At 60.0% G+C, this 57671-nt stretch carries 42 protein-coding genes, 3 tRNA genes and 1 other RNA gene; 15 read left to right on the forward strand and 31 right to left on the reverse strand.

The annotated features are described in order from the left end of the window. Window positions 1–129: 129 nt before the first annotated feature. Window positions 130–1167 carry an aspartate-semialdehyde dehydrogenase gene (locus HMPREF0308_RS07605; RefSeq protein ID WP_005530335.1) on the reverse strand — a complete coding sequence of 346 codons (1038 nt, stop codon included), beginning with the start codon at window positions 1165–1167 and terminating at the stop codon, window positions 130–132. Between the two features lie 29 nt (window positions 1168–1196). Next, window positions 1197–2462 (reverse strand): aspartate kinase, encoded by a 1266-nt coding sequence (locus HMPREF0308_RS07610; protein ID WP_005530337.1) that lies wholly within the window; start codon window positions 2460–2462, stop codon window positions 1197–1199. A gap of 301 nt (window positions 2463–2763) precedes the next feature. Between HMPREF0308_RS07610 and HMPREF0308_RS07615 the strand changes: the two genes are divergently transcribed. Beyond that, window positions 2764–3621, forward strand: coding sequence for a DMT family transporter (locus HMPREF0308_RS07615; RefSeq protein WP_005530340.1), 858 nt, complete (start codon window positions 2764–2766; stop codon window positions 3619–3621). Between the two features lie 42 nt (window positions 3622–3663). On the opposite strand, the gene HMPREF0308_RS07620 is transcribed toward HMPREF0308_RS07615, so the two are convergent. Further along, window positions 3664–4830: a mannosyltransferase family protein gene (locus tag HMPREF0308_RS07620; RefSeq protein ID WP_005530342.1), complete on the reverse strand. Its 1167-nt coding sequence runs from the start codon at window positions 4828–4830 to the stop codon at window positions 3664–3666. 340 nt (window positions 4831–5170) lie between these two features. Here HMPREF0308_RS07620 and leuA point away from each other — a divergent pair, with 340 nt between their 5' ends. The 6 genes from leuA to HMPREF0308_RS07650 all read left to right on the forward strand — a co-directional run bounded on the left by leuA (window position 5171) and on the right by HMPREF0308_RS07650 (window position 13568). Further along, entirely contained in the window at window positions 5171–6988 is a 1818-nt protein-coding gene (gene leuA, locus HMPREF0308_RS07625) for a 2-isopropylmalate synthase (protein WP_005530344.1), read from the forward strand. Between the two features lie 79 nt (window positions 6989–7067). Continuing rightward, window positions 7068–7949, forward strand: a complete 882-nt coding sequence (locus HMPREF0308_RS07630; protein WP_005530346.1) for a hypothetical protein — start codon at window positions 7068–7070, stop codon at window positions 7947–7949. A gap of 276 nt (window positions 7950–8225) precedes the next feature. Beyond that, window positions 8226–9827 carry a hypothetical protein gene (locus HMPREF0308_RS14360; RefSeq protein WP_005530348.1) on the forward strand — a complete coding sequence of 534 codons (1602 nt, stop codon included), beginning with the start codon at window positions 8226–8228 and terminating at the stop codon, window positions 9825–9827. Window positions 9828–9883: 56 nt separating this feature from the next. Then, entirely contained in the window at window positions 9884–11464 is a 1581-nt protein-coding gene (locus tag HMPREF0308_RS07640; RefSeq protein WP_005530350.1) for an exonuclease domain-containing protein, read from the forward strand. Between the two features lie 45 nt (window positions 11465–11509). Then, complete coding sequence (locus tag HMPREF0308_RS07645) at window positions 11510–12796, forward strand: Mur ligase family protein (RefSeq protein ID WP_005530352.1); 1287 nt, start codon at window positions 11510–11512, stop codon at window positions 12794–12796. Further along, window positions 12789–13568 (forward strand): type 1 glutamine amidotransferase, encoded by a 780-nt coding sequence (locus HMPREF0308_RS07650; RefSeq protein WP_005530354.1) that lies wholly within the window; start codon window positions 12789–12791, stop codon window positions 13566–13568. Before HMPREF0308_RS07645 ends, HMPREF0308_RS07650 begins: the two co-directional genes overlap by 8 nt. A gap of 124 nt (window positions 13569–13692) precedes the next feature. Here HMPREF0308_RS07650 and recR read toward each other — a convergent pair whose 3' ends face one another. The 6 genes from recR to ffs all read right to left on the reverse strand — a co-directional run bounded on the left by recR (window position 13693) and on the right by ffs (window position 19552). After that, window positions 13693–14349, reverse strand: coding sequence for a recombination mediator RecR (gene recR, locus HMPREF0308_RS07655; RefSeq protein WP_005530356.1), 657 nt, complete (start codon window positions 14347–14349; stop codon window positions 13693–13695). A 98-nt stretch (window positions 14350–14447) separates the two neighbouring features. Beyond that, window positions 14448–14798, reverse strand: a complete 351-nt coding sequence (locus HMPREF0308_RS07660; protein ID WP_005530357.1) for a YbaB/EbfC family nucleoid-associated protein — start codon at window positions 14796–14798, stop codon at window positions 14448–14450. Between the two features lie 64 nt (window positions 14799–14862). Next, entirely contained in the window at window positions 14863–17481 is a 2619-nt protein-coding gene (locus HMPREF0308_RS07665; RefSeq protein ID WP_034657258.1) for a DNA polymerase III subunit gamma and tau, read from the reverse strand. A gap of 56 nt (window positions 17482–17537) precedes the next feature. Then, window positions 17538–17900: a suppressor of fused domain protein gene (locus HMPREF0308_RS07670; protein WP_005530360.1), complete on the reverse strand. Its 363-nt coding sequence runs from the start codon at window positions 17898–17900 to the stop codon at window positions 17538–17540. A 183-nt stretch (window positions 17901–18083) separates the two neighbouring features. Continuing rightward, window positions 18084–19355 (reverse strand): aspartate aminotransferase type Ic, encoded by a 1272-nt coding sequence (locus tag HMPREF0308_RS07675; protein WP_005530362.1) that lies wholly within the window; start codon window positions 19353–19355, stop codon window positions 18084–18086. Between the two features lie 100 nt (window positions 19356–19455). After that, an RNA gene (gene ffs / locus HMPREF0308_RS13070) (signal recognition particle sRNA small type) lies at window positions 19456–19552 on the reverse strand. A gap of 184 nt (window positions 19553–19736) precedes the next feature. Here ffs and HMPREF0308_RS07680 point away from each other — a divergent pair. Both HMPREF0308_RS07680 and HMPREF0308_RS07685 read left to right on the forward strand, forming a co-directional pair. Next, window positions 19737–19825: transfer RNA gene (locus tag HMPREF0308_RS07680), tRNA-Ser, on the forward strand. A gap of 342 nt (window positions 19826–20167) precedes the next feature. After that, window positions 20168–20256 (forward strand) — tRNA-Ser (locus HMPREF0308_RS07685). 82 nt (window positions 20257–20338) lie between these two features. On the opposite strand, the gene HMPREF0308_RS07690 is transcribed toward HMPREF0308_RS07685, so the two are convergent. From HMPREF0308_RS07690 to HMPREF0308_RS07700, 3 genes are read right to left on the reverse strand one after another with little or no spacing between them, the layout of a single operon-like run. Further along, a complete protein-coding gene (locus tag HMPREF0308_RS07690; RefSeq protein WP_034657260.1) occupies window positions 20339–20863 on the reverse strand; it encodes a methylated-DNA--[protein]-cysteine S-methyltransferase in 525 nt (174 codons plus the stop codon). Window positions 20864–20884: 21 nt separating this feature from the next. Next, window positions 20885–22933 carry a YhgE/Pip domain-containing protein gene (locus HMPREF0308_RS07695; RefSeq protein WP_005530365.1) on the reverse strand — a complete coding sequence of 683 codons (2049 nt, stop codon included), beginning with the start codon at window positions 22931–22933 and terminating at the stop codon, window positions 20885–20887. Beyond that, window positions 22933–25512 carry a YhgE/Pip domain-containing protein gene (locus tag HMPREF0308_RS07700; RefSeq protein WP_005530366.1) on the reverse strand — a complete coding sequence of 860 codons (2580 nt, stop codon included), beginning with the start codon at window positions 25510–25512 and terminating at the stop codon, window positions 22933–22935. Before HMPREF0308_RS07700 ends, HMPREF0308_RS07695 begins: the two co-directional genes overlap by 1 nt. 473 nt (window positions 25513–25985) lie before the next feature. Between HMPREF0308_RS07700 and HMPREF0308_RS07705 the strand changes: the two genes are divergently transcribed. Together HMPREF0308_RS07705 and HMPREF0308_RS14190 are read left to right on the forward strand one after the other, a co-directional pair. Beyond that, entirely contained in the window at window positions 25986–27803 is a 1818-nt protein-coding gene (locus HMPREF0308_RS07705; protein ID WP_005530367.1) for an acyltransferase family protein, read from the forward strand. A gap of 9 nt (window positions 27804–27812) precedes the next feature. Beyond that, the gene (locus tag HMPREF0308_RS14190; protein WP_005530368.1) at window positions 27813–27977 is read left to right on the forward strand and encodes a hypothetical protein; all 165 of its coding nucleotides are present in this window, start codon (window positions 27813–27815) and stop codon (window positions 27975–27977) included. Between the two features lie 21 nt (window positions 27978–27998). Here the strand turns inward: HMPREF0308_RS14190 and HMPREF0308_RS07710 are convergent, their stop codons facing one another. The 3 genes from HMPREF0308_RS07710 to gluQRS form a co-directional block, all read right to left on the reverse strand. After that, complete coding sequence (locus tag HMPREF0308_RS07710) at window positions 27999–28331, reverse strand: hypothetical protein (RefSeq protein ID WP_005530369.1); 333 nt, start codon at window positions 28329–28331, stop codon at window positions 27999–28001. A gap of 44 nt (window positions 28332–28375) precedes the next feature. Beyond that, window positions 28376–29932, reverse strand: coding sequence for a cation:proton antiporter (locus tag HMPREF0308_RS07715; protein ID WP_005530370.1), 1557 nt, complete (start codon window positions 29930–29932; stop codon window positions 28376–28378). Between the two features lie 62 nt (window positions 29933–29994). After that, window positions 29995–30927, reverse strand: coding sequence for a tRNA glutamyl-Q(34) synthetase GluQRS (gene gluQRS / locus HMPREF0308_RS07720; RefSeq protein WP_034657261.1), 933 nt, complete (start codon window positions 30925–30927; stop codon window positions 29995–29997). Window positions 30928–30979: 52 nt separating this feature from the next. On the opposite strand from gluQRS, the gene HMPREF0308_RS07725 reads away from it, so the two are divergent. Continuing rightward, window positions 30980–32416: a hypothetical protein gene (locus HMPREF0308_RS07725; protein WP_005530372.1), complete on the forward strand. Its 1437-nt coding sequence runs from the start codon at window positions 30980–30982 to the stop codon at window positions 32414–32416. Between the two features lie 54 nt (window positions 32417–32470). On the opposite strand, the gene HMPREF0308_RS07730 is transcribed toward HMPREF0308_RS07725, so the two are convergent. From HMPREF0308_RS07730 to HMPREF0308_RS14195, 9 genes are all read right to left on the reverse strand, one after another. Continuing rightward, complete coding sequence (locus HMPREF0308_RS07730) at window positions 32471–32998, reverse strand: hypothetical protein (RefSeq protein ID WP_005530374.1); 528 nt, start codon at window positions 32996–32998, stop codon at window positions 32471–32473. Continuing rightward, window positions 32995–34008, reverse strand: a complete 1014-nt coding sequence (locus tag HMPREF0308_RS07735; protein ID WP_005530376.1) for a TRAFAC clade GTPase domain-containing protein — start codon at window positions 34006–34008, stop codon at window positions 32995–32997. The genes HMPREF0308_RS07730 and HMPREF0308_RS07735 overlap by 4 nt, the downstream gene beginning before the upstream one ends. Next, a complete protein-coding gene (locus HMPREF0308_RS07740) occupies window positions 34008–34967 on the reverse strand; it encodes a hypothetical protein (protein ID WP_005530378.1) in 960 nt (319 codons plus the stop codon). Before HMPREF0308_RS07740 ends, HMPREF0308_RS07735 begins: the two co-directional genes overlap by 1 nt. Further along, a complete protein-coding gene (locus HMPREF0308_RS07745) occupies window positions 34960–36558 on the reverse strand; it encodes a GAP1-N2 domain-containing protein (RefSeq protein ID WP_005530380.1) in 1599 nt (532 codons plus the stop codon). Before HMPREF0308_RS07745 ends, HMPREF0308_RS07740 begins: the two co-directional genes overlap by 8 nt. Next, complete coding sequence (locus HMPREF0308_RS07750) at window positions 36558–38798, reverse strand: SaeA-related protein (protein WP_005530382.1); 2241 nt, start codon at window positions 38796–38798, stop codon at window positions 36558–36560. The genes HMPREF0308_RS07745 and HMPREF0308_RS07750 overlap by 1 nt, the downstream gene beginning before the upstream one ends. 12 nt (window positions 38799–38810) lie before the next feature. Then, complete coding sequence (locus HMPREF0308_RS07755; protein WP_005530384.1) at window positions 38811–41678, reverse strand: hypothetical protein; 2868 nt, start codon at window positions 41676–41678, stop codon at window positions 38811–38813. Continuing rightward, complete coding sequence (locus HMPREF0308_RS07760) at window positions 41678–45352, reverse strand: tubulin-like doman-containing protein (RefSeq protein ID WP_005530387.1); 3675 nt, start codon at window positions 45350–45352, stop codon at window positions 41678–41680. Before HMPREF0308_RS07760 ends, HMPREF0308_RS07755 begins: the two co-directional genes overlap by 1 nt. Window positions 45353–45424: 72 nt before the next feature. Beyond that, window positions 45425–48334, reverse strand: a complete 2910-nt coding sequence (locus tag HMPREF0308_RS07765) for a vWA domain-containing protein (protein WP_005530388.1) — start codon at window positions 48332–48334, stop codon at window positions 45425–45427. After that, on the reverse strand, window positions 48334–48927 hold the full coding sequence (locus HMPREF0308_RS14195) for a hypothetical protein (RefSeq protein WP_236251908.1): 594 nt from the start codon (window positions 48925–48927) through the stop codon (window positions 48334–48336). Before HMPREF0308_RS14195 ends, HMPREF0308_RS07765 begins: the two co-directional genes overlap by 1 nt. A gap of 295 nt (window positions 48928–49222) precedes the next feature. Here HMPREF0308_RS14195 and HMPREF0308_RS07775 point away from each other — a divergent pair, with 295 nt between their 5' ends. Then, entirely contained in the window at window positions 49223–49921 is a 699-nt protein-coding gene (locus HMPREF0308_RS07775; RefSeq protein WP_005530391.1) for a queuosine precursor transporter, read from the forward strand. A 193-nt stretch (window positions 49922–50114) separates the two neighbouring features. Here the strand turns inward: HMPREF0308_RS07775 and tgt are convergent, their stop codons facing one another. From tgt to HMPREF0308_RS07805, 6 genes are all read right to left on the reverse strand, one after another. Continuing rightward, window positions 50115–51407: a tRNA guanosine(34) transglycosylase Tgt gene (gene tgt, locus HMPREF0308_RS07780; RefSeq protein ID WP_005530393.1), complete on the reverse strand. Its 1293-nt coding sequence runs from the start codon at window positions 51405–51407 to the stop codon at window positions 50115–50117. Between the two features lie 5 nt (window positions 51408–51412). Further along, entirely contained in the window at window positions 51413–53815 is a 2403-nt protein-coding gene (locus tag HMPREF0308_RS07785; protein ID WP_005530395.1) for an MMPL family transporter, read from the reverse strand. Window positions 53816–53925: 110 nt separating this feature from the next. Beyond that, window positions 53926–54016, reverse strand: a tRNA-Ser gene (locus HMPREF0308_RS07790). A gap of 48 nt (window positions 54017–54064) precedes the next feature. After that, entirely contained in the window at window positions 54065–54265 is a 201-nt protein-coding gene (locus tag HMPREF0308_RS07795) for a CsbD family protein (RefSeq protein WP_005530396.1), read from the reverse strand. A gap of 43 nt (window positions 54266–54308) precedes the next feature. Beyond that, complete coding sequence (locus HMPREF0308_RS07800) at window positions 54309–54740, reverse strand: nucleoside deaminase (RefSeq protein ID WP_034657328.1); 432 nt, start codon at window positions 54738–54740, stop codon at window positions 54309–54311. Between the two features lie 31 nt (window positions 54741–54771). After that, a complete protein-coding gene (locus HMPREF0308_RS07805) occupies window positions 54772–55251 on the reverse strand; it encodes a tRNA adenosine deaminase-associated protein (protein WP_005530399.1) in 480 nt (159 codons plus the stop codon). Between the two features lie 39 nt (window positions 55252–55290). On the opposite strand from HMPREF0308_RS07805, the gene HMPREF0308_RS07810 reads away from it, so the two are divergent. Next, window positions 55291–56319 (forward strand): prephenate dehydrogenase, encoded by a 1029-nt coding sequence (locus tag HMPREF0308_RS07810; RefSeq protein WP_005530400.1) that lies wholly within the window; start codon window positions 55291–55293, stop codon window positions 56317–56319. Between the two features lie 9 nt (window positions 56320–56328). On the opposite strand, the gene HMPREF0308_RS07815 is transcribed toward HMPREF0308_RS07810, so the two are convergent. After that, window positions 56329–56517 (reverse strand): hypothetical protein, encoded by a 189-nt coding sequence (locus HMPREF0308_RS07815; protein WP_005530402.1) that lies wholly within the window; start codon window positions 56515–56517, stop codon window positions 56329–56331. 168 nt (window positions 56518–56685) lie between these two features. Here HMPREF0308_RS07815 and HMPREF0308_RS07820 point away from each other — a divergent pair, with 168 nt between their 5' ends. Further along, entirely contained in the window at window positions 56686–57600 is a 915-nt protein-coding gene (locus tag HMPREF0308_RS07820; protein WP_005530404.1) for a hypothetical protein, read from the forward strand. Window positions 57601–57671: the final 71 nt, after the last annotated feature.

Genomic DNA, 57671 nt, shown 5'->3' on the forward strand with positions numbered 1-57671 from the left:
TCGAGCACACCAAGCCGGAAGTCCCAAAGTAAGAATCCGAAGTAAATAACTAAAAAGGAGCTTGTACATCCGTTTATTGGATGTACAAGCTCCTTTCTGTGTTTTATGGCTTTGTTTTAGGTCCGCGCGCTAGACCAACAACTCAGCAATCTGAATCGTGTTCAAAGCCGCGCCCTTGCGAAGATTATCGCCGGAGACAACCAGCACGAGGCCCTTGTTGTCATCCACGGACTGATCCTGTCGGATGCGGCCCACCAGGGACTCATCGATGCCTGCAGCAGCAAGCGGGGTTGGAACGTCGACGACCTTGACACCGGGGGCGTCGGCAAGCAGGCGGCGTGCCTCGTCCGGGGTGATTGCCTTGTCGAACTCCGCATGGATGGTCAGGGTGTGGCCGGTAAATACCGGGATGCGCACGCAGGTGCCAGCAACCTTGAGCTCAGGAATACCCAGGATCTTGCGCGACTCGTTGCGCAGCTTCTGTTCCTCATCGGTTTCCTCAGAGCCATCATCAACCAAGTTGCCAGCAAAAGGCAGCGCGTTGAAGGCAATCGGAGCAACATATGGGCCAAGCTCATCCTCAGAGACCTCCAGAACAGAGCCATCATGGACGAGCTCTACGTTGCGATCTCCAATCTCGGCAGCCTGCTTGGCCAAGGCCTCAACGCCAGCCAAGCCAGAGCCAGAAACTGCCTGATAAGAAGACACGTGCAAACGGTTCAGGCCAGCAGCATCGTGCAAGACCTTAAGAACCGGCATTGCGGCCATGGTGGTGCAGTTCGGGTTAGCAATGATGCCCTTCGGCGGATTCTTTGCCTCCTCCGGGTTTACCTCAGACACGATGAGCGGGACCTCAGGATCCTTGCGGAATGCAGAAGAGTTATCCACTACAGTTGCACCAGCAGCGGCGAAGACCGGGGACCAATCGCGCGAGGTAGCGCCACCGGCGGAAAACAGAGCAATGTCTACGTCAGCAATGGAGGCCTCAGTGACCTGGGAGAGATCTTCAACCACGATCTTTTCACCACGGAACTCCAGCTCCTGGCCAGCAGAGCGCGGTGACGCAAAGAAGCGCACCTTATCCGCAGGGAAGTTTCGCTCTTCAAGGATGGAGCGCATTACGCGTCCTACCTGGCCGGTAGCTCCTACGACTGCAATGGTGGTCATGAAAATTTCCTTCTTTCCCTGAAATGTTTTTAGCGGCCCGTACCAGCGTAGACGGTAGCTTCTTCTTCGCCCCCCAGCTGGAACTTCTCGTGCAATGCCACAGCCGCCTTATTGAGGTCAGTCTCGCGGACGAGCACGGAGATGCGGATCTCGGATGTGGAGATAAGCTCCATGTTGACGTCGGCGTCACGCAGCGCTTCGGTGAAGTCTGCGGTAACACCCGGGTGAGACTTCATGCCTGCACCGACTAAGGAAACCTTGCCCACTTGGTCGTCGTAAAGCACGTTTGCCCAGTGACCCTCGTTCTTGAGCTTGGTCAAGATCTCCATCGCGCGCGGGCCATCGGCACGCGGGCAGGTGAAGGTGATGTCGGTGGTGCCGGACTCCAGGGAAGAGACATTCTGCAGGACCATGTCGATGTTGATCTCGGCCTCGGCGATGGCGCGGAACACCTTCGCTGCCTCACCCGGGCGGTCCGGGATGCCCAAGACGGTAACCTTGGCTTCAGAGTTATCGGTCGCGATGCCAGTGAGTACTGCTTCTTCCACAGGGATATCCTCCATTGAACCGGCGATCAAGGTGCCGGGGTCGTTTGAATAAGACGAGCGAACTCGCAGGGGTACGTTGAATGCGCGGGCGTATTCCACGCTGCGCAGGACAAGAATCTTGGAGCCGACGGCCGCCATCTCCAACATCTCTTCGAAGGAGAGCTTCTCCAGCTTCTGCGCATCCGGCACAATGCGTGGGTCCGCGGTATAAACACCATCGACGTCAGAGTAGATCTCACAGACATCGGCTTGCAGCGCCGCCGCGAGGGCCACGGCGGTGGTGTCGGAGCCGCCGCGACCCAAGGTGGTAACGTCGCGGCTTTCCTTATTAACGCCCTGGAAACCAGCGACGATACAAATCTTGCCTTGATCCAGAGCCTCAGTAATGCGGCCCGGCGTGACGTCCACGATGCGCGCGTTGCCGTGGCGCTCAGTGGTGAGCACGCCAGCTTGGGAGCCTGTAAAGGACTGAGCTTCCGCGCCAAAGGACTCCACGGCCATGGCCACCAAAGCGTTGGAAATGCGCTCACCCGCGGTCAGGAGCATGTCCATCTCGCGCTGCGGCGGCACCGGGTTTACTTGGGCTGCCAGATCCAGCAGCTCATCGGTGGTGTCCCCCATGGCGGAGCAGACAACAACCACGTCGTTGCCCGCCTTCTTGGTAGCCACAATGCGCTCGGCGACAGCACGGATGCGCTCCGCGGTTTCGAGGGATGAGCCTCCGTATTTTTGAACGATCAGGGCCACGTTGGGATATCCACCTTTCACTGTGCGTTTCCCGCGACAGGCTATAGCCACAGGGCCGATAAGCCCTGCTATACCTGTCGTGCATTAGTCAGTTGTCCATGCTACCCCGGCGAGGTACTTCCTTTCACAATATGTGAAGGGGATCAAAGTGTTTTTATTCACCAATCATGCATTGCGCCGTATTTTTAGCGCCGCTCCGCCACCATAACGCAGCAACCCCGCAGCTGCCCGCATATACAGAAATCACTACACACGCCTGAATCATTCGTTATATTCACGGCGCCTTGAGTACGGTGGTGGGGTGTTCAGCAATCTCTTGGCGGTCTTCTTCGCCCTCGCCTCGGCCCTCACCGTGGCGTGGGGAACCGTCATCCGCCACCGGATCGCTCTCGAAGCGTCAAGTTCCGTCATGCGCACAGCCATGGGCAACCCCTTATGGTGGGTCGGCACCCTAGCAGCAGTGGTGGCCTATTGCCTGCAAATCATCGCTTTAGGATTCGGAACCCTGCTGGTGGTCCAGCCCATTTTGGTGCTTTCCCTCATGTTCACGCTCCCCCTTTCCGCCTGGTACTCCAAGCGTGCGCTGTCATTTCACGAGACCTTCTGGTGCGCGGCGCTGACAATCGCTGTGGGCGTCTTGGTGGTCTACGGCCGTCCCACTGCCGGCAATCCCCGTCCCTCCCTCAATGAATGGTGGCCGCCGCTTGTGTGTGGTGCCGCTGGTTTGGCCCTTTTAGGTCTGTTCGCCTGGCGCTACCGTGCCCGGCGTGCGCTCGCCCTGGGAACAGCCTGCGGCGCGCTCTATGGCTACGTCGCACTCTTGTCCAAGTCCGTGGTGGACATTTTCACCAACGATGGGCTGTGGCAGCTCGCGCAATCGTGGCAGCTATACGGCCTCGTCTTTCTGGCTGGAACAGGCACGGTATTACAACAGTATTCTTTCCATGCCGGCCCGCTCGCGCAGTCGCTTCCTGCCATGACCATCATGGAGCCCATCATCGCCTTCAGCTTGGGTTATGTAGTGCTCGGCGAGGAATTCCAAGTAGATTCCATCACGGGCTGGTCCGTGATGGCCGCCGCCTTGGCCGTCATGATTCTAGCAACGATCGTCCTCTCTCGGCGGCCAGTGGGACGTGCCCAAGTGCAGGCCGATAATTAGCTCGGCCCGGCCAGCGCGTTATAAATCGCCCCTTCAAAACTGCTAAATCGCCCAGTCAAAAACAGCCAGCATGTGCGCCGAGAACCAGGCGCCACCAAGCACCACTGCGCCCATTACAAAAGCCATCTGACGGGAGCTTGCCCACTTACTCATTTCGATTGTCCACGGAATAAAGAGCACGGCAGCCGGAAGCAGAAGGCGTGGGCGCGAGTGCATGATTCCGTCCGAGAGCAGCACGTTAGCTATGAGCGCTGCCGAAAAGAGCCACACCGGCAGCGGAAGCTTGCGCCAGGCAAGCACCAACAGAATGGGAGCGCCAACGATGACCGAGGTAGATAGCAGAAATCCTGCGTGATCCGCGGTCATCAGCGTGGATTTAACCCATTTAAAGGTGGCCACGCCGAAGTCGAACTGTGAATTCCAGTGTTCTTTCTGAATTCCAAAATATCCACCGGCGGAAGCTAGGTAGTGGTTGGCCATCGTGAGATAACCCAGCAGCGGCAACGCCGAGGCCACCAGCGCCACCCACGCCTTCCATTCCCGTGCACCCCACAACAGCACAATCACGCCGAAGACCAAGATCACGTCCACCGAGGTCAGACGAACGGCAGAAAGCGCAAAGACAAAAAGACCCGCGAGCAGCCATTTCCGGTCAATGAGCGCAACGAGCGCCCACATTGTCAACGCGCCAAACAGCGCCTCCGTGTACGGCATCGCGAAGACGATGGACATCGGCGCTGAGGTCACCGCGATTGCTGCGGCCACGCGTGCCTTGAAGTCCGCACCCATGCGCTGCGCGATTGCCATAACACCTGCGGCCATAACCACGGTAAACACAAAATTCAGGAGGATAGCGGCGATGGGTTCCGAAAATCCCAGGAAACTGACGAGCTTAATGAGTAAAGGAAAACCCGGAAAGAAGGCCATCGTCGTTTCATAAACGTTGCCCTCGGTCGCAATATCGGCGTTGAAGTAGCCGGCGCGTGCAATTTCTGTGTAATATACGGCGTCCCATTTATTGAGCAGGCCCCACAAATTATCATCGTTGGCCTTGGCAAACATAGCGAGCACAGCAATGCGCAGGATGTTTCCTAGGACGCCCACGCCCAGGGCCGCGATCCAATCGCGCTGACGCTCGTGCTTGACGACGTCGCCAAGCGCATTGCTTTCCGCTTCCTCACCGAGACCTGTTTTGCTCGCGTTCTCCACAATGGATAATGCTATAGGTTAAGCGCCCGCCGCCGGCAATATGCCGCATTAGGCTGGACGAATCTTCCAGATTTCGCATTCTCCTCCCCCAAGCCACACCCTCATTTGTCTCACCCCATGGGAACACTTGCCACGGAATGGGAAGCACGTTAGTGTGATCCACATGACTACGCGGCTGATCCTCCTCCTTATTTGCCGCGGCGGGAATTAGGCCTTGATAATCTTGCGGCCAGCGTCCCGTCGCGGTGTTCAGTGATGCGCATTCAGCCGCCATTGCCACAGCTGGCCGTGAGACACAGCTTCCACAAACCTTTCAAAACCTTCAAGGACCTTATAAAACATGTCTCCCAACGATTCCTTCATTTCTGCACCTCGCGAGATCACCACTCCTAACGGCCCATTCGGCGAGAACCAGCCCGCATGGAACAAGCAGCGCGGCTCCTCGATGCCGGTTAACCGCTACCTGAGCTTCGCCGAAGAGGTCGAGGATATCCAGCTGCCGGACCGCACCTGGCCTGACAAGAAGATCATCTCCGCCCCACAGTGGTGCGCTGTGGACCTGCGCGACGGCAACCAGGCGCTGATCGATCCAATGAGCCCGCAGCGCAAACACCGCATGTTCGACCTGCTGGTCAAGATGGGATACAAGGAAATCGAGGTAGGTTTTCCTTCCGCATCTCAGACGGACTTCAACTTCGTGCGTGAAATCATCGAACAGAACAAGATCCCTGAAGACGTCACCATCCAGGTTCTGGTTCAGGCCCGCGAGCACCTGATTCGCCGCACCTTTGAGGCTTGCGAAGGCGCCAAGAACGTCATCGTTCACTTTTACAACTCCACCTCCAAGCTGCAGCGCCGCGTGGTCTTCCGCAAGGACCGCCCGGCCATCAAGAAGCTGGCTACCGATGCCGCCGCGCTCATCAAGGAGATCGCCAAGGACTACCCAGACACCAACTGGCGCTGGGAGTACTCTCCTGAGTCCTTCACCGGCACTGAGCTGGACTTCGCCGTCGAGGTATGCGACGCCGTCGTAGACATCATGGAGGCCACCCCGGAGCACCCGATGATCATCAACCTGCCTTCCACAGTGGAAATGATCACCCCGAACGTCTACGCCGACTCCATCGAGTGGATGCACCGCAACTTTGCCAAGCGCGACTCCATCATCCTGTCCCTGCACCCGCACAACGACCGTGGCGAGGGCATCGCCGCAGCCGAGCTGGGCTACCTGGCGGGCGCCGACCGCATCGAAGGCTGCCTGTTCGGTAACGGCGAGCGTACCGGCAACGTGGACCTCATCACCTTGGGCCTGAATATGCTGACGCAGGGCGTCGATCCGCAGATCGATTTCACCGACCTGCCCGCCATCCGCGAGACCGTGGAATACTGCAACCAGCTGCGCGTTCCTGAGCGCCACCCCTATGGCGGCGAGCTGGTCTTCACCGCTTTCTCCGGTTCCCACCAGGACGCCATCAACAAGGGTCTGGATGCACTGGCCAACGAGGTTCGCCCTGGCGCCAACAACACCGAGGTCTCCTGGGACGAGCTGCGCGAGACCGTCTGGGAGGTTCCTTACCTGCCCATCGACCCGAAGGACGTCGGCCGCGACTACCAGGCTGTTATTCGCGTGAACTCGCAGTCGGGCAAGGGCGGCGTTGCCTACATCATGAAGACGGATCACGGCATCAACATGCCGCGCGCCATGCAGGCGGAGTTCTCCGCTGTGGTACAGGAGGTTACCGATACCGAAGGCGGCGAGGTCAACTCCAAGAACATGTGGGACATCTTCGCCACCGAGTTCCTGGACCGCGAAGCACCGCTGGCGCACAAGACCTTCCTGATCGATAACTCGCCTAACGACGACTCGGAGGCAAAGGTCACGGCAACCGTCGAGTACAACGGCTCCGAACATGTCATCTCCGGCCACGGCAACGGCCCGATTGCGGCCTACGCCAACGCTCTGGAACACCTCGGCATCGACTTCGAGGTCATCGAGTATTCCCAGCAGTCCCGTACCGCTGGTGACGACGCTGAAGCAGCTTGTTACATTGCTGCCGATGTCAACGGCACCCAAGTGTGGGGCGCGGGCATCGCAGGCTCAACCACTCGAGCCTCGATCTTCGCCATCAACTCTGCGGTCAACCGCGCACTGAACTAGCCGCATCTGCACACCCCTCCCCGACTGCGCGCCTAGGCCAAAGCCCCGCGGATACGGTTTAGGTGGTAGAAGTCGAAACATGACTTCTCCCCTGTATCCCATCCCGCACCTTGGCCTAGGCGCAGTTCAGTCGCTTCCCGTTTGGGATGCCGCTACCGCGCCCTCCGATCCTGAGAAGCAACTCGTTTCCCTCACGCGTCTGACTAACGGCGGGTGGGATGTCATGTCCGGCGAAGAGAAGCTGGGCTCGATCGCTGCCCGCGATGCTGCAGAGTATCCAGAAATTGAGCTGCTTTTCGACGCCGGCCTAACCCCCGCCGTCACTTTTCTCCACGGCACCCAGCCCGCCATCCTTCTACCACGGCCAGGCCTATGTTTGCCCGCCAATAACCCGCCGAGTTCCCCGTGGGCAATACTGGATTATGCCCCCGCTATAAGCGTTCACGACATTCCAGACGACGTGGATATTCCGCACTACGGCCGCATCCACCTTCTTGTCACCCTGCGAACCGCCGAATCCGATCCCCACAGCATCAGCGCATACTTAGGGCCGCAATTCATCGCAACGCTAGACGACGCCCCCGCATACCTTTCTGCGATCATCACAGAAAATGCCGCAGATGGGCTGACCACACTAGCGCATGCTTACCACTACCCCCGCCAAAACGGGCGCGTGCTTAACATTTACGCCTCTAACGCCGTCTCCCAAGAATCGCGGGAGGGAACGGGCCAGGAACGTCTTTTAGCAGAACGTACCGCCACCACTAGCGTTGCCGCCGAGACTTTCGAGACGGCCAGTTTTAAAGCCATCACCGATACAGACCTTTCCCGCATCGATCGACTCCCCAGCACAAAAGGTGATGCATCACCCAAGCCGGGCAGTCCTAAACTCTGGCTCATTCTTATTATTTTGACTGTCGTTGCATTAATTTTGTCAACTGTATATATGGCTGCCCACTAAACATTATTCGTTAGGCGTAATATGCTTCCCCCACTCGCAAAGCGTCAATAGTCCCAGCTAAAGGCCAGCTTATACGTTTGAAAATTATTCATTTTCGAAGTAAGATTTTCTACAGATTATTAACCTATGCGGGCATTTTAATGGATAGTGTTAGTGAAGCTGTCAGCGGCAACCCCACCCCAATGCTTGCCGGTGATTGCAGTATTTGAATACTTAGTTTTATTGAACCCCGACTTTTTGGCTCAGCCGGTACCCCCTATAAGAAGGCGAATATTGATGAAGTCGACCAACTACATGGTCCCCGACCATGGTTTTGGCAATGTCAATAACATTCCCATCCAAGAAGTAAACCCTGACTTCTTGGTGGACCTTATGGAAAAAGCGGGCACCGATCAACCAGAAATCAAGGTCAATTTGAGCGGTTCAGCCAAAGAAGGCTTCAGGGTCCGCTATCAGGACACCACGATCGGCCACCTCGAAAAGAGCGACGTCAGCGCTTATACCGAGCTGGACTGGATCATTGATGCTGGCCTGCATCCACACGTCACCGCTCGCATCGCGATGGTCGAAATGGACGGCGAACAGTGGCCTTCCTTTGACGTTCAGCTCCCAGCCCCGGGCCTATGCGTGCCTGCAAATAACCCCCCAGCTGAGCGGTGGGCCTTGCTGCCGGGTTCAACCCCTGCAACCATCACTAATTTTCAACCAAAAATGGACGTGCTCCCCGAGGGAGCCGAGCACTTCCTCGTTACGCTCCACGCCCGCCGTTTCCTTGGCCGCCGCGCTGTAGCTGTTCTCGTCGACGGAGTACAAATTGCCTCTCTGGACCGCGAAGATGCCCGTCGCCTTGCAAACACGGTGCTGGAGTATCAGCAAAACGGCCTCCTTGCAGTCGCTCACGCCTACTACTGCATGGAGGAATCCAAGCCGAGCTTGGTTGTTTATGCCGATGCTGAGGATAAAGCTAATCGCGCAGTCGTAGCTGGCACCCTCACCGCAGCGTCAATGGGCCTTTCTGCTGTTACAGCTGCACGTGCAGAGGCAGCAGAGCACGCAAACATCCACTTCTTCGGGTCCACCAACAATCAAGTTGCAGCCCTAATGACTTCCAAAACTGCTTCTACGGCTCTCATGGGCAGCAACATTGGTTTGAAGCTGGTGGCGGCTGCAAGTACCGCGGTCATTGTTGGTGGCGGGGCAAACTTTGCAGCTTCCATGTTCTCTGTAGACAAGCAGGAACACGAGGAAACAGCTGCATTACAGGGAGAATCCTTCGACGATTCCTCCTTCCAAGACGAAGTCACACCGTCCCGCAATACTTTGGGCAATAAGTCCCATTCCAGCTCATCCGTTGCTACAGCTCCTGGCACCGAAAGCCGAGGCGGATTCCGCACTATTGAAGAGGACTCTGACTCCGCTTCCAACAAAAATGGGCACCGAAACGTAGCTACGCGCATCCAGGCGAAGGCGATTGAACCGACGCCTGAGCCTGCAAACGAAGACGTACCGCAGGTCACTGAAACTTCTGTAGTTCTATCTACACCTCGTACTACTGCGCCCCGCAAGTCAGAGACCACCGGCCCGGCACCTTCGGTTGAGGTTACAACCGCACCCCCAAGCACTGTGTATACCAAGGAGCGCGCAGTCGACCATCCATCCACCACCGACGCCCCTACTACGAGCCGCGAACCAAGCACTCCGCAGCCGCCTACGCCCGAGATCGTCCCGTCGACCACGCCGCAAACCACGCCACCGACGAGCAAGCCGCAAACCACGCCACCGTCGACCAAGCAGCCAGAACCTACGCAGCCCTCAAGCCCGGCCACACCGACTAGGCAGGTTACAACGACGGTAATAACTATCATCATCCGCCCCTAAGTCATACGCTCGCCCGTTGAGCGGTTTCGCGCGGTCTGGGTACTACACTGATAAGAATGAGCATGACCCCCGGCCCTGATTCAGCCCCCGCGCCTTCTCCGGCTGCGCTGGCCACTGGCCACCCGCGCACTCCCGGCCGGGCTTCCGCTCCGAAACCCGGCCCCAAGCCGCAAGCACAACCGCCTAAGCCTGGGCCGCAGACGCAAAACTCCGCGGCCAGCACCCCTGCTTCCACTGAGCAAGAGCCAGCGCACAACCACCGCGAGCCCAGCGCGCAAGAAATCGCGCAAGCCGAGGCCGTGGCCGCGCATCCTTTCGTCGCGCTCACCGTCCAGACCACAGGCATTCACCCCTCCACGGCTCGGCTCGTTGCAATCGACGCCCTAACCTTCAACGCGCAAGGCGAAGTCGGCCAGGAATTCCATGCTGTTGTCAACCCTGACATAGACCCCGGTCCGCGCCACCTTCATGGCCTGACTCCCGAAGAGGTCGCTAGAGGCCAAGCCTTCTCCCGCCTTCTCAAGCCCTTGGACCGGCTTATCGACGGCCGCACGCTCATCGTCCACGACACCCCCTTCACTTGGGGCTTCATCGTGTCCGAGGCCCGCCGCGCCATGATGGCAGCGGCCCGCCAGAATCGCTCGCGCAATCGCAATCGCAACAAGGGACGCCGTCGCCGTCAAAAGGTCGGACACGTTCCCACCCCGGTCACCATCGTGGATACTCTCGCCACCGCGCGCCGACAGGGGGTATGGGAGAACGACATTAGGCTGGCGGCCGTCGCCAAGCGCAGCGGACTCGATGTACCGCCACCCACCGCAACTACGCAGCGCGCGCAGCGCAGCGAGGCGGAGACCTCCCGTGAGGCTACGCAACTGCTGTACCGCCTCTACCGCCTCCAAGCAGGCAAGACGCTGAGTACGTACGCACCTGACGAACTGCGCGCGGACCGCTTTGGGCTGCAGCGCTCACACGTGCGCGTCGACGCCGCGGAAGCTCCGCGGCAGCACCATAACCCGGGCAAGTACCAGCCGGGCAAGGAGCTGCGCCGTGGCATGGAGATCGTGGTCGCCCCGGAAATCTTGGAAGATCCGGACACCATCATTTCTGCGCTTGGCCGTGAGGAGCTCAACTACTCGGAAAAGCTGACCCGTGAGACTTCCTTGGTGGTTTGCAACGTGACCACTGACCTGGTGGGCAAACCGATGCACGCGCACCGCAAGGACATCCCCCTGATGTCTGACACGGCCTTCCTCGCCGCACTCGAACGCATCGAGGAGGCCCAGGAGCCGGAGCCAAAGAAGGAGCAGTCGAGCCGACACGCACACGTTCCGAACAGCAACAATCGCCGTTCGAGCAACGCTAACCGACGCCGCTCCCGCCGCAAGTCTTCCTCCGCAACAGGCAAGCCAGCCAATCCCAATGCACAAGTTGCTGAGAACAAGCAGGATGCTGCGCACAGCACGCAACACAACCCCCAGAACAACCCCCAGAACAAACCGCAGGACAAGTCCGGCTCTGGGAATGGCAACAAGCGACGTCGCCGCCGCGGCGGACGAGGCGGACGCGGACGCCGCGGAGGGAACAACTCTGCGGGGAATAACTCTGCAAAGAATCAAAACTCCGGACAAAACTAGGCGCGCGAGTCCCGTCCGGCGCGCTGACGCGACTACCCTAAGGGCATGAGTTTTAACCTTTCTGGCACGTTGCAGTCTCTGCGTACCAACGCCGCCACTACCGCCGCCAAGCTGGCCACCACCGCCTCCCGCGCCACCGGCCGCGGAGCAGGCGGAATGATTGGTGGCCTCGTTGCCGGCGCTATTGACCCACAGATCATGGCCCACCTCGGTAGCGACCGCCCCGCAGTGCTGGTTACTGGCACCAACGGCAAGTCCACCACTACCCGCATGCTCGCCGCTGCTGTACGTGCTGAGCACACCGTGGCCACCAACGACGGTGGCGACAACATGGATGCCGGAATCATCTCTGCATTGCTGGCCGGTAAAAACGCCAGCCGCCTCGTCCTCGAGGTCGACGAGCTGCACGTTCCGCATGTGGCGGACAAGCTCAACCCGCAGGCTTTGGTGCTGCTGAACCTCTCCCGCGACCAGCTGGACCGCGTGGGCGAGATTAACAAGATTGAACGCGCCCTGCGCGGCGCGGTTGAGGCGCACCCGGACATGCTCATCATCGCTAACTGCGACGACGTCCTCATGACCTCCGTGGCATACGACGCCAAGAACGTCATCTGGGTGTCCGCTGGTGCCGGCTGGCTCGGCGAATCCGTGACCTGCCCACGTACCGGCGGCCACATCATTCGCGACGGTGAGGATTGGCGTGCCGTCAAGCCGCTTGCCGACGGCCGCGAATTCCGCCGCCCCGCTCCCACCTGGTCCGTGGACCAAGCTGGACTCCACACTCCGCAAGGTGAGCGTGCATTGAACCTCGCCCTGCCTGGCCGCGCCAATCGCGGCAACGCCGCCCAGGCCATCGCTGCTGCCGTGGAGGGATTCGGCGTGGACCTCGACAAGGCGCTTTCCGCCACCGAGTCCGTTGCCGACGTCGCCGGCCGCTACTCCACCATCACCCTTGGTAACCAGAAGATTCGCCTGCTTTTGGCTAAGAACCCGGCCGGCTGGCAAGAGGCGCTGTCCATGGTGGACCGCACCGCCGAAGGCCTCGTCATCGCCACCAATGGCCACGTCGCTGACGGCATCGACATGTCCTGGCTGTGGGACGTGAAGTTCGAGGACTTTGAGAAGCTGGCAGTCAAAGCTTCCGGCGAGCGCGGCACCGATCTGGCCGTGCGCTTGGTTTATGCCGATATCTCGCACGAGCTCATCCGCGATCCGCTGGAGGCCATCAAGGCCTGCCCTCCGGGTCGCATCGAGGTTCTGGCTAACTACACCGCTTTCCGCGACTTAAAGAAGGCGCTTGAGCGCGAAGCAAAGGAGACCACCAATGACTAAGCTGCAGATCGGCCTCATCCTGCCGGATGTTTTGGGCACCTACGGCGACGATGGCAATGCTCTAGTCCTGCGTCAGCGCGCCCGCATGCGCGGCCTCGAGGCGGACATCATCCCGATCAAGCTGGGCGAGCCAGTGCCGGATTCCCTCGACGTCTACACCCTTGGTGGCGGCGAGGACGTGGCACAGATTCTCGCTGCTGAGCACCTCATCGCAGACGGTGGCCTCACGCGTGCGGCCAACGCAGGCCGCCCAATCATCGCCATTTGCGCAGGCCTACAGGTTCTCGGTGAGTCCTTCCGCGCCTCCGGCCGCATTATCGACGGCGTGGGGCTTATCGACGCCACCACCGCTTCCATGGCCGAACGCGCCATCGGCGAGGTCTCCTCTGAGCCCACCCGCGCTGGCATCACTGCGGAACTCACCGAGCCTCTCACCGGTTTTGAGAACCACATGGGCGCGACCATCCTGGGCCCGGCTGCGCAGCCGCTGGGCAAGCTCACCCGCGGACAGGGTAATGCCGACACTGCCGCTACCGCGGACCTTGCCGATGCCTCCGAGCAGCGCACAGCCGAAGGCGCCGTTCAGGGCAGCGTCATCGCTACTTACATGCACGGACCAGCACTAGCCCGCAACCCGCAGCTCGCTGACCTGCTGCTGGCCAAGGCTCAGGGCATCGCTTTGGCGGATCTCGAGCCCCTCGACATCCCAGCCGTGTCACAGCTGCGCACCGAGCGCTTCAACGCGTCGAAGCCGCCGCGCTCGCAGCTCTAGTCTCGCAACTGCGGGCGCTCAGCTGGCGCTCGCGGCTTGCCTTAGCCGCCCTAAATGCCAAATCGTCGCCATTTTCGCGCCACTTAGCGCCACAATTCGGCAATTAGGGCGGCTGCTAAGACAGCTACACCGTCAAACGACCCGACAGCGCGCGGGACAGCGTCAGTTCATCCACGAACTCAAGGTCGCCACCCAGCGGCATGCCGGATGCGAGGCGGGTGATCTTTAGGTCAGGGAAGTCTCGCAGCAAGCGGACTAGGTATGCCGCGGTGGCCTCGCCCTCGGTATTCGGGTCCGTGGCGAGGATAACCTCTTTGATCTCCGGCGTCGTGTCGTACAACGGCGCGTCCGGAGTGGAATCCGCTAGCTCTCGGTCCGGCAGCACGCCGCCGATGCGCTGCAACAACGCAGAAATATTAAGGTCCTTCGGGCCGACGTTGGCCAGGGGGTCCAAAGCACCGCCCAGCACGTGATAGCGGCCGTTGTACTCGCCAGTTCGCTCGATGACCTGGATGTCTTTAGGCTCCTCAACCACGCATATGGTCGAGGCGTCGCGTTGCGAATTCACGCAGATGCGGCACACCTCTTCGCGGGAGATATTGCAGCAAATGCGGCAGAAGGTCACGCCGTCGCGCACCGCACCGAGGGCGTTTTGCAAGCGATCGACGTCCTCTGGATCCATGTGCAGCACGTGAAAAGCGATACGCTGCGCCGACTTTGGGCCCACGCCAGGCAGGCGTGAAAACTCGTCGATGAGATCCTGCAGAGGTCCTTCGAACACGATTCTCCCTAATAATTAACGACAAAAGGCCGCCGCCCCGAACCGGGACAACGACCTTTTAGTTTAACGTGCGACTACTGATTGCCGCCGAAGACATCCTAGAAAGACAAGCCGTCAAAGCCCTGCTGACCCTGGCCCATGCCCTGGGACAGCGGGCCAATCTTCTCCTGTGCGAGACGACCAGCCGCAGCGTGTGCTTCCTTGAAAGCGCCGATAACGAGGTCCTGGAGGGTGTCAACGTTCTCAGGGTCCACAACGGACTTATCGATCTGGAGGTCAACGAGCTCAGCACCACCAGTCATAACGACCTTAACCAGGCCATTGCCAGCGGTTCCCTCAACCTGCGCGGCGAGGATTTCTTCCTGTGCCTTCTGCAGCTCAGCCTGCACGCGGGCAGCCTGTGCGAGCAGATCGTTCATGTCATTTGCCTGGGACATTGGGTCAGTCATGGAAAGTCCTTTCAAAAGTAAGTTCTCTAAGTTTTTGCTACCCGCCAAGTGTACAGATGCACGCCTACAAGCGCCGTGCTCCGAGTTCCTTGGCAAGCAGCTCCATCGCCACCTCAGTTGAACTGCGATGATCCATCTCGCCGACGTTTTGAGCTTCCTCCATCATCTCGCGCTCTTCGTCATCGCGTGAGTAGGCCTGTTGCGGTGGTTGCGCAGTGCTTGCCGACGCCCCCATCTCCTGGTTCTGCTGCCCCAACCCCGGTTGACTGGGCTGCGGGTCAGCTGGATAGTACTCCTCTGGTGGTGCCTCAAAATCGTCTTCCGGCGCTGGTTCGGGCGGCAGCGGTACACCGTTGCCGAAATGCGGAACTTTGTTGAATTCCTCGTCACGCTTCTGTGCCACCTGGGAGGCCTGCGCGATTCGCGAACGCCAGTCACCACCCTGCTGGGATGACTGTTGTGCCGGCTTCGCCGCTTGCTGACGCGGGGCCTGCAGCTGCGCAGGCGGAGTAGCTTGCGGTGCAGGTTGATGCGCGCTTGCCGCCGCTGTGGCCGCCGCCGCAGCCTCCGATGCCGCAGCCGGTGTCACTGGCCCGGGGCTCTCTTCGCGAGCAGGCTCGTTGTTCTGCGTGCCGATAGGTCGCGGTGCTCCCCACGGATCATCAGATGCAAACGCAGAAGCGTTCGGAGAAGCGTTATCGGCAGCGCTTGCCACCTCAGCTCGTCCAGTCTCCGGAGCCGCAGGCTGTGGCCGTTCCGGCTGCACCGCCTGAGATGCGCTGGCAGACTGCTCCGATTGCTGCTCGGGTTCAGCCTGCGGACTAGGCCTCTCAGACTCCTGTTCTGGCTCAGCGGACTCGCGCTGTTGCTGGTTTGGGTTCCACGTTGGCTGCTGGCGCGGAGTGCTTTCGCTAAAGCCTGCTGCCTTCGGGTTGGTACCAATAATGCAGTTGACCTTGATGTCACGGCGCAGCTCTTCCTTAAGAACTGCCACGATCGCATCGTTGTTGGACGGCGAATTGATTCGCTCCGCAAGAGCACCCGTGGTGTGTCCCAGAATCAATGTGTCATCACGGAAGCCAAGCACGCGGGCCTCAGCGAGCATGATCTCTGCAACCTTGTTGCGACGCCCCACGGCCGCGCGAAGGTTCGACCACTGCGAACGCACTTGCTCCGCGACATCAACTGCATGTTCCTGCGCTGGCTCCTGAACAGACTGCTGTGCCGGTTCCTTGGCTGGCTCCGGAGCAGACTCCTGTGCAGGTTGAGTCTCGGTTCGCTGCTGAGGCGCCTGTTCGGCGCGCTCGGCTGGCTGTTGCTCGGACTGCTGCGGCTGAGCCTGCGGCGCCTGGGCCTGCTGCTGTTGTTGCTGCGCCTGCTGCTGAGCCTGGCGGTTGCGGCGGGCAGCGATAATGGCGGCAGCTGCGGCTGCTGGGTCTTGGGCTTGGGCAGTAGCGGGTGCAGGTTGGTTGGAAGCTGCGGTATTTGCGTGGCTGACAGCAGGCGTTCCAGCGGAGGCACCTTGCGGTGAACCAACAGGCATGCCCGTGGGCAGCGCAGCCGGCTGGCCAGCCGCGGCTGCTGCCGGAGCCGAGCCCACGAGTAGGTGAGCGCAGAGAATCTCCAGAAGGAGGCGCGGCGAAGTCGCTCCTCGCAACGAAGAGATACGGCTGTTTACGGTCTCAGCCAGGTAGGCCAGCTGCGGTCCGGTGAAACGCTGTGCTTGGGCAAGGAGGATCTCGCCGCGATCGGTTGGAGCGGAGACCAACCCGACTTCCAAAGCACCCGGAACGGCCTGCAGGATCATCAAGTCGCGCAGACGATCGAGCAGATCAATGGCAAAACGGCGAGGTTCGTGGCCGGCTTCGATGACATCGTCGACAAGCGTGAACAAACCCGCCTTGTCCTGGTTAGCCAGCGCCTCAATCGTGTTGTCAAGAAGACCGAGATCGGTCACGCCCAGCAGGGGACGGGCGACGTCGTAAGTGAGCCCGTCAGGACCCGCACCCGCGAGCAGCTGGTCCAAAATGGACAGCGTGTCACGCGGGGAACCACCGCCGGCCTGAATGACCATGGGGTACACAGTGTCATCCACGTGCACGCCCTCAGCAGCCACGGTGCGCTCCAGCAAGCCCTTCATCGCGGGCGGGGTCAGCAGGCGGAACGGGTAGTGGTGGGTACGCGAACGGATGGTGCCGATGATCTTCTCCGGCTCCGTGGTGGCGAAGATGAAGATGACGTGCTCTGGTGGCTCTTCAACCACCTTGAGCAGAGCATTCGCACCCGAGGCGGAAATCATGTGGGCCTCGTCGATGATGAAGATGCGATACCGCGACTCCGCCGGCGCGTAGTAGGCGCGGTCGCGCAGCTCACGCATGTCCTCAACACCGTTGTGTGACGCCGCGTCGAGCTCCGTCACATCGAGATTGCCCGGGCCGCCCGGGGCCAGGGACACACAAGAATCGCACACTCCGCACGGCGTGGACGTCGGCCCCTGCTCGCAGTTGAGCGAACGGGCCATGATGCGCGCAGAAGAGGTTTTACCGCAACCGCGCGGACCGGAAAAGAGGTAAGCATGGTTGATTCGCCCTGCGTCGAGGGCAGCGGATAAAGGCGTGGTGACCTGCTCTTGGCCGACCACTTCCGCGAAAGTTGCTGGACGATATTTCCGGTATAGAGCCACGGTTAGTCAGTCTACATTCTGCCGCGGACACTCTCCCCCGCTGCGGGCGGAACAAGCTAACCGGCGCGCTTCCAATCCAGGATGTCCACGCCTTGCTCGGCGACTGCTTCCTGCAGCTTGGCGACGCCTTCTTCCACCGCGTACGCATACTCCGAGTCGGTAAGCATGAGCAGTTGGCACACCAGCGTCAAGCGACCTTCTTCGGGCAGCTGCGGGACCTGCCCGCCCCACAGATAAGGAGCGATGAGCAGGCCATGGTGCACGCTCAGCGAATCTTCGGCGAGGACCTCCGGCAGCATCACGCCTGGCTGCGCGGGCAAAAGGCCCTTGGCCTTGGTGAGTTTGTCCGCGGCCGCGACGACTGCCGCAGCCACCGCCGGCTGGGTGGCGCGCGCTACGGTCAACAGCTCGCAGCGCACGTCGACCCCCTGCTCCGCATGCTTAAGCCCGGTGTCGACGTCGCCGAAGGTGGTGGTGACGGCGAGGGACTGGGCGTCGTCAAGCGCAGCTAAACCGAGCCTGCGCCCCTCGACGTTCTTAAACTCCAGCTGGGCGGGGATGGCCTGGTCAAGCCAATAAGCAGTCTCGTCGGAATTGATGGCCTAAGCCCCCAGCTTCTCCAGAGCGGCGAGCAGGACGCAGGTGGCGACGCCGTCCATCGCAGTCTCAACCTCTTCCTGCGGAGGCAGGGACGGAGCGAGGCGGATATTGCGGTCATTCGGGTCCTCGCCGTACGGGAACGCGGAACCGGCCTTGGTGAGGACGATGCCGGCGTCCTTGGCTAGCTCCCAGACGCGGGTAGCGGTGCCGTCAATGACGTCGAGGGAGATGAAGTAGCCGCCCTTTGGCTCGGTCCACTTGGCAATCTCGTACTCGCCGAGGCGGGACTCAAGGATGCGCAGGACCGCGTTGAACTTCGACGCCAGCAGCGCTGCGTGGCGGCGCATGACCGCGCGAACGCCCTCTGCAGAGCCGAAGAACTGGTGGTGTGCCAGCTGGTTGATCTTGTTCGGGCCGATACCGCGGATCTTGGCGTGGGAGAGGTACCAGTCGAGGTTCTCGCGGGAGGAGGCGAAGAAGGCGACGCCTGCGCCGGCGAAGGTGATTTTGGAGGTCGATGACATGGCCCAGAAGCGGTTCGGGTTGCCGGCCTCTGCGGCAATGTCGAGAATCGGCAGGATCTCTAGGAATTCGTCGGTGAGGGTATGAACGGCGTAAGCGTTATCCCACACGATGCGGAAGTCAGCAGCGGCGGTCTCCATGGAGGCCAGCTCCTTGGCTACCTCTGCGGAGATGGTGACGCCGGTTGGGTTACCAAACATCGGGACGGTCCACAGGCCCTTGACCTGTGGGTCCTTGACCAGTTCCTTGATGGCGTTGACGTCAGGGCCGTCTTCTAGCATCGGCACAGAGATGAGCTCAAAGCCAAAGTGCTCGGTGATTGCGAAGTGGCGATCGTAGCCCGGAACCGGGCAGATCCACTTGATGTTTTCTTCCTGCGACCACGGGCGCTCGGAGTCGTTGGTGCCGAAGGCGAAGGCCCATGAGATGAGGTCGAACATGATGTTCAGGGAGGAAGAGTCACCGGCCAGCAGCAGGTCTGGGTTGGTGTTGGTCAGCTTGCCCCACAGCTCGCGAAGCTCTTTGATGCCCTCGAGGTTTCCGTAGTTGCGCAGGTCATTGCCCGCTGCGTCGGTGTAGTTGCCGGCGCCCGGCAACTCAAGAAGGTCGTTGGACAGGCTCAGCTGGGTCTTGGCTGGCTTGCCACGGGTCAGATCGAGCTTCAGGCCCTTGGCCTTGAGCTCCTCGTAGTCCTTACGGACCTGTGTTGCGAGGTCATCGAGTTCGGGCTTTTCGAGATTGAGCAGCGACATTCCTGTCTACCTTCCGGGTTAGTTGCGGGTAGTTGCGAATATATGGCAACCAATACTAACGCTTGCGTGCAGCTTTTGTAATGTTTATCACCCAGAAAACTTAAAAGGGACCCCGCGCACCCGTCAGAGCCTCCTGACCCTTGCTGCATTCCTGCCCTGGGGGAGTTCAGAGGATGGACGCCACGCGGAATCCTGCCGATAAGCCTAGCGTGCTAGCCACGCTCGCGGCAAACCGTTATTCTTTCCGTCGCTGCGGCCCCGCTCCTCCCACCACTATGGCCACTGTTACGGGTGCCCCACTAGTGCCGGACGCAGGCCGGCCCACCCGGCGTGCGGTGTACGAATTTTTCCTTTGGGCCTGCTCGTGTAGAGTCTTCCAACGGAGGATTCGACTAGCGGCCTATGTCACACGCCTGGAACGCGTGCGGGAGTCACATCCCTCAGGGGTTCAAATCCCCTATCCTCCGCCACAGGTCCCAGCTCTTCGGAGTTGGGACCATTTACGTTTTTGGGCCCGGCGGCACGGAAGGGCCAAATGGTGAGGTACAGATGGTGAGTTCGCCACTCAACAGCCCCAGCAGTTAACAGCACCCCCATCCGTAAAGGGTCGACCTCACCATTTGAACGTGACCTCACCATTTGGACGCTGGGCTCGCACGGATTGCACTCAGGCCGCGGGATTCACGCTCAGCCCGAATGGTTTGCACTCGGCCCGCGTGGCTCGCGGGCGGCCCACGCAATTTGAGGGCCATCTTTCCCCTATTGACCTGCGGATTTTGCCACTCCAGACAAGGCTGATAATGTTTTCCAACGGAGGATTCGACTAGCGGCCTATGTCACACGCCTGGAACGCGTGCGGGAGTCACATCCCTCAGGGGTTCAAATCCCCTATCCTCCGCCACAGGTCCCAGCTCTTCGGAGCTGGGACCATGTTTCGTTTTCAGCAGCCAGGAGCTGCAGCGCTGACAAGGGGCCTAAGAAGGTCAGAACTCCAGCGCACCGCTTTCCAAGCACAGCAGCAACTCCTTTGCGGCCACGCCGCCACGGTAGCCACCGAGGCTGCCGTCACTGCGCAGCACCCGGTGGCACGGCACGATGATCGGCACCGGGTTGCGGGCGCAGGCGCTGCCCACGGCGCGGACGGCCTTGGGGTTTGCGGCGGCATCGGCAAGCTGGGCATAAGTGGAGGTCGCGCCGTATGGAATGTCCGACAGGAGTCTTTGCACGCGCTGACGGAAGCCCGAGGTGAGCGACTCATCGATGGGCACACTGAAGGTGCGGCGCGCGCCTGCGAAGTACTCGGCGAGCTGCGTTACGGCAAGAGTCAGTCCTGGGCTGGTGCCCTTGGACACCGGGCCGATCTTGTCATTAAGACGTGCCAGCACTTTCGCAGAGTCTTCGCATGCGAAGGCCAGATAGACCACACCCCACTCAGTCGCCGCCACGAGGAGTTCGCCCACAGGCGAGTCGACGTAACGATAGGTAACTGAGCGGGGTGTAGATGCCATGCCGGCGATTCTAGTGCGGTATTACATCAGCTTGGTCTTTGCCAACTCTGCATTGAGGTTGGTGGTGTAGGCGTTGAGCGGTTTGTGGAGCACGATGCCAAGGAAGAGCATTGGGACAATAAAGAGGAGCAAGACCAGCAGCGAGAGCCAGTAATCCGCGTGGTAGACGCCAGCAATAGCGGCGCGGAAGGCGCGAATCGTGTACGTCGCCGGCAACCACGGGCTAATGTTTTGGAACCACTCCGGCAGGAGCTGCAGCGGGTAGGCGCCACCCGCACTAGAGACCTGGATGACGAGCAAGAGCACGCCGAGCGCCTTGCCCGCGTTGGCGAAGGAAACCACGAACGTATAAATGATCATCATGAACACGGTCGAAGAAACCCAGGCTGCAAGCCACAGCAAGAACGGGTGTGCGGGTTCTAGCTGCACGAAGAAGATAAGGCCCAGGGAGAGCAGCGTGGACTGCAGGAAGCCGATCATCGCGAAGATTCCAAAGCGGCCAAAGAAGCGCTGCACCACAGAATAAGACTTATCGGTGACATCCGTGCGCAAAGTGACCGCCGTCAGCAGCGCCCCCACCCACAGCGCCAGGGTGGTGTACAGCGGCGCCATACCAGCGCCGAATGCTGCGACTGGGTAGACCGGTTGACGGTCAACCGCAACCGGCGAGGCGATGAAGCCGGCTAACGCGTCCGGGTTGGAGCCCACCAGTTTGGCCAGCTTGGAGAAGTCGCCTGTCTTACGGGCGTTGCCCAGCTCGTCTTTGAGCTCACCGAAGCGCTCGCCATCACTGTCGAGCTCCGAGGCCAACGTAGTAAGGGCATCGCGCGCGCCAGTCAGAGTCTCGGTATCGAGGCTGATGCCGGATCCCTGCGTACCAATGTCTTGACCAACTCGCTGTAAGGAGGACTGCAACTGCCCCACCGAGGTGCGCAGTTGGGAGTTGCGGCTTCTCTCAATTGCCTCCTTGGCACGGTCGATGGCAGAGAAGTCCGGTTTCTCGGTGCCCGGCGCGTTGGCTGCGGCGACTAGGCGAGAATGCACCGCTTCCTGTGCGGCAATCGCCTCATCCAAGTTGCTGGTCAGCTGGGCGGCCTCCGCAGGCAGCACCGGCTTAACGTCGGTGTTGATACGGTCGCGCAGCCCCTTGTAGGCGTCAATCTGGCCCTGAACCTGCCCCGCCAAGGTGTTGAGCGTTGCTTGCATCGAGGCTCGCGAGGTGGAGGCGGAATCATAAAGGGCATCGATACGCTGGCGGACGACGTCGTAGCTGTCCGCGGTCTGCGAGAGTGCGGCGTCGAGTGATTCGGTCGAAAGGTTCAGCTCGCCGCTCGGCGCATCAAGCGAAGGACGCGGGGCATTCGCAATGCGCTGCGCGCTTTCCACCAGTGGCACCGAAGAGTCCACGAGGCTGGCCATGGAGCGCGCCGTGCGCGCACCGGTGTGCAGCTGCGCCTCAATGCCGTCGGCGCGAGTCTCGATACGTTTGAGGGCCGCTTGCGTATCGCCTTGGTTGAGGTAGTCGTCGAGGGAGGAAATGAGGCCGAGGGAGACGTCGCCAAGCGTGTGCGTAAAGGACTCCGCAATTTGGGAGGAAACACCCTCCGCACCCTGGTTGGTGATCTTCGGCGCCAGCGCGTTCTTCTTCTCGTTGGTGTACAGCGAGATCTCAGTCGGCTTGGCGCCTTCCGCGTAGAAGGTCATCATGTCCGAGCTAAAGTGCTCCGGCAAAACGATGGCGGCGTAGTATTCGCCGGACTTAGTTCCGTCTAGTGCATTCTCCGGATCAGTGATGATCCAGTCCAGCTTGTCGTTGGCGCGCAGCTGCGAGAGCACCTGCTCGCCCACGTTCAACGGAACGGGGAAGATATCGCTCTTGTAGCCGGTATCCTCGCTGGCTACAGCGACCTTGAGCTGACCGGTGTTGGAGAAGGGATCCCAGCTGGCCAGCACGTTGAACCAAGTAAACAGCAACGGAATGACCACGAGGCCAAAGAGGATGACGGCAGCCATCACGTTCTTGGTTGCGCGACGGAGATCGTCGAGGAAGATTTCACCAATCTTTTTCATTACTCCTCCTCAACAGAAACGGAAGCGGCAGCCGTTGCCGAATGCACGCCCTCGCCGCGTGCGGCGACAGAATGCTGCAGCTCTTCCTCGTCCAGATCCACGAGCTCCGCAGACTGTGCCAAGCTCTGCCGCAGGTACTCAAGCGTGACCGCGATGGCCAGAATCACCAGGCACCACAGCGTCCAAATGCCCAGCAGGAACGGCTTCTGCGAAGGAACCAACGCGGCGATGATCCCCAGCACCACCATGCCCACAAAGCCCACCACGGCGGCAATGCGAATCCAGTGCTGATAGTCGTGTTGGCGTTTTTCCAAGTCGGCCACGAACTCTTCCTTGCCCTGCAACGCCTTGATGACGTCGGCGAAGCGGTAGCCATCGCCGACAATCTGCACGTTTTCCGCCGCGATGAGATCCGTCTTGGCCAACTCGCGGTTAAACAGCAAGTTGAAGTGCGCGAAGCTGCGACGGCCGATAAGACCCAGGATGAAGGAGGTCACGAACATGAGCGCGAGCACCGCCATGAACTTCCAGTAGTGCAGCCCATAGAAGCCACCGATGGTCTCACGCATTGCGTCGATACCGTAGGAGAACGGCAAAAGCGGATAAATCGCACGGAAGAAGGTCGGCATCAGCTCAATCGGGTACAAGCCGGAGGCACCAGGGATCTGCACAGTGACGAGTACCACGGCGAGACCCCGGCCCACGTGGCCCAGCGCCGTCGATAGCGCATAGATGATGCTGAGATAGGCCAAAGAGATCAGCATGCCGGTGGCCACGAAGCCCACCGGGCTCACGGTCTGCACGCCGATGGCGAGGTCGCCCACGGTTACGATGGCGGCCTGCACCAGAACCAGCAAGGCCATCAGCATGAAGCGGCCAAGGTAGGCCTGTCCCACGGTCAGGCGCTTGAAGCCCTCGAGGTCCACCTCCACGCGGATGATGACCATGAGCACGAAGGCGCCAATCCACAGGGAGAGGTTGGTAAACAGCGCGGCCATCGCGGAACCATAGGAGCCCACCGGGTAGACGGGCTCACTCTTGACCTCGACTGGATCGGCAAAGAAGTTGCCGATTTCCTCGGAGTTCAGGCCGGTAATGGTCTGCAACTCCTTGGTTCGCGAGGTCGCAGTGATAGCTCGCACGTCATCGCGCGCGCCCTCCACGCCTTTCTCAAGGGAAGCCAGGTCGGAGTCAAAGGACCTCACCGCATCCTGGGTGGCGCCGAGCTGCTTGGCGACGCCGTCGACCAAGCGTTGCGCTTCCTTCATCGTTGCTTTCTGGGTCTCCAGCGTGGCCGAGAATCCACCCACCTTGGAGCTCAAGTTGCTCATTGCGCGGTTGAGCTCGGGCACGGACTTGTCCACAGCATCCGACAGCGCCTGCGAGGTCTGCTTTGTGTCCTGTGCGGCCTGGTTGACCGCGTCCGCGGTGGACTTGATGGACTTGGCCGTTTCATTGCTGTCATTGCTGAGCGCCTGCAGGTTGCCTAACAGCTGCTTGTTCGCGGCGTTGCCATCTTCCAGGGTGGAGATGGCGTCGTTCAGTGGGCCCGCTACCGAAGGGGAAATCGCGGGCGAGTTTACAATGCCGCGCAGTTGCTTGATGGACTTGTCGCCAGCAGAGATGGCGTCGTTAGTCTGCTGGGTTGCAGAGTTGAAGCGCGAATTAGCTTGGTCCAGCCGTGCGGTGATGTCGGCGACCGATTCCTGAGCACGGGACGTACCTTCCGCCAGGCCAGTCGCGCCCTCCACAAAGGCTGAGGTTAGCGAGTCGGTGTAGCCGGTGACGTTACCTTGAGCATCGGAGATAATGCCCTGGACGTCCCCCAGCGCAGCCTGCGCATCCGTCATTGCCTGCTCAACGTCGCTTAGCGTCTGCTTGGCGCCCGACATAGAGGACTGGGCGGTGCCGAGCTTATCGCCTACTCGCTGCAGATCGCTGCGTGCCGATTCAATATTGTTAGCGGCCTTATCGAAGGCGCCCTCAGAGCGCTGGCGAGACTGCTGAATCTTGTTCTGGAATTTATTTCCCTCGTCGCGCACGTTGGAGGCCGCGGCCTCGGCTACCTGTTCCTTGAACGCAGAGGTGATTTGCTTATCCAGGCTCGATGCAGCGGTATCGGTGATCTTTGGGGCGATCGCGCTGGCTTTTTCGTTTACACGATACTCCAGGGCCGGCTGGGTGTATTGCCCGTTAAGCGCGCCCAGCAGCTCCGAGCTGAAGTCGGAGGGGATGGTGATGGTGGCGTAGGTATCGCCGCGTTCGAGCGATCTCTCTGCAGCTTCTGCGTCGAAGAACTGCCAGCCCAGCTGATGGTTCTCGCGGAGCTGTTCTGTTACTTGTTTTCCTACGTCGATACGGCCCGTGACCTCAGAAAATCCGCCCTTGTCCTCATTGACAACGGCGACCTTGATGTTTTCGGTTGCTCCGTACGGGTCCCAAAAAGCTGCAATGTTCACCCACGAGTAGAGGGCAGGTGTGATGACCACGCCGATGAGGATGATCCATGCCTTTTTAGTGCGACCGAGACGGGCAATGTCTCGAGTAAAAATCTGCCAAGCGTAACGCACTAAGAACACACTACTCAGCTTTAGACAATCGGGTTAACCAGCGGCTTTATATTTCAAGGCGCGGATGAAATTTACTTCAAAAATTATTTACGCGGGAGTGATTTTGTTCGATTTTCCTAAGTTTCTACCGGCTCCCGCCGCTCGGACTTCCCCGTCAAGCATCATTCCCATTTACCAAGCTCCTAGCCATAAACGGAGTGTAGACTATCACTTCCGGCGTGCAAGCTTGCAGCGGGGCGCAACGAAAATCCCGTAAGCTTGCACCCTCGACTCGTCACTCTCATCAATTTTTGTGAAATGCCGCACATACCGGCGCAATACCCACGATGCCCTAGTGCTCGGCGTACCGAACACGCTGCGCCCCTCCATGCGGCGGGGAGTATTCCGCCCAAAACACCAAAATGTCCAGACAGAGGTTTAAAGTAATGAGGTCTCACAATCCACCCCACCCTTAACTTTGTTCCCTCGGAGGAGAATTCCGGATGCCAAGACCGGTCGATTCACACACGTCATATGTCCCCGCTATTGACGGGCTGCGCACTGTCGCCGTACTCGGTGTTCTGGCTTATCACTTGAATCCTGCTTGGCTGCCCGGCGGTTACTTGGGCGTCGGCATGTTCTTCACGCTTTCTGGCTACCTGATTACCGCCAACCTCATGCGCAGCCACCTGCGCGGCAAGGGCCTGGGCCTGCCAACCTTCTGGTTGCGCCGCTTCCGCCGCCTGGTCCCTGCGGTTGTGCTCATGCTGGCTGTGGTGCTGCTACTGACTATCTTCTTCGATCGCGCGAAACTCAGCGAGACCGGCGGGCACGCACTTAGCGCGCTGTTTTACGTCAACAACTGGCATGTCATCCTGGAAGGACAGTCCTACTTCGACCGCTTCACCGGCCACGCGCCGCTCGACCACATGTGGTCCCTGTCCGTGGAGGAACAGTTCTACCTCTTCTGGCCGCTGGTACTGTTCGTGCTGCTCAAGCTCACGCGCGGCAAGCGCAAACCGCTGGTTGCGGCCACACTCGTCCTCGCCGCGGTCTCTTTCGGCTGGATGGCTTTCCTATTCAACACCGGCACTGACGCCACCCGCGTCTACGAAGGCACCGATACTCGTGCCGGCGGTATCCTCTTCGGCGCCGCACTGGCCATCGCGCTAACCAAGGACAAAGGCTATCGCATCCCGCCGCGCGCCCTGACCATTCCGTGCGCGCTGCTGGGCGCGGTGGGTATCGGCTTCCTCTACTGGTGGCTGACCGACTACTCCCCGCACCTCTACAACTGGGGCCTGCTTGCGCTATCTGTTGCCAGCGTGGCCGTGATCACCGCGGCCTTGGATCAGCGCACACTCTTCTCCAAGTTCTTTGGCCTCGCGCCGCTGCGCTGGATCGGTGAGCGCTCCTACGGCATCTACCTCTGGCACCTGCCCGCTATCGTGTTCATCCCGGAATGGTCGGTGGCGCACCCCATCCTGGTCACCGTCGTAGCCATCGCGCTGGCGTCAATTTCCTGGTCCCTGGTGGAGGACCCGATTCGCCGCAACGGTGTGTTTGCTCCCGTCAAAAACTGGTGGGCTGAGCGCAAGGCTCTGGGCACGCCCCGCCTTGCCCTAGCCGTGCCAGCCACGGTGCTGGCGGCAGTGGTTGCTATGGGCATTCCGGCCGCATGGAACGACACCCTAGGCAAGGAGCAGCCAGCTGGTTCGCAGCAGATGGGCCTGAAGGTCGGCGGTAACGGCCCTGCTAACAAGGCGTCCGATGCGGCGGCGCCGGAAGGGGCGGCGTCGTCAAGCGCGGATCCTAGCTTCGCAGCCCCGGATCCTTCCCAAGCAGGCAAGACGCGCTGCACCACCGTCATTCACGTAGGTGACTCGACGTCAATCGGCATGTTCTCCGACGACTACATCTCCGATCCTTCGCTCAATGCCCAGGTAACCTACCAAAACGTCGGCGCTCAAGAAGTCGTCGCAGACGTCACCGGCGCCCGCTCCACCGTTGAGGCCCTCGAGGGGGATCCAACCATCCTCGACTCCGTCAACCAGCTGCTGGGCCAGGGCTACGGCGCGGAATCCTGTTGGGTCATCGGCGCTGGCGTGAACGACGCCGCCAACCGTGCCGTGGGCGGTTCCGGCGAGGAAGACTGGCGCGTGGACCAGATCATGCAGGTGCTTGGCGACGCCCCCGTGATGTGGCCGACTGCCAAGACCAACCTGGATTCCGGTGCTTACGCCAACGCCAACATGGCGCCTTTCAACGAGGCCCTGCTGCGCGCACGCGACCGCTACCCCAACCTGGTGGTTTATGACTAGGCCTCTGACGTGCACACTGAGTGGTTCCTGCCGGGCGACGACGTGCACTACTCCACCGAAGGCAACGAGAAGCGCGCCGAGTACTTTGCCAAGGCAATCGCGCTGGCATTCCCTGCTGACGGCTCCAAGCCGGACAATCAGATCGTGGCCGTGGACTTTCAGCCCACGCACTAAGAAGCTTCTTAAAAGCGCTCGTTAGAAGGCCGGTGGCTCGTAGCCATCGGCCTTTAACCATTCAATATGAGGTGGGGTGTTGTAGCCCCACTCGTTACGAGTCCACAAAAATGCCTCTTCGACTTCGGCCTCAGAGTATTCACCGTCGCGCAGATACTGCTTGAAACCATTGGGGCCGGGCTCTTTAATCCACAGCCAAATGTAGTCCAACACCGTATGGTCCCCGAGCAGCTCCTGCAGGGACTCCGGCAGGTACTCGCGTTCAGTGCGTACGCGGGATTCCAAGTCTTGATCAAAAAAGTCGTACAAGTAGTCCATGCTGTCTTCTAGCTGGGCATACTCAAATGCGTTCATGTGTGTTGCTCCTGTACGAGGCGATGTGGTTCCGGCTGCCCAGCCTAGTGAGTCTTGGTTCCGAGGGTCATACGATCGACTTCTTCGAGCACCTCATCCACGATCATGGGGTTAAAGTTGCGGTCGCGACGCAGGCGCAGCAGCTCCTGCTGCGCACCAGCCAGTGCTACCCGGCGCGCCGCAATGGCGACGTCGCGGGCCTGAATGGCCTTCTGCATACGCGTACTAGCGTCATCGCCGTCTTCGTCTTCACCAAGGCGTTCCTCGAACCACTGCGAGATATTTGCTGCGATCTCTGGATCCAATTCCTGGTACTTCTTCCGCAAGGACTGGATTCCGGCTCTACGCGCACGGCTGGTGATTTCGGTGCGCATCTTGTCCGACGCCGCCTGCGAGTACGTGGTGAGATCCAACTGCTTCATGAGCCATGGCAGCAGCAGACCTGGAATCACCATGGTCATCACGAGCACGGTCAGCGCGATGACAGAAAGCTCATCGCTGTAGGCGATGGCATCGCTAGGAATGGACAAGACCAAGGCCAGCGTGACCAGCCCGCGCATGCCGGACCAGGTCATGAGGAGGACCTCCTGCAGGCGCAGCGGGGCAAGACGGGGTTTGCCGCGCTTCTTGTTGATCAGGTAGAAGACCCACATCCACAGCAGGCGCACAACGAAGGCAACCAAGGAGAGCAAGATGCCGACGATGACGGAGTGGCCCAGGTTGGCGCCTGCCTCGTGTACCGCAGTGTTTACCGTCATGCCGATGAGGCCGAAGGCCACGCCGGTAAAGAGCAGCTCGATGGTCTCCCAGAAGGACTGGCCGGAGAGCCTATCCTCGGCCTGGATGGGCGCGCGCGAGTGCAGCTCAACTGCGGCAATCACCACGGCAATGACGCCTGAAGCATGAAGCTCTTCCGCCCCCGCATAAACGGCGAAAGGAATCACCCAAGTCAGAGCGTTGCGTGCCACGACCTCGTGCACCCTGGCAATGAAGATGGAGGCAAGGCGGCCGCTTCCCCAGCCCAGGATTGCTGCGACGACTGCGGAATAGAGGAAGCTCGTGACCGCGTCTGCCCAGGACATGTTCGAGCCATCGGTGACTGCCACGAGCGCGAGGTGGAAAGCGACAATCGACGCCGCGTCATTAAAGAGGCCTTCAGTCTGCAGCGTGGAAATGATACGGCGCGGAATGCCTGCGGGCTCGGCGACTGCCTCCACTGCAACTGGGTCGGGCGGGGCAATGGCGGCGCCGATGAGGATCGCTCCAGCAAGAGAGATGCCCGGCAGGAAAGCATATGCGGTCATGCCTACTGCCATGGTGGTTGCCACCACGAGAAGGACGGACAGGCTAAGAATTGTCATCCACTGTTCCCGGATAACTCCCCAGGAGGTCCTCCTTGCCAGCGCCCACAGCAGCGGCGGCAGGAACACCGGAAGAATCAGGTCAGTGGGAATCGTGAAGTCAGGCAGCCGCGGGATGAACATCGATAACGCGGCAAGGATAGAAAGGAGCGCTGGCCACGGCAGACCGAGTTTGTCACCTACTGCTACAACGATCACGGTCAACAACATCAAACCGATTAGGACCAGTAGCACTTCCACTCAAATCACTCCGAACACGACCGTATAATTTAGTTACTTCTTTAACAATAGTCCGCGCTTTATTAATGAATCGAAGAGTTGATCCAGATATAGGGCTCAGTCCCCACTGAGCTGGGATCGAACTGGTCCAGGAGCTCTGCCGCACTGCGTGTCTCATAGCCTAGGGATTCGGCCATGTGCGCCACGACGTCGCTTGGGCTCTGCTCTTCGAGCAGCTGCCGCAACGTCACCGCCCCATCCCTCTTTGAAAGGCGCTTGCCTTCCTCGTTCAAAACGAGCGGAACGTGGACGAACTCGGGTGCCGGTTGACCCAGCAAGGAGGCCAAGTACGCCTGCCGCGGTGCAGAGCTCAACAAGTCATCACCGCGCACGACTTGATCGACGCCTTGATAAATGTCATCGACCACTACCGCCAGGTTATAAGCCCAGTCCGTATCTGGGTTAGCAACGTCGGCCACCAGCCCGCCGCGGCGCAGGATGAAGTCATCCACGTCTCCGGTGTAATCCCCATGCAATGCGTCATGGATGGTGAACTCGGAGACCTCTGCGGCAAGCCGCAAGGAAGGCACGCGCCCTGCGGCCGCGAGCTCAGCGCGCTTAGCTTCTTTCTCTGCGCGCGTGAGATTGCGGCAGGTTCCAGGGTATTGCCCGGGGATGGCGTGCGGGGCGCGCGAGGCTTCCTGAATGTCCTTGCGGGAGCAGAAGCACTCGTAGTGCGGAAGCTGGCGCAGAGCCTCGGCATAGGCGGCATAGCGATCCTGTTGGCGGATGACTTCGCCATCCCAATCGATGCCAAGAGCCTGTAGATCTTCCAGCTGGCGCTGCGCCGACTCCTCCGATGAGCGTTGGGTGTCAACGTCCTCGACTCGGACCACAAAGCGCCTGCCTGTAGAACGGGCAAACAGCCAAGCCAACAGGGCGGTGCGCAGGTTTCCAAAATGGAGATCCCCAGAGGGGCTCGGGGCGTAGCGCCCCGCGGGGGTGTCGGTTTTCATGGGCTCTAGTGTACGAGCGAAATTTGTCTCCTCCTGCACTAAAATCTGTCCCATGCCTACCGACGTGACATTCCCTCTCCTCGATGCCGAGCGCGCAGCAGCACTGTTGGATTCGGCAAAATTGTTCTCTCCCGAAGATGGCTTCCCCGCTTCCGAGTTTGAAGAGATAACAGCAGGTATCGACCGAGTTATTGTGGATGGTCGCTTCACCGGCGCAGTTGAAGACGCACAGCCTGCCGCCGATCTCCTAGAAGCGCATAGCTTGCTTGTCGCCTCCCTACTCGATGATTCCGAGCCGACTGACTCAACCAATGGCCTACTCATCGCTGGCATCGGCATCCTAACGGGTAAGCCTGATCTAGCAAGCCGCGGCTACGCCCTCTTGGCCGATGAGTTCATGAAACTCGAGGAGTTTGAGAACGCCCGCGCCTTCGGGGAAAAGGCCGCATTTGCAGGCAACAGCTCCATTCTCACCGAGCTCAACGAACTCGAGAAACGCAAGGCCACCGAGCGAGCTGAAAGAGAAGCCGAGGAAACAGCCGCCGCTCAGGCGGCAGCAGCGCCTGAAACTAACATCCACCCAGTTGCTACCCCGAACGAAACGGCAGACTCTGATGAGGCTGGGGCGCAGAGCATCGCACAAATTTTGGCTGGCCTGCGCACGCGACTCGACGCCGCCAAGTCTGGCGATGCCCAGTCACACGCGTCCGAGTTCGTCGCTATCAACCATGCGGTCCTAAATTCTGCCTTTGCTGGCCCCTTGCAGGTCACAGCCCCCACCACAAGCCTCGATTCCAGCGCAAACACGGAGCTAAAAGAGGCACTGACTATTCTCCTCGAATCCGCAGTTGGCGCGTTGTGGGCTTCCACTTCGGATGAAGCCCGCGAAGTCGTCGCTGAGGAGTCTTACAAGATCCTGCGCCGCAACCACAAGCGGCGGGAATACCTCGAACTCCCCATCGCCATGTTGGCTCGCTTCTACGAAAATGCAGCCCGCAATATCACGGACCCCTCCGGAATAATCCGCGCCCAGTTCTACGCCGATGCCGCCCAAGAACACGCCCGTGACGGCAACGAAGAACGCGAGCTGGAGATGCTACTCAAGCAAGTAGTTCTTGGGCTCATGCAGTCCGACCTTAGTGAAGCGCACGATATCCTCGCCTCCCGCTACGTCAGTGTTCTCAAGCACACGGGGCTTCCCGTAGCCGCTAAGTGGACCGTGCTGTTTTCTGAGACGCTGCGCACTGAGGCAAACAACCTGTACAAATCCACACAGATCCTGATGGACTTCCTCGAGCGGCACCCAGTGGAGCTAGCCCAAACCGCCGCCGACTTCAATGGCCTCGGCGAGGTCGCCGAGCTCTTGGGAGATCGTTATGCCCTCGCCAACGACGCGGATAGTGCACGCCAGCGCTACCACTTTGCCTACAACCTCTTCTCCGCCGCCGGAAATGACGACGCCATGGCATCCCTGGCCAAGAAGGCCTAGCGGCAAGCCATCTCCGCATACCACACTGCGCACATGCTGTTCGCTTACAAGCGCCTAGCTTATGAAGCCAAACCATTCCTTATTGCTTGGCAGCCACAGCAGCACAATGGCCACGATTGCGGCCAAGGAAATAGGCCATACGTGCGGTAACACAATCATGAGCACGACCAGCGCTAGGACCGCAGAAAGCCAAATGCGCGCTTTATGCTGCGCATGCAACACGTAGACGCTCAGAACGCACAACGCAACCACGACGATGGAAAGCACAACACCCAGCTCAGTAGCCAGTCGCTCGATGCGATTCAGGGATTCCGACACCCGCTCCGAAGCCACGAGCTCGAAGACGTAGTACACAATGTAGGAGGAGATGCCGAGGACGATGAGCGCGGCAATCTGCAGCGTCCACGGCGCGCGCCACGCGCTCATGTCTGCGGCCTTGCGCTTTACCTGCTCCTGCTCGGCTACCTGCCCAAAGCGGTAGTCGCTGAAGGGCGCAGCCGGCGCCCCAAACCCCTGGTTACTCTGCCCTCCTTGTGGCGGATAACCGAACTGTTGATTGCCCCGCGGGCTGCCGAAAGTCACTGCACATCATCCTTAAACACACCGCGGCTGCTGAGCATCCAACGTAGAGGATCAAGAACGCGGAACGGCGCGATGCCGCTACGCGCCAGCTGCCGGCCAGTTGGCGCCTCGCCCAATGCAGAGACCGCAAAGTACTGGCGTCCATTCTGGCTGATGTTGTTGACCATATTGATGAGGTCGTTGGCCTTAAGGAAGCGCAGCAGCGAGTCAACTTCGTAGCTCAAGATGGTGGCATCATCGAAGTAGAAGTTCCAACCGGTGTCACGACGGAACGCGGCACCAGTGTTGCCCATGATTTTGGCCCACTGCGTATTCGGGTTCTGCTCGAGCTTCTGGATCGTGTCGAACTTAGAAATCGTCACCGCCAGCGGTGGTGGGGAGTCCTCGCCCATGAGGGTGATGAGGTTCTCCAGCACGCGGGTTGGTTCCGCACCCAGCTCGCCGAAGTCAGGAACCAAACCGTGCAGGTAGTCACGGATCTCTCGCTCGCGGAGCGGGTCGAAGAGGAAAATCACGAGGTCCGCGTATTTGAAGAAGGACAGCGCCTCACGGTCATCCTCACGCTCCGGCAAGTTCTCCAAGTCCTCACCTGCGACATCGCGGAACACAAGGTAATTCGTGCGCATCGTGCCTTCAGGATCTGGCCACTGGCCAAGATCGAAGATAAGCGGGTCACGCTGATACGCGTCCGTAGCCACCGCGCTCGGAGTTGGGTCCATGCTCTTCATTTCCTGGAAGAGCGGCTGCTCGTACTTTTCCTGGAAGCGCTGCTCCGTGGACTGATCCGCTGCGAATACGGAATGGTTGTGCTTATGCGCCAACTGCTTGAGCTGCTTGACCATAACGGCGGTATACAGAGACTTTCCGGAGTTACGAGCACCTGCCATGGCCACGCAATGGGTCACGGATTCGGTCCAGTTGGGCAACAACTCACGGTTGTTATACGGGCTGACGGTAGCGCCTTCTTCCAGTGGACGGAACGTCCACGGACATGCTGCCAAGCTAGCCATTAGTACTCCTCCTTGAGCATCTCGGCGACCTGATCTGACAGGCGTGCCAGGTCCTGGTTGAACTCGCTCCCCTGCTTTTCAACGGCCTCGGCGTCAATAACAACGAAGGCCACCGCGTGGTCCCCTGCAGTTACCTTGGCAAGTTCGACCTCTTGCTTAGCGATCGGGCTGACGACGATAACCACCGAAGGAATATCGCCTTTCAGCATCTGTGCCGTTGGACTATCAGTGACGTAGATAAACAGTGAGGAATTCGCAGAGAGATCCTCGCTGCGCCAACGGCGTTGACCCACGCGGTCAGCACCGGCTTCGATGACGCCACGGATGAAGCTGCGCAATTCGCTCACCACGTGCTGGTCGGTGCGCTCACGACCATCGGTTGCGATGAAGCCACTGAAGGAATCAGCGAGGGCATTGATGTACTTAGCCACCAGATCGAGCGCCGCATTGTTGACGTTGACCTGCATGGACGAGGAACTGTCGATGATTGCCGTGGCGTTCTTCAGCTCGGCGTCGTTCACCGCAGCACGCCGCATCTTGGAACGAACCTCACGTGCGGAGTCGGTAATACCCACGCCTTCAGAAGAGCCGAAGGCATCGAGGCGGAGGCGTCCACCTTCAGCGGTGAGCTCAGCCAGGCGTTCCGAGCTGTCCTCAGCACCATCGATAAGCACGCGCGGAAAGCTAACGGTGTCCTCGCCATTGGAAATGCTCAAGCGGATTTCGGTGCGCTGGCCGTAGGTTGCTGCCTCAGACGGCTTCACCTGAATCGTTGCGCGTTCCGTGATGTTGTGGATGATGTAGTACATCTTGTCGATGCGACTAAAATCCGCACCTTCACCAATGATCTCCAGCTCAATCCTCGCGCCACCTGCACCAATCTCGAAGGCTTCGACACGAATGCTGTCATTCATAGAAATGGAGCGGGAATCTCCATCCTTCAAAGTGTATTTAGCCATAGTCTTCTACCTTCCGTTGGCTTTGGACGTTGCGAGCAATCTCTTCAGCAATTTCCTTGATGAAGCGACCCAGATCGCTTTGTGAACCGATACCCATTCTGCACCGGTCTAATTTGATGACCCCGGTAAACCGCTCAACCACGAGAGCACGCGCTTGCGCGATTGTGTCGTCGTCGAGACCTCGCAAGATTTCGCGAACGAGGAGCTTATAAGGCGATTCGAACAGCTGGACCCAGGAGGCAATTGCCGCAGCCAAGGCGAGGGTGTAGTAACCCTCTGGGTAACAGGAGCGATCCAGAATCGCGAGGTGAATAGCACGGCCACGGTTGGCATTCAGGTACTTCAGCCACCACGCCGGATCGTAGTTATATAGGTGCTCGATTTCTTGCTTAGTCAGCGGCGGCACCCATGCATTGGGGCGCGGAGCTGCGCTTGGCGACGCCCGGTGTTCCACCCGTGGGTGCACCGGCGCCGGGTTCACTGGCGCTGTGGACTCTGGGGTCTCTGGCGCCGGATTGACCGGCGCAGGAGCAGCAGAGACGTCAGCAAAAGGATTGGAGCTCGTTGCGTTATAGGCACCGAGTGGCTGCTGTTCTGCGAATCCCGTCGGCTGCGGTGGCCGCGGAGCCTCTGGCAGGAATGGTGAAGCTTCGGCAGCCGGAGCTTGTGGCTCGCCAAAAGGGCGCGGCTGCTCCGCCACCGTGCTTTGTTGCGGCTGCACGGCAGAGTCATCATAGGCGCTGATATCGGGCAGGGACTCGCCCAGAACAAAGACGACCGGGTTACCTGGGATAGCACCGGCTTTAACCATCTCCATCAGGCGTAGCTTTTCACTTTCCGGGACGACGACCATGGTCGAAGCGCCCAGCGGCAGCTCAGCGATACCCGCTGGCTTTTCAAACGTGGAGTACCCGAAGCCTTGCTCGCCGACCTCGCGGGCGGTTGCGGCAATCCACAATGCCGCCTGATTTTCTGGTGCAACGAGTACCACTAGTGACTTCTTCTTGGAAGAAAGCACCTGCGCCATGGCACTGACCAAACGCGCGTTGTAGCCGGCGTCCGGATTGGGGGTCACGGACTTAAATGGCGCCGGAAGAGTGGCAGGTTTTTGGAATTCGCCAGCCAGAAAGTCGTCGATAAGTGCATCAATAGCCAGCGGGCCCTTGCGCACGATCTTCTCCGGGATTTGTACCTTGTCCACCTCGAAGATGGAGAAAGGAGTGGGCACGTCCGGGGAGAACAGTACCTGGGCTGGCGCCGGCGGAATTCCGCCGTCCGTTACGCAGGTGTACGTGAACACATTTCCACCGCGTCCCGTGGCATCGATTCCCGCCGGAACAGAGACCATGGTGACCCACTTCTCGCCTTCCTCAGTCAGCGTGAATACAGCGGTACGGTGCACCAGCTCTGCACGCTCCTGCGCGGACGGAAAGTCAGGGATGCGAGTGCCAGTGTTCAGCGTGGTCGGGACATAAGTGATGAGCTCCTGGAGCTCTTCTGACGAGATATCGCCAACCTTGGAGCCCACTCCCCAACCACCGGCACGGCCGTTTCCGCGGGAAAAGGACGCGTAGCTAAATGCGCCGCCCATTACTGCTGCCCCTTCTGATAGTCGTTGAAATCAACCGGTTGCTGGTTAAAAGCACTCGCCGGGAAGAACAAGCGGCTAGCCACGTTGCGCTCCACCACGACGGCCTTGTCATTCTCCTTGAATTCAGAATTGAACTCCGACGAGTCGAATCCACTCTGGTTGAAGGAATTAAACACGTCGTTGCTTCCCATCCCAAAGGAGTCGAATCCGCTGTCCATCGAATTGAAACCATCAACCGCGAACAAGCGCAGGTAGCCACCGCGCAGCGTGCGCTCATCGAGCTCCACAACAAAGTCAGGGTTCTGGAACGTGCTTTGTCCCAGTCCCTGGCTTGTGTACGTCGCCGTATTGGTGCCGGAGATTTTCAGCGGGTAACCATCCTCAGCGTAAAGCGGAAGGCGCTCTGGGTTGTAGACAACCTGGCAAGAAAATGGGCGCTTGTCGCCGCTGTCCAAGCTCGAGAGGTAAACACCAACTTGGCGAGTCGGGAAGTCATACAGGATGTCATACGTGACTGTCCGAAGTCCCGCGTATTCCAGAATGCGCTCCTCAGCCTCGGTACGCTCGCCTGCGTACATCGCGTAAGGACGCAGACGCACGCGGTCACTGTGGCGCTCCAGGTTCAAGCGGATGCCGCCCTGCAGCTCGTAGTCTTCCTCACGCACCGTGCTCGTGCCGCTGTTGGTGGTAACTTCCACCATGGTTGCGCCCAGTGGCCAGTTGAAGGAGATGAGCTGGCTGTCCACACGCTCGATGAGGCGGACCTCATTCTCCGCGATGGGCAGGACGCGCTGCAGAACCTTTGACTCGCCCACCCAAGCATCAGCTTCGTTGAAGTTCACCGGGGTGATGTACACCTCGTACCAATCCGGGGGCCACGCCACCGTGGTGTTTTGCGGCGAATCCGGTTGAGCAACGCCGCGCGTCTCAGTCACGGCGTCAGCAAACGCGTTCTCCACGTAGGACTTATCGATGGCCTTGGTACGCAGCTCCGGCAGCGGCGCATGCGGCGTGAGATAGATCTTGACCTCGCCGGTCTTTGGCGAGCGCCAATCGATGTCGATATTGTCATGACCTTCGACCGTGACACGCTTGCACCGAGTAATGGTCATCTTCTCGAGCTCACTGGCCAGCTTCACACGGTGCTGGACCGCGGCTTCATTAACGCTCGTCAACGTGTTGCTGCGGAACTGCGCCTGCCCCAGCAAAGACACGACCATGGTCTGGCCGGCTTCCTGGACGCGGATCGTAGCCTTGCGTCCACTGGCCTCAATGTCCTGCTCAAAGCGTGGGGAAAGCTTGTCACGCTCGTTGTCTTTGCACGCATACACGACGGCGCCCTCATGGCCATCGAGCAAATCCCAAGAGACCTGAATCGCGCCTTTGATGGTGGTGACCTTGACGTTGACCGGCGGGTAGATCACCGCGGTCTCGCCCATGAACACCGGTTGCGCACTGATGATCTCCCCAAGGTCTTTGCCCTTGTACGCCCACACCGAATAGTGGCGCAGGCCCGACTCGCCTGGGTTATGGTCACGGTATGCGAAGCCCTCTGTGATCATGAGAGTCTCGCCCGCCTCTGGCGACTCGATCATCTCTTTGTCATCAGCTACCACTCGATAGAGAACCATTTCTCCTGGCTGGCACTCCAGCGGCTCCCACCAGATACGCACGGGGTGGCGCGCATCGGAGCTCTCCTCCACCGACGGTTCGTAGCCGTACGCTTCTTCCTCCGGTATGTCCGACTGGGGCTGTGCAGCGGGAATCTCAATCTCGTAGTGCATCTCTGGGGCAACCCAGCCCGCAGCCTGGCGGCCTTTATAAGGCACTTTAAATGCAGATGCAGGGAGATTGGTGTAATCATCCTCGTTAACTTGGGTGCGAGAATCCTTTGCCGCTTCCAGTTTTGCCAACTCTGCCGCCCAGTCAAACACTTTCTTGGGCTTCTGTGGCTGAGGTGATTCGTTGTGGGGGCTCATATCTTTAATCTCCGAAGTCTCGGACTGGATAAAGTTTCCGGTAACCTCCGCCTGTGGCTCCGGGTTGAGGTTGCGCGCAAAAAGCTCTGGATGCTCCACGTTCTCACCGCTGAACACTGCTGCGATTTGCTCAGCGAACTGAGCAAACTCAGGCGACAATGCGTTACGTACGTCGTCGACAGTAACGCTGCGCATCGCGTGCAAAGGCATCAGCTGTGACAGCGGAATATCCGTGATCTTTGCTGGCTGGGATTGCGTCATCTTTCTTCGCTCCTAGAACGTATCGTCCAGATCATCGAGCGATGGTGGCTGCTGCGATTGACCGAAACCAAAAGGATTTGCGGTATTGCTGGTCTCATTTCCAAAGCTGTATCCAGGCTGAACCTGAGAAGCATTATTGAAAGAATCGATGTGATCAGTGTCATCGAGATCGCTCAGCGCATCCTCGAAGAACGCCGATGGCACCGCTTCCTCCAGCCGCTCTTCCTTCGGCACCAGGTACTTGAAATCCGTGATACGGCCGAACTGGACCACAGTGAGAGAACGGGAGAGCTGGCTGGTCAGCTCCGTATTGCTGTCCACCTCAATAGTGCGCGTGTAGTCAGGGTCGATCTCGGTGTAGCCTGCCGAAGCACCCAGGGTGGTCAGGGCCTCATTGCTGAAGGCCTGCATTGCCCCCTTCTCTTGGCTCATACCCGCCAGGAACTGCTCTGTGGACTGCGTCTGACGACGATTCTCATCCAAGAAGGTCACCGAAGACAGGTAGTGCTGCAGCCTGCCAGCCATCCGCGGATTCGTAATCACGTTGTGCCAGACCTGCGGCTTCTCATCACGGGAAGCCATGAGTGGGTGATCTAGGTGGCGTGAGATGAGGTCGAGCTGGGTGTTAGAGTTTTCGCCGCGCATGCCCCACATAGCGCTGAGCTGTACCGAGCCTTGGCCTACTTGATTGCGCTCAAAGACAGAGTTCATGTAATCGACGAGCGAACGCAGGGACTTGTGCGCCCAGTCACGTAAATAAACCTGGGAGCGAATCTCCTCAGCCATGCGGTTGGTTTCATCTTCCGAGACCTGCGCTTGGCCGATTCGCGCGTTATCCGGCAAGCCAGACTCTGGGGTACGCAGGTGATCACTCGTGGTGGAGTTAAGCCCGAACGGTGCGTAGATGGCACGTCCAAGGATTGCGGACCAGCTGAGGAACTGGCTGTAAGCGTTGAGGATGCGGTCGACGTCTGCAGCTGCTGACACGATGTTGCGCGCGGCAATCTCCTGGTTCTGGCGGTTGAGCTTTTGCCTTTGCACGTAATCGTAAATTTCGCGCTGTGCCTTGGTGAACATCAGCCACGTCAATAAAAGGAAGAGGATGATCGAAAGGAGCACACCAAAGGTGGTCCAACGCCAATCGAGAGTGAGCATGCCATCCCAGATCTTCACATCTGGGTTGTAATTGGCCAAGCACATGTAGAACAGCACAACCAGAACAAGAGTCAGGATGCTCCACGACGCACGCAGCTTGTTCGTGAGTCGTCGATTTTCATCGTTGAAGTCGCGCACAGCAAAGCCTTTTTCTTCCTCGCGCAGCCTGCGTGCTTCCATTTCGTAGAAATCAACGCGCTGGCGAGCGACACCAAGACGCTGTGCCAAGCCAGTACCGACCTTCCAGGCGAAGCTGTTTTGGTTCTGATTGCGCCACGCAGCGAATTCCTGCTTCTTGCGGTTGACTTCCGTGTTCTGCGTGACCTGGCTGGTCCAGTCCAGATCTGCTGCGAACTTCTCAGCCGCAATCGGGTCGAATGGGGCCACCTTAGCCTCGGACTCGTTGTTGTAGCCCACGGTGCGGTGCATCAGCGGATGGAAACCAAGGAAGGAGTTGCTCATGTCTGGCACGGACTGCTGCCCATACTGCACGATCAGGACTTCCTGTTGGCTGCCCTTCTGCGGTGTGAAGTTGGCGTCTTCTTTCCACTGACCATCAACCAAACCAAGGGCGAAGTCGTGGTAGGCCTCCCACATACCAGACAGCTGCGGCGCCTGGCCGATGTCGAATTGCACCTTCTGCGCCTCAGCCAGGGTGCGCTGGTTCTTCTGCTGCATCTGCTGAATAGACACAGCATTGCCCTTACCAGAGTGGCCATCCAGAACGACTTCCATGTTGGAATTCTGGCCATAGAGTAGGTTCTGAAGGAAGCCCGCGGTGGCACTGTTGACCGTGCCACGGTGGCTGTTGACCCAATCCTGCGGCTTGCCGATGACCATGGCCCAGTACAGGCGCAGGTTATCGCGCAGGGCAGCCCATGCGCTGACCTTCTGCGTCTTAGGCGACTCCAACGGGATTTCAGGGGACAGCAGCGAACTCCCGTGCATCGCGAAAAGCGTGTCGGAGTAGTACTGAGTCAGCCTCGCTGGATCAGTGACGCGCTCGGCATGGCTGTTGTTGCGCAGCTGCGGGCGCGGTAAGGGGCGGTTCGGATTGAACACGCGATCCTTGACCGCGTTCTCAACCGCGCTGGCGTCGATAGTGCGGTGAAATGCACGCACCAAACGGAAGTTCTCGCGGTTGCCCGTCTCCATGAGGCGGCCGGTGTCTGGATCAAACACCGCAGCCTGCGGCATTCCGCGCCAGAGGCCGAAGATAGATGCCACAGCAGGCGCAGCAAACTGGGCCAGTTCAAAGCCATCCTCAGTACGCGGAATCGGGCGAATACGCGTCGACGAAGGAGTGCCGCCCTCTTCCGGGGAGAGCACCAGGTTCTCCCACACCTGCAAGGGCTCGATGTGAACGTTGCGCAATGGCAACGCCGAAAGCAGGAGGCGCACTCGCTGGTTGGATGCCTGCACGATGCGGGAATCTACCGCGGCAGCCCACTGCGACAACGCCTCTGGTTGCAGGGGTTGCGCCTCATCCATCGAATCGAGAACCACCAGAAGGATGTCTCCTTCGTGGCGATGCAGGGCGTCGTCAAGCGTGGAAATGCGTGGCGTGCCCTCCGTGTCGAAAGAGCGCACTACTGGAGCTGACGTGGGGTGGGTGTAGTCCACCCACATGAAGTTATCCAGCAAGCCCACTGCACGCAGGTCGAAAAGGCGGGAACGAATCTCATCGGCCGTGGCGCCGTGTCCAAAGAACAGTACGTTAGTCATTAGAAGGTGTCATCCAAGTCGGTGAGGTTGAATTCAGGCTCAAAGCGCGGGGTCTGGCTGGAAGAATCCCGGCTCGCGGGAGCCTCAAAAGTATCGGGCGTTTCAGCGACAGTCTTTGCCTGGCCCAGCAAATCGCGGATACGCTGCGCCATGACGACGACGTCCGGTGCAAGGTCGCGGTAGTACGGCGTAGCGGAGGCGACATCGCGGCGGCGAATGTTTGCAAATGGTTTGTCATCCATGCCTTGGCCCGGCAGAGAATTCATTCCACCCGGAATGAAGAGATCGGCGCCGCGGACGAACTTATCGAGCTTCGCAACGAAGGATTCATAACGATCCTGGATGCCGAGGCCGACGGCGTCGCGGGGGCCCGGCACCTTGCCATCGCGCAGGAACTTAGCCAGACGGTGGACCAGTGGGTGCGTCGAAGCACCGGAGTGCGCAAAGTCCTGGCCGTCGTCGTAAAGCCCGCGCAGCAACTGGTACGGGTACAAGGAAGAGGCAAAGCCGTATGCGCCATTCTTTTGTACCTTCGCGTAGGCGATGAAGATGGACTCAAGCACAGAAGACATCCAGTCGGCCTTCTTGACCATACGGCGCGGGGAAATCAGCATCGGGTTCGGGAAAGGAACCCAAGCATTGACGCCACCTGGGGTGTCATCGAAGATGTGCGCCGCGGCCTTGTCGGTGTCCTGATCGGAGATGTGGATGAGGCCGGTGATGCGGCCGATGATCCATCCTGCCACCATGGCCTGGCGCTCCGTCTCGGTGATCGGTAGAGCGGCAGCTAGCGGGCGTGTGCGGCGCTCCGACCAATAAGAGCCATCGAAGTTTTCTTGCTTGTCGATGTCCTCGGCGATGTAGCCGAACATGGAAGAAAATACGATCGGCGAGTAGTTCGGGTAGGAACCAAAGATTTCGATGTGCTGGACCTGCTCAGACATGTTGAGCGAGTTGCGCAGCGCTACCTGGGATGGCTCATCGATGGAAGACGTGCTCAGGATGCTGCTCAGGCGTGGGACAATGCCAGTCTCTTCGTTCCCCAGCGCTTCGAACGGAATGTCCGAGAAAGAGTAGGTGTACTGGACGTCCTTGCCGTGGATGCGCTGGACCATGTCGCTGGACACGGCAGCCAACGGGCGGGCGTAGCTCAGCGCCATCTGGAAGGCACTAACGAAGCGATCGATGCGCTGGCTATGCTCAACCTCGTTGATATCTGGGGTAAGCGTCAGGTAGCTGCGCAGATCCACTGAGTTGAACTTGTGGAACTCGTAGTCGCGGCGGTTGATCCAATCGCGAGCACGTCCCAGCAGGTCCGCCGGACGGATACGTGCACGGTACTGGGCACGCTGGGACTCGCGACGCTCCCCGGTCTGCGGATGCTGCGACAGGTGCTTGGATACCCAACCTGCACGGTTGCTGTATTCATCGTTGGTGCGCTTCTGCGGCGCCAGCGTATCCCGCGGTGCCTTGTTGGCATCCAGCGAATCCCACTCGCCGCGAATGACCGCACGCACCGCGAATGGGTAAGCCTGATCGTAATGTTGCACATCGGCAGTGGACTGCTGGCCCTGAATGGTGCGCAACATCTGGGTTTGGTAGTCGGTGATAAACGCGTTGACGTCGGTCAACATGATTTCGTTTTCCGCGCCCTTGAAGCGGGACTCAACGACCTCGTCTACTTCCTCCGGCCAGGCGTTGACCTCGTTGGTGCGAACGTCTGCCAGCTTGTTGGTCTCCGGGCGTGACTGTGCTGCCTTCTCGAGCACCTTATGGGCGTCGCCAAGCTCACGCTGCAGATGGAAGAGGTTCTCGTCGACGTAATCCTGCAGAACGTCCTGCAGAATATGCGCCGTAGCCAACAGGAAGTAGTGATAGAACTGCTGGTGATAAAGGCCCAGTAGAGCGTTGACAGTCGGCGTTGGATCCGTCATCTGACCCTTGCCGGTCAGCGGGCTAAGGATCGGCTCCGCGCCTTGCGGAAGCGCAAGCACGGCGAAGTTCTGGAAGGAATTAGAGAACTCATTAAGCTGCGGCTGCAGGCGGTCGCCGCTGGCCAAGACGTCCTTGACGCGATCGAGCATCTCGCGAACATAAGGCAGGCCCACTGCCGCCAACTCGCCCTCGACCGTGCTCAAGACCTTGTCTGAGAAGAAGTTAGCGAAGCGATAGGTGGTGTCATACGCCGCCTGTTGGAGCATTCCCGCGATGTACTGCTGGTTCTGTGGATCGCTCAGGTTCTGGATGAGCTCGCCACGCCACTCGTCTACCTTGCGGCCCTCGCCGATAGGAATGAAGTTACGCAGGTTGCGCACTGCGTTTTCCGCGGCGGGCTGGGCCATCATATTGAAATTGGCCATCAGCCAGTTCCAGGTAGTGTTGATATCAATCGGAGCGCCCGTTGCCCAGTTAGGGTCCAGAGTCATCTCCTGGAAGCGAGCAGGTAGACGCTCATCGAGGCGCTTAGCAATTTGTATCTCGCCAGCTTCCGGATTGGCCTTGTCAAGGTGGCCGTTGAGCAAACGGTCGAAAGAACTACGGGCCAGGCGCTGTGCGGAATACTCAGCGAAGCGGTCACGGCCCATGGAAATCTGTGCGTAACCCAGAGAGCCCCAAGGCAAGCGTGCCCACGGCGTACCGCCCTGGGACTGATCACGGTCCCAACCGAAGAAGCGGCGGCCGCCGTCACCGGATGGGGTGTTGGTCAGTGCGTAGGAAACCAGGTTGTCAGAGGCACGGGTCGAGGCCATCAAGCCCGCAAGCGCGCGGCCAAGGCCACGGTAGACGGACATCGCGGAGCCATCGCCGAAGCGGGAGCCGGTTGTGCCCATCTTGGAACCGATTGGGAAAATACGGCCGAATGTCGGACCGTCCGGCGGGGTGCCCATGTCGAAGGCCTCGAAGATGGCGCGGTCATGCGCGGTGGAGTTGCCCATCTGGGAAGCCACAACCTCGCCGAACATGGCCAGGGAATTCGGCCACGCACCGGCCATGTCCTCTGCCTTGTTGTCGGAGAAGATCTCCGGGGTGTACATGAAGACCAGCGTGCTGGTGGGATCGAGATTCTTGATGGTGGTCAGAACGCGGCAGACATCCAGGAACATCGAAGCGCCTGCGCCGCCTGCCATGGAGGAAACAACCAGCACAACCGGCGCGGAGGAACCAGTATCGGTGCGCTTCTTCGACTGCTTGTAATTGAGCTCGTTGAGCTCCTGGATAGCTTCCTGGGTAAACATCTCAGACACCGCCGCGTTCAATGCGTTGCGGATGTCCCTCAGGTGGCGCAGGGTCAGGATGCGGCCGATGGCGCGGTACTGGCCGGCGCCGTCGGCAAGCTTCGTGTCATTCGATTGCGGCGTACGCGAAGCCCACGTGGCGATCTCGCCCAGCTTGCCGGAGCGGCCCAGCGTTTCAGAGATACCCGCGTCGAACTGGTTGTAACGCTGTCGTGAACCGATGCCGACGTACTGGCCACCGCTCTGGGTAACGTTCGGCAGCTTCTGCGGGCCAGCCTCCTCTTCGAGGGGCACATCGATGTTCACAAACTGCCACGCCTTGGGCAGCTCGGTAATGTCTGGATCGATGGTGCGCAGCTCCGCCTTGAGCTGGTCCATGATAAAAGCCAAGGTCTTGGCGCCGGAGCCACCGCAGCCAACTACGAGGAACTTCTTCATCTGCTCTTAAAACCTTTCGGGATGTCTCTTTAAGTGTTCAACTTGTGCGTTCTGCTTGCGTTCTGGTTCGGACTAGTTGTTTCCGAAGGAAGGCCCCTGCGGCCATCCACCATTATTGCCGCTTGGTCCGTTGCCCGGCTGGCCAAAGCCTCCCTGGTTACCCGGTTGGCCAAAGCCTCCCGGCTGGCCGCCTTGGTTACCCGGTTGGCCAAAGCCTCCCTGCGGACCTGGTTGACCGAAGCCACTTTGGCCACCTGGATGGCCGAAGCCGCCCTGTTGGCCTGGCTGACCAAAGCCGCCCTGCTGGCCGAAGCCGCCTGGCTGGCCCGGCTGACCAAAGCCACCCTGCTGCCCCGGGAACTGCTGCACTGGAGCGTTAGCACCCGGCGCGTTCTGCCGTGCCTGTACACCTTGTGCGCCTTGCTCTCCCTTCGGGCCCTTTGGCGCCTTCGGCTCCTTCGGCGCTGGGAACTGCACCTGCTCGAAGAGCACCGGTGCGGAGCGGTTAATCTCCTCGGAAAGCTCGTCGTACTTTTCGGCATGTGCCATCGTGTCGATGGTCAAGACGATCTCGCCGCGGTCCTTGTCATTCGCGTTGCCCACGAAGAACCAGTTGTTCTGAACTGCCAGCGGCAAGATGGCGCGGCCACCGGACTGCTTGCCCTTGCCGGAGATGGAGCCGTCCTTTTCAATTTCCACGTGTGCCGCGGTAAATGGGCTAAGGCCCATCTTTACCTTTGCCTCGTACAGGCCCAGGTTTGCCCGGCGCGGCGCGGCGTCGACAGGCACTGCGCCCTGGAACTCGTCCTTGGAAACCACAAACGGCTTGCCGGTATCCGTGCGGATGAGGCTCGTGCCGTCCTTCTTGACCGGAATCGTCTTCGCGAACATGCGCGGGGATTCAGGGATGCGGCCCGAGAACCACTTCATGAAGTAAAGAACTGCCAGCGGAATCAGAAGGCCCAAAAGGACCGCCAGCACGAATGCCAGGCCGAAAGCGCTCTTGCTCAAAGGCGTGGTCATCGAACCCTTGAGCTGCAAAGGCAGCTGCGCTTCCTGATTATCTTCCGCAGACTGCAAGCTCAGCGTTGGCTTGAGCGCCAATGCGCCGTCTTCCATATTTTCGGCAGAAAGGGTCACAGGCAGCGTCGCCTCTTCGCCCTTGGCCAGCTCAAGCGCGTTATCCGCGGAATCGTGCTGCGAGGTTACCTTCAGCGCATCCACGCCCTTCGGCAGCGTGGCCTCATCAGCGCCGAAGCTCTGCTCCGCCAGCCACACCTTACCCGGACCAGCTACCGGAACATCGATCGTGACTTCCTTTTCCGTCATCGACACCACCTGTGCCGAGCCGACGGAAGGCATGTTGACCGGGGTAATCGTCAGCGGGGTTTCACTCTTGATGGGGTTGAGCTTGGAGCCCGGCTGATTATCGACGCCCTGCGTGGTGATGTCCACGCTGGTCACCAGCTTGCCCGCGGCAACGTTTTCGACCTTATCCAACGGGATATCCACTGCGTTGCCGTCCACGATCGGGGCGTTTTCGAGCAGCGTCACTGACTCGCCCTCTTCGGGGACGAACTCCGCGCGCAGCATGCCTTGGCCTTCGAGCTTGCGCGGCTGACCGCCGCCGTCGACAAGCTGTGCCTTAATGACTTGGTCGGAGTTGATGCCGCCGCTTAGCTTCTCACCGTTTTCGCGCTGCAGGTTGAGGTTCAGCCCCGGAATCATCACCATAGATGCCTGGTACTCGCCCTCGGCGCCGCCCTCCAGCTTGTAGCCAAAGGTCCACTTGCCGGCCCAGCCTTCGCCACCCTTCTTCATCGCGACGTCGACCATGCCCGGCAGGCGGTCATTGGTGGTGATCTCCACGTCGGCGCCGGCGACCTTCTTGGTATCCGGCTTCAGCTCTACCGTTTGCCCATCAGGGCCGGTGAGAGTCGGGATGATCTTGCCTTCTTCCACGCTGGTCTTCGGAACCGCGGACAAGCGGACCGGGTCGACCGAGTTATCCAGGAAGAAATCGAATTGCTCGGTGAAAGTACCTTCCTTTTTCAAGCCACCGGAGGTAGGAATGAGATTACGGAAGGCCGCGAACAATGCGGCGGGATCCTCACCGCCGTTGAAGAAAGCACCGTTCGGTTCGCCCTGGCCACAGCCCTCGCCTTCAGCCAGATCGGTGAGAAGCTCCGTCTGTTCCTTCGCATCGCGCTCCGGTACGAGGCCGACGTTGAAGAGGCGGATATTGGACTGGCGGAAGGCGGAAACCGTGGAATCCGGGGTGCACAAAATGTTGCGGGCTGCTGCGTTGTCCTTGCCGGTCTCAACGCCTACGTAGGCGCCGTCGGTGAAGAAGACGATCGCGCGGCAATCGCTGCCATCATGATCGCCAAATTCCTTGAGCGCGCCCGAGTAGGCCAGGCCATAGTCGGTCTCTAGGTCAGAGGTGCGCTCCTTGTTACGGAAAGCGTCAATCTCCTTGTCCAAGGCACCGGCGTTTCCGGAAACATTGGTCCAGCCACCATACTCGCCGGCCTCGGAGTAATAGCCGGAGCCGAATCCGGCAAGCTTGACATTGATATCCGCGCCGGCGTCCTTGCCCAGGTTGGCCAGCTGATTGACGATGTCCTTGGTGGCATCAACACGGAAGTGGGAGCCATCGGTGGCGGGTTCGCCTTGGTAACCGATGAGGGACTGCGACTGGTCGAGCACGAACAACAGGTCCGCGGATTTCTTATCCGCGATACACGAGCTGAAGTCCGCGAGGTTCTTCTGCGAGGCTTCGGAGAGGCTGCTTTCGGAGGCCTGCGGAGCTTGTTCTGGTGGGGCTTGTTCTTGTGGTGCTTGTTCTGCTGGCGGGGCCGCTTCGGGCGCTGGTGCTTGCTCAGGCGCTGGTGCTTCTTGCGCGGAAGCTCCCAAGGAACCTGCGAAACCGCACAACAATGCGGTGCTGCTGAGAGCGAGGAGACGATTGAGTTTTCGCATTAGGCGCCCATCACCTTTCCTACGTAGAAGGCGATCTCCACCGCAGAGGCAACAACGAGTACGAAGCCGCCGATCATAACGAGGCGGTAGACCAGCGTCTGGCGCGTGTCCTCAATGTAGAAGCTCTCTGCTTGGCGCTTGGTGTTTTGCAGGGTGTACAGGCCAAGGAGCACGAAGGCGACGATGCCTGCAAGCACCCAACCGGTAATTGCCAGTCCAAAGAAGAGGCCTTGGGTCGCAGTGGAAACCAACGGCGCGGCAATCACGACGATTGCAGACAAAATGGCGGCCACACCAGCGGCGATGAGCAAAGGCCACGGGCCCTTGGTCGGCGCGGCCGGAGTGGCTGGGCGCGAGCTGCGCGGCGCGCTGGGCTGCCCGCCCGGTGCGCCAAAGCCCTGGCTGCCTTGTGCGGGGCCAGCTGCGCCAAACGACGGCGCGGTGCCTCCTGCTTGATTCGGCGAACCGAAGTTAGGGGAACTCGGGAATCCGAAACCCGAGCCGGCGTTGTTGGGTCCGGTATTGGACCCGCTGCCCGCTCCGGGGTACGGACCGCCAAACTGGGGCGACGAACCAGGCGAACCAAATGTCATAATTAATGACCTTTTCTCAAATAGCGCTCCCCCGACCAAGAGCGCAGCCAGGGAAACCAAAGGGAACAAAATAGGCACAAGTGTAGCAAGCAAAAGAATGCCATATTTGAGGCCTCATTTCGCCCCTTCCTTGGGATTTGCCCTCTGCTATCTCATCGCTAGCTTGCTAAAGCTAGGTTTAACTGAAAATCTTTCGCTGGATCTACCTTGAGGATCATTCCCCAACCTCCCCCCAACATGTGGGAGCATTTTCTGGTTTCTTAGACCATAAGACGACATGGCAAGATAACTGCCCATGACAGAAAAATCGGCAACCGCAACCACTTCCAGTGGCGAGAGCATCCGATTCATCCCGGTACAGTCCACTCTGTACCCGTGGCTGGTTACGGTGTTCGTCGTTACGTTCCTCATCTCCAACATCAACGCCACAAAGGGCGTCCAGCTCGGTCCGCTCATCACCGACGGCGCCTTCTTCTTATTCCCACTGGCTTATATCGCAGGCGACGTCCTGTCCGAATGCTATGGCTTCAAGTCCACGCGGCGGGCGGTCTACATCGGATTCGTCATGGCGATTCTGGCCGCGGTGTGCTTCTATATCGCGATTTGGCTGCCAGCGGCGGATTTCTATGAGGGCCAAGAGGCCTTCGCCGCTACCTTGGGCCTTGTACCGCAAATCCTCGCCGCTTCCTTGGCAGGCTACTTGGTGGGCCAGCTGCTCAACTCCTTCACGCTGACCCGTATGAAGGCAAAGTCCGGTGAACGCGGGCTCATCGGCCGTTTGGTGGCTTCAACCGTCGTGGGCGAGTTCGGCGATACTGTGTTGTTCTGCATCATCGCCGCACCAGTCATCGGCATTTCCACATTCAGCGGCTTTCTCAATTACGTAGTGGTCGGCTTCGTGTGGAAAACCCTCATCGAGGTGGTCATGCTGCCAATAACCACCGTCGTCATCAAGTGGGTTAAATCCCGCGAAGACTACGTTCCCAGCAGCTAAACCACAAATCCCCAGCCCTAGAAACCCAACCCTAGAAACCCAGGGCTGGAACTGCAGCTTCCTGGTGAAAAGGGCGGCGTCGGCAAGCGCGAGAAAAGCCGAACAGGAGGTCTGCAGTTCCAGCCCTGGGTATTTGCGGAAAAGAGGCGGAGGGCGCATTTGCGGAAAAAGGCGGAGGGCGCAGGGAGGTAGCTTACTTGCCGGCGTAGTAGCGGCCCATGAACTCGTCGCGGTAAGCCTCGTAGTAGCCGCCGTCGATGGAGGCGCGGATGTTGTCCACCAGGCGGATCATGAAGGTCAGGTTGTGCATGGTGCACAGCGTGCCGGCCAGGAATTCGTTGGCCTTGAGCAGGTGGTGGATGTACGCACGGGAGTAGTTCTCCGAAACGTAGCCGCCAAACTCCTCGTCGATTCCTGCAAAATCGCGCTTGAAGCGCGCACCCTTCAAGTTCAAGCGGCCATCCAGCGTGTACACGCCACCGCGACGCCCCAGGCGGGTAGGCGCGACGCAATCGAAGGTATCGGCGCCGGCCTCAATCGCGGTGAACAGGTCATCGGGCTCAGAAATGCCCAGCAGGTGGCGCGGTTTATCCTCAGGAAGCTCGTCGCAGACCCAGCCCACGATGGTGCCCAGGTTCTCCTTCTCCAGCGCGCCGCCGATGCCAAAGCCGCCGAAACCGCGCTTGCCGTTTGCCTCGGCAGCCTGGGAAAGCTCCACCAAACCGCGGGTGGCTTGGCGGCGCAAATCCTCATATTGCGCGCCCTGCACCACGCCCCACAGGGATTGGCGTGGCTTTTGCGGGCCACGCTCCTCGGTCAGGCGGTGGTGTTCGTCCAAGCAACGCTGTGCCCAGCGATGGGTGCGCGCGACGGATTCCTCCTGGTAGGTACGGGTATCCACCAAAGTGGTCAGCTCGTCGAAGGCGAACATAATGTCGGCACCCAAACCATGCTGAATCTGCATGGAAACCTCTGGGGTAAAGCGGTGCTTCGAGCCGTCAATGACGGACTTGAAGTCCACGCCGTCTTCGTCGACCTGCGCCATGCGCTCCTTCTTGGCCGCGCGGATGTCCTTCTCGGTGAGGTTCGAGGTGTCCATGGCCAGGACCTTCTTGAAACCCACGCCAAGCGACATCACCTGGAATCCACCGGAATCGGTGTAGGTGGGCCCATGCCAGTTTTCAAAGGCCGCGACGCCGCCAGCCTCATCCACGATGTCGTGGCCCGGCTGCAGATAAAGGTGATAAGCGTTGGACAAGATAGCCTGCGCGCCCGTCTGCCGGATCTGCTCCGGAGTCAGGGTCTTGACCGTGGCCTTAGTGGCCACGGGGATAAAGGCTGGGGTCTGAATATCCCCGTGCGGGGTGTGAATGGTGCCGCTGCGACCATGCTTGCCAGGACCGGCCTGGTCGAGGCGCGTGCGCACGTCGAAGCTCAGGTCAGTCTCTAGCTTGGGTGCAGGAAAAGGCGGCTGTTGCTCGATCATAAGGGCTAGTTTACGTGCTGCGTCGTATCAGCAGATGCGCCGCCATGCTCACGCTCCCACTCTTCTTCCAGAGCTGTGCCTTCGATGTCGAGGGAAGGCATGACCTTGTCCATCCACTTCGGCAGCCACCAGGTGGCGCGACCCAGCAGGAACATCGTGGCGGGGACGAGGGACATGCGCACGAAGAAGGCGTCGAAAAGCACGCCTGCGGCAAGGGCGAAACCGAAGATCTGAATGAACGGCAGCGGCTGGTTAATAAACGCCACGAAGACCGAAATCATGATGATGGCTGCGGCCGTGACCACGCGCGCGCCTTCGGTAAAGCCCGCGATGGTGGCCTCGTCCACGGCGTTGTACTTGGTGCCACTGCCCTGCGGGTGGCGCGAGATATGCTCGCGCATGCGGGTAACCAGGAAGACCTGATAGTCCATGGCCAGGCCGAAGGTCACGCCGATCAAGAAGATAGGCATGAAGGAAATTAGCGGACCAGGCGCCGGGACTAGGCCAAAGAGGCCGTCCTGCCACACCAGAACCGTAAGGCCGAAGGCCGCGCCCACTGAGAGCAGGAAGCCCAAGCCAGCCACCACAGGGACCAAGACCGAGCGGAAGACTAGGAAGAGCAGCAGGATGGCCAGGCCCACCACGATGGCCAGATAAGGCAGCATGGCGGCCTCAAGGCGCTCGGTGATATCTAGCTGCACGGCGGTCAGGCCAGTCATGCCGATTTCCGCGCCGGTGACCTCGCTCAGGCGCTCATTTTCCGCACGCAGTGCCGACGCCGTGCCGACGGTCGTGGGATCCGTCGGGCCAGTGGTCGGTGCAACCATGATCTGCGCCGCGGTCTGATCAGAGTTGAGGCCAACGATCTGTGCGTGCTTCACGCCGCCTACCTGGTTAAGCTGCTGGGTCGCGTACATGAAGGAGGCGAAAGTTGCCTTCTTTTGTTGGTCTTCGCCTTCTTGACCCTGAATCAGCGGCTGGAGAGCCGGCGCGTCTGGGTTGGCTTCCTCACCGTTGACGATGACCAGGAATGGACCATTGACGCCTGCGCCGAAGCCTTCCGCCAGCAGGTCCGCGGACTTGCGCTGGGTGGTATCCGGATTTGAGCTGGTATCTGCCGGCAGCGCGAGCTCCATGTTCAGCACCGGGGCGCTCAGCGCGCCAAGACCCAACACGACCACGGCCATGACCAGGCCCGGGGCCTTCTGCACTGCGCGCACCCAGCGGTTGCCCATGGTGGCGCCCTTACGGTGCTTGCCCTTCTTGTTCGGGTTGCCGGCGATGCCGGGGATTCGACCAGCAAAGGCTTTATCGCCAGCCAGGCCAAGCAGCGCCGGCACCAGGGTCAACGCGACGAGCACCGCCATGAACACGGTGCCCGCGGCGGCCAAGCCCATGGCAGTGAGGAAGCCAATCTTGGCCACGATGAGGGCAAAGAGCGCCACAAAGACCGTGGCGCCGGCGAAGACCACGGAAGAACCTGCCGTGCCCACCGCCATGCCGGCGGCTTCGGGCCCATCCATCCGCGAGCGCTCCTGGCGGTAGCGCGACATGATAAACAGCGCATAGTCGATGCCCACGGCCAGGCCAATCATGATGGCCAGGACCGGGGTCAAGTTATTGAGCTCAATCCAGTGCGTGGCAATCATGACGCCGAGCGCGCCGAGACCCACGCCCACGACGGCCGAGATGAGCGGCATGCCTGCCGAGACCAAAGAACCGAAGGTGAAGATGAGGACGAGGAAGGCCACGCCCAAGCCGATGATCTCCGAGGTGGAGTTGACCTTAATCTCATCGCCAAAGCCCGCGCCGCCGGCCTCGACCGTTAGCCCCCTCTCGCGGCCCAGCTCCATCGCTGCGGTGACGACGTCCTTGTCTTCTTGCTCAACGGTGTAGGAGCTTTCCGCATCGAAGTCGAAGGTGGTGTAGGCGATGGTCTCATCCTCGTTGACCATCGCGAGGTTATCCGCATCCTTGCGGGCGGTCTCTTCCGGCAGGCCCATCGAGGTGAATTGATCGATAACCTGCTGCTGCAGAGCCGGCGATACGTCGAGCGGGTTGCCCCAGCGTTGCTGGTCCTTGATGCCGAGCTCGTTGGTGATCTGATCGACCACCTGCTGGATCGCTTCCTTGTTTTGCGGGTCAGAAAGCTTCTGCCCCTCGGGGGCTTGGAAGACCAGGTTCACAGAAGGCGCGCTGGCCAGGTTGCCGCTTTCCGGGAAGAGCTCGGCGGCGCGGTGGGTAGCGTCAATCGCCGGCGTGCCCTTGATGGAGTACTCCGTAGTCATGGGCTTCATCAAGGCAATCGTGGCGCCCACGGCGGCCACAAAGATCACAAGCCATGCGATGATCACTTTCCACCTGTTGAGGAAGGACCAGCGCCCAAGACGGTACAAGAGTTTTGCCACAGGAGTTACCTTCTGTCTCGTTGATTAACTTCGCCCAGTCTAGCGGCCAGCCGCTGGCAGCTAAAACACGAAAAGCCGTGGAGCAATTACTTGCCCCACGGCTTTCGCTATGGCGGTGGCGGCGGGATTTGAACCCGCGGTTGGGGGTTACCCAACATTCGCTTTCGAGGCGAACACCTTCGGCCGCTCGGACACGCCACCGTGGTCTAGGTTACGTGTTGAAGCGCGCGGCACAAAATCCCGCCGGATTTACTTGTCCTTCAGGCCGCCAATAACCTCGTTGGCCTTGTCCTTTACGCCCTCGACAGCGTCAGAGACTTTGTCCTTAGCCTGGGAAATAACCTGGTCTGCCTTGCCCTCGTTAGCAAGATCCTCGTTGTCGGTTGCGTTTCCCGCAGCTTCCTTGGCCTTGCCTACTAGGTCGTCCTTCTTGTTTTCAAAATCACCCATGATGAGCCTCCTTTGTTTTGCGATGACCCCACCCTACACAGATTCAGCGCAGCTCGCCGAAGAAGCCGGTCAGCAGTCCGGCACATTCTTCCTCGCACACCCCGGCGCGCACTTCGGGCACGTGCAGGGAACCGGGGGCACGCAGGACATCGACAAGCGAGCCGCACGCGCCCGTCTTCGGTTCGAAAGCACCAAAGACCACGGAAGCCACGCGGGCACCCTGGATGGCCCCGGCACACATCGCGCACGGTTCGAGGGTGACCACAATTTCGCAGCCTTCTAGGCGCCAGCCATTGCCATGCTTGGCGACGGCCGCGCGAATCGCCTCCACTTCCGCATGCGCGGTGGGATCGCCGCGCTGCTCCCGGCGGTTGACGCCGGTGGAAAGCTCGTTGCCGGCGGCGTCGTAAAGCACAGCGCCTACCGGGATGTCTCCCGCGGGTGTCTGGCGTGCCACCTCGAGCGCGCGGCGCATGCGCGCCTCGGCGCGGGCCAAGCCTTGGGATTTAAGCAATGATCTCTTCGAGCTCGTCGCCGAAGCCTAAATCGCCCGCGATGCGCAGGAGCATGTCGGAGGGCCAATCTTCGTCATTGTCGATGATGTAGCCCAACTGATCTTCACTGAGTCCAAGATCAGCAAAAATATCGAAGTCACCGTCGCCATAAGGATCTGGATCCTCGTCGTCGTCATCGATTTCGGGGAAGTCAAGGTCGCGCAGCTCCAGGAAGTCGGCGGCGAAATCATCCTCGTCGGCATATGTGGCGTCAGAGATCAGCATGCGCACATCTCCCGGCACCGGGCGCACAACGACAAAGTAATCATCGTCCACACACAGCAGCGCAAAGGCCGCGCCCTCGGAGCGCAGCGCGCGCACTGCGTTTATGGAGGTGTTGATGTCCTCGAAGTCGTCATCGAACTCCCGAACCACCCATTGCCCCTCATTGCGGGCAACGGTTACTGCGAAGGAGATGTTGTCATCGCTCATACCTCGTGAGATTAGTCGTGTTGTGCCAGAATTGTCACCGTGAGTTCTCAAGACGTTCAACGACCCGTATGCATCATCGGCCTCGGCCTCATTGGTGGTTCCCTGCTGCGCGACCTCGTGGCAAGCAAACACGCAGTGTATGGCTACAATCACTCGACTTCCGGCGCCCGCAGTGCCATCAAAGCGGGCTATGACGTCACCGATGACATGCCTGCGATCCTCGCACGCGCCGAGGCTGACGACGCCCTTATCGTCATCGCTACCCCCATGAATGCGGTGGACTCGGTGCTGAATCAGATCGAAGAGCATGCGCCGAGCTGCGGCATTACCGACGTGGTTTCGGTCAAGACGGAGGTCCGCGAACTCTTCCTGAAGCGTGGTATGGAAAGCCGTTACGTGGGCGGACACCCGATGGCCGGTACCCAGAACTCCGGCTGGGACCACTCCCAAATTGGCCTGTTCAAGCGCTCGGCGTGGGCAATTACTTATGACTACGCGGCGGAGTGCGAAGCCCGTGGCGAGCGCATCCCTAAGAAGTGGATTGAGACCTTCTCCGACGTTGTGCGCATGACACAGATGGTTCACGCAGAGGCCGTTCCGGTGCGCGTGGCCAACCACGATGCGGCCGTGGCCCGCATTTCTCACCTGCCGCACGTGCTGGCTGAGACCCTCGCCGTGGTGGGCGACAATGGCGGTATCCTCGCGCAGTCCTTGGCCGCGGGCTCCTTCAAGGACGGCACGCGTGTGGCGGGCACCACGCCTGAGCTCGTGCGTCAGATGTGTGAGACGAACGCGCCCGCGCTTGTCGACGCCCTCGACGAAGCCCTCCAGCTCCTCCAAGCCGCGCGCAACTCGCTCGCTGCGGAGCAGCCTTCCATCGCAGACTTGGCTGAGACCGGCTTCCGCGCCCGTACTCGTATTGAGGCGCGCTCGGGTGCCCGCAAGGAGTCTGTCTCGCCGGTGAAGATTTCCTCCCGACCGGTGCTGCGCCTACACCCGGGCGGCCCGAACTGGGTGGCGCAGCTGCGCCAGTCGGAGTCCTTGGGCGGGCGCATCGAGATTTTCTAGGCTGCGCTTTTAGTCCCGGAAGGTGTCATCGCGCTGCTTCCGGGACTTTGACTCGTCTCGGCTCAGCGCGAGAATCGGCAGGCCTAAGAGGCCGAGCGCAATTCCGACGGGCAAAAGCCATAGCATCCCCGACGCCAGCCAGAGAACCGCACCGAGAATGGCGCCGGCGATGAGACAGGATGCAAGCTTCTGGTTCATGGAATCTAGGGTACGGGGGCGTCGGAAAGCATGTGCGATCGGCCTAACTGACAACGAAGCCTACAGTTTTGGGGGTGTCGCGGCTTTCGTTGGCAAATATGCAGCTTTCCCCGGTAGCCGGTTACCCCACCTCTTGTTAAGCTGAGCGCAGCATCAACGGGGGAAACGATGACTGCACTACTTGTTCGGGGGCTAAGTAGGTCCCAACTTGTCACGCGTCTGCGGCGTGGGGACATCACCAAAATTGCGCGCGGTATCTACGTGTGGGGAGCTCCGACGCCGCTGGAGGTTCTGCAAGCGGTCCAAGAATACAAAGCGACTGTGATCGCCGCCGGCCGCACCGCGGCACAGCTCTATTTAGGCCATGAGCTGACGACTCCGCTGGAGCTGCGCGGACCTGCACGCTTGCCGACGTCGCCTTTCTACTCACTGCGCCGCACTAAGCAAAACGCCTATCGGATGATCGATGGCATCCGGGTGGCCAATCCGCTTCTCGCCATCGAGCGGCTCGACGCCGCCCTGGCGGTGGAGCTGTGCGAGGCCCTCTACTCGACGAAGGAAGGCAGGGAGGCCATCGAGCGGGACCGAGCGGAGTTTCGCCGACTGTCGGCGCACGCGCAGAAGGTACTTACGCAAGCTGCACTGTTTACCGACTCTTCTGCGGAGATACTAGTCATCCGCGCTTTGAAGGCGCGCGGGCTGAAGGTGGAGAGCAACTATCTCATTGGGGCGTATCGGTGGGACATTGTCTTGCCGGACTACAAGATTGCGATTGAGATAAACGGTCTGCAATTCCACTCGGCGCTCACGCCGTGGATTAGGGACCACTGGAAGAACAACGAGGCCGTCCTGCGGGGCTGGCGCACGTTGCACTATACCGGCCATTGCGTGAAATACCACCTGAACTACATCGTGGAGCAGATTTGTACTGCTAATCAGCCCGCCTGGGAGAGGCGCTACTACCGCGGAGTGCGCAGCTGGCACCGCGCGTTGGGTCCGGCGCCGTGGGAGGGAGCTCTGGAGCCGCCGCCCGAGCCGGACTGGGTGAGAGACATCGACTTTTCTCAGCAGGAGCCGCAGTAAGCGGGCTGTCTGTGGCTTTCGCGGCGGCTAGGGCTTTGGCTGCGGCTCGGATCTGCATAACTGACAACAAA

It is taken from the genome of Corynebacterium striatum ATCC 6940 (assembly GCF_000159135.1).
Classification (GTDB): domain Bacteria; phylum Actinomycetota; class Actinomycetes; order Mycobacteriales; family Mycobacteriaceae; genus Corynebacterium; species Corynebacterium striatum.

Excerpts from the sequence above, each read along its gene's own strand:
- HMPREF0308_RS07605 (WP_005530335.1), bottom strand. The coding sequence starts at position 1,167 with ATGACCACCATTGCAGTCGTAGGAGCTACCGGCCAGGTAGGACGCGTA.
- leuA (WP_005530344.1), top strand. The coding sequence starts at position 5,171 with ATGTCTCCCAACGATTCCTTCATTTCTGCACCTCGCGAGATCACCACT.
- HMPREF0308_RS07630 (WP_005530346.1), top strand. The coding sequence starts at position 7,068 with ATGACTTCTCCCCTGTATCCCATCCCGCACCTTGGCCTAGGCGCAGTT.
- HMPREF0308_RS14360 (WP_005530348.1), top strand. The coding sequence starts at position 8,226 with ATGAAGTCGACCAACTACATGGTCCCCGACCATGGTTTTGGCAATGTC.
- HMPREF0308_RS07640 (WP_005530350.1), top strand. The coding sequence starts at position 9,884 with ATGAGCATGACCCCCGGCCCTGATTCAGCCCCCGCGCCTTCTCCGGCT.
- HMPREF0308_RS07645 (WP_005530352.1), top strand. The coding sequence starts at position 11,510 with ATGAGTTTTAACCTTTCTGGCACGTTGCAGTCTCTGCGTACCAACGCC.
- HMPREF0308_RS07650 (WP_005530354.1), top strand. The coding sequence starts at position 12,789 with ATGACTAAGCTGCAGATCGGCCTCATCCTGCCGGATGTTTTGGGCACC.
- HMPREF0308_RS07660 (WP_005530357.1), bottom strand. The coding sequence starts at position 14,798 with ATGACTGACCCAATGTCCCAGGCAAATGACATGAACGATCTGCTCGCA.
- HMPREF0308_RS07675 (WP_005530362.1), bottom strand. The coding sequence starts at position 19,355 with ATGTCGCTGCTCAATCTCGAAAAGCCCGAACTCGATGACCTCGCAACA.
- HMPREF0308_RS07690 (WP_034657260.1), bottom strand. The coding sequence starts at position 20,863 with ATGGCATCTACACCCCGCTCAGTTACCTATCGTTACGTCGACTCGCCT.
- HMPREF0308_RS07695 (WP_005530365.1), bottom strand. The coding sequence starts at position 22,933 with ATGAAAAAGATTGGTGAAATCTTCCTCGACGATCTCCGTCGCGCAACC.
- HMPREF0308_RS07705 (WP_005530367.1), top strand. The coding sequence starts at position 25,986 with ATGCCAAGACCGGTCGATTCACACACGTCATATGTCCCCGCTATTGAC.
- HMPREF0308_RS07710 (WP_005530369.1), bottom strand. The coding sequence starts at position 28,331 with ATGAACGCATTTGAGTATGCCCAGCTAGAAGACAGCATGGACTACTTG.
- gluQRS (WP_034657261.1), bottom strand. The coding sequence starts at position 30,927 with ATGAAAACCGACACCCCCGCGGGGCGCTACGCCCCGAGCCCCTCTGGG.
- HMPREF0308_RS07725 (WP_005530372.1), top strand. The coding sequence starts at position 30,980 with ATGCCTACCGACGTGACATTCCCTCTCCTCGATGCCGAGCGCGCAGCA.
- HMPREF0308_RS07735 (WP_005530376.1), bottom strand. The coding sequence starts at position 34,008 with ATGGCTAGCTTGGCAGCATGTCCGTGGACGTTCCGTCCACTGGAAGAA.
- HMPREF0308_RS07740 (WP_005530378.1), bottom strand. The coding sequence starts at position 34,967 with ATGGCTAAATACACTTTGAAGGATGGAGATTCCCGCTCCATTTCTATG.
- HMPREF0308_RS07745 (WP_005530380.1), bottom strand. The coding sequence starts at position 36,558 with ATGGGCGGCGCATTTAGCTACGCGTCCTTTTCCCGCGGAAACGGCCGT.
- HMPREF0308_RS07750 (WP_005530382.1), bottom strand. The coding sequence starts at position 38,798 with ATGACGCAATCCCAGCCAGCAAAGATCACGGATATTCCGCTGTCACAG.
- HMPREF0308_RS07755 (WP_005530384.1), bottom strand. The coding sequence starts at position 41,678 with ATGACTAACGTACTGTTCTTTGGACACGGCGCCACGGCCGATGAGATT.
- HMPREF0308_RS07760 (WP_005530387.1), bottom strand. The coding sequence starts at position 45,352 with ATGAAGAAGTTCCTCGTAGTTGGCTGCGGTGGCTCCGGCGCCAAGACC.
- HMPREF0308_RS07765 (WP_005530388.1), bottom strand. The coding sequence starts at position 48,334 with ATGCGAAAACTCAATCGTCTCCTCGCTCTCAGCAGCACCGCATTGTTG.
- HMPREF0308_RS14195 (WP_236251908.1), bottom strand. The coding sequence starts at position 48,927 with ATGACATTTGGTTCGCCTGGTTCGTCGCCCCAGTTTGGCGGTCCGTAC.
- HMPREF0308_RS07775 (WP_005530391.1), top strand. The coding sequence starts at position 49,223 with ATGACAGAAAAATCGGCAACCGCAACCACTTCCAGTGGCGAGAGCATC.
- tgt (WP_005530393.1), bottom strand. The coding sequence starts at position 51,407 with ATGATCGAGCAACAGCCGCCTTTTCCTGCACCCAAGCTAGAGACTGAC.
- HMPREF0308_RS07795 (WP_005530396.1), bottom strand. The coding sequence starts at position 54,265 with ATGGGTGATTTTGAAAACAAGAAGGACGACCTAGTAGGCAAGGCCAAG.
- HMPREF0308_RS07800 (WP_034657328.1), bottom strand. The coding sequence starts at position 54,740 with ATGCGCCGCGCGCTCGAGGTGGCACGCCAGACACCCGCGGGAGACATC.
- HMPREF0308_RS07805 (WP_005530399.1), bottom strand. The coding sequence starts at position 55,251 with ATGAGCGATGACAACATCTCCTTCGCAGTAACCGTTGCCCGCAATGAG.
- HMPREF0308_RS07815 (WP_005530402.1), bottom strand. The coding sequence starts at position 56,517 with ATGAACCAGAAGCTTGCATCCTGTCTCATCGCCGGCGCCATTCTCGGT.
- HMPREF0308_RS07820 (WP_005530404.1), top strand. The coding sequence starts at position 56,686 with ATGACTGCACTACTTGTTCGGGGGCTAAGTAGGTCCCAACTTGTCACG.